The sequence below is a fragment of the Mesorhizobium sp. M0862 genome (assembly GCF_040319795.1).
Lineage (GTDB): Bacteria > Pseudomonadota > Alphaproteobacteria > Rhizobiales > Rhizobiaceae > Mesorhizobium.
Window position 1 is genome coordinate 1 of record NZ_JAMYOJ010000009.1, and the last position, 55,446, is coordinate 55,446.

The following is a 55,446-nucleotide window of genomic DNA, read 5'->3' on the forward strand; positions in this document are numbered from 1 at the left end:
ATTTTGGCCGTCGTCTTTGGGGCGTGGGGCCGCCTGGGCCGCCCGCCCGCGCGGGGCGGCCGCGGGGGGGGCGTTGCCGTGTACCTATACACTACGGGCGCCGGTTTGCCCCGGGGCGCCCCTCGCCCAATTCCGCCTTCCCGTCGCGGCCCGTCAGTTGCTGGTGATGCTGACGGCGTCGCCCTCGACCAGCAGCGGCGGCGCATAACCCAACGGCTTGTCGCCGGTCACGGCGCCGCCGGTAACCCGGGCTTGTATGTCGGAACCGAAATAGGCGTACGGGAATGGCGGCGGTGTCTTGCTGACCGTATCCAGCCGCGCGCGAAGCTCGGCGGGTAAAGTGAAATCCAACGCCGCCAGATTGTCCTGCAACTGCGCCAGCTTGGTGGCGCCAAGAATCACGGTGGCGATGCCCGGTTGCGTTGCCACCCAGTTGAGCGCGACCTGCGCCATGCTGCGTCCGAGTTCGGCGGCAACTTTTTCGAGCTCCGCCACGATCGCCCAGTTGCGCTCGGTGAACTTCTGGAACCCCGGATGAGTGGTGTTGCGAAAGCCGTCGAGCCGGCCGGCATGGCCTTCCTGCGTCGGCCGGTACTTGCCGCTGAGCAGCCCGCTGGCCAGCGGGCTCCACACCATGATTCCTGCGCCATGGCGGGTGCCGAAGGGCACGAACTCATTTTCGATCGAACGCTCCGCCAGCGAATATTCAAGCTGCAGGGCCGACACCGGCTCGTAGCCGCGCCACTCGGCGATCGTCTGCGCGCGGGCAGCATACCAAGCCGGCACATCGGACAGGCCGACATGGCGAATTTTGCCCGCACGCACGAGATCATCCATCGTGCGCATGACCTCCTCGGCCGGCGTCAGCCCGTCCCAGACATGGAGGAGGTAGAGGTCGATATAGTCAGTGCCCAACCGCTTCAGCGAGGCGTCCACGGCGCGCAAGATGTTCTTGCGGCCATTGCCACCGGCGTTCGGATTGCCGGGCTCCGCGTTGAAGGTGAATTTCGTGGCGATCACGGCTCTGTCGCGCAAGCCTCGCTCGGCGATGAATTCGCCGAGCCAGGTTTCGGCTGTGCCGCCGGTGTAGAGGTCGGCGGTGTCGAAGAAATTGCCGCCGGCCTCGACATAGGCGTCGGCCATGGCGCGCGCGGTTTCCCTGTCCGCGCCCCAGCCCCATTCGGTGCCAAAGGTCATGGTGCCCAGTGCCAACCGGCTGACGCGCAGGCCGCTGTTGCCCAGTGTGTAATAGCTCATGGTCATGGTGTTTTTCCTATCCTGATTTCTTGACGCCGGCTCACTGGCCAGGCGTCATCTTGACCCAGGGATTGCCGCGCTCATGCGTGGCGCGGAAAACGAAGCCGTCGACTTTCCAGCCGGTCCCGGAGCGAACCAGATGGTGCTCGTAGGTGCCCCAGACTTCCCACAGCGGGTCGCCATTGCCTTCCATCCGGTTCCAGGCATAGCCGTTCGAAGAGACGGTCGCCGCGTCCGCCTCAAAGATCACCTGGTGATTGGTGCGCAGATGCAGGCTGGTCTTGCTGCCCCTGAGGTTGCCGGCCCAGGTACCGATCAGATCGTCGGAGGGGATGGTGGCGGCAGGCTGTCCTGACAGGCTGCTGAAGTCGACGGTGACACGGTCGGCGAAATAGGAGCGGGCAAGCTTCCAGTCCTGCGCATCGACGGCACGGTCGATGGCATCGGCGATGCGGATGACGGCGCGTTCGTCGGCGAGCGCGCGCCAACCGGACGGCTCGGCGCCGCCGGCATCAGCCGGCGCCAGAGCAAGGGCTGCGGCGAAGGTAGCGTGTTTCAAGGCATTCATCTCTCTTCTCCTTGTGCATTGGTGACGGCAATATGGGTCAGCCTGTCGGCATCGAGAACATTGAAGTGTTCGCAAGTACTATGCGATATCATGCATGAATGGATCGGGATCTGCTCAGTCATTTGCCTGTCATCGTCGCCGTTGCCCGACGCGGCGGCTTTGCGCTAGCTGCGGCCGAACTGGGCATGTCCCCATCCGCCGTCAGCCATGCGGTGCGCCTCGTGGAGGAGCGGATCGGCCAGCCGCTGTTTGCGCGCACCACGCGCAGCGTCTCGCTGACGGAAGCCGGCAAGGCGCTGGTGGAGACGGCAGCCCCTGCCCTCCAGGATATCGCCGACCGAATGGACCGCATCCGAGCCATCAAGGGCCGGCCCTCCGGCTTGCTCAGGTTGAACGTTCCCAACATCGCCGTTCCACTTGCCGTCACTCCCGTGGCCGCCGCGATGGCTGAACGCTATCCTGATGTGACCATCGAATTGCTCACCGACCAGGGGCTGGTGGACATTGTCGGCGAGGGTTTTGATGCCGGCATCCGGCTGGGCGAGATGATCGCACAGGACATGGTCACGGTCCGGCTGACGCCGCCATTCAACGCCGTGATCGTCGCCTCCCCCGCCTATGTCGGCCGGCATGGCCGTCCGCGCGGTGTGGCGGATCTTTCGGACCACAATTGCATCGGCTACCGGCTTGTGCGCTCCGGCGCACTCTATCGCTGGGACCTGACTGAGGACGGCAAGGATGTCGTGGCCGAGACGAAGGGTACGGTCATCGTCACCGATTCGCTGGCCGCGATCGACCTTGCGCTTGCCGGCGTCGGGCTGACCTATGTGTTCGAGCCGCTGGTGCGCGCGGAATTGGCCGCCGGCCGCCTCGTTCAGATCCTGCCGCAAACGGCGATCGAGGAGCCCGGCCTCTTCCTTTACTTCCCGCGCAGGGCGTCGACGGCGCCAAAGCTCAGGGCCTTCATCGACACCGCACAAGAAATCGGCCGAGCATCCTTGCGGACACCCGGCCGAGTTGCCTGAGCTGAGAAGCCCTTTTCGGGGCTATTTTTAAAACTACTTCTTCACCGCCGCCGCGACTTCCGCCGCGAAATCGGTCTCTTCCTTTTCGATGCCTTCGCCCAGCGCAAAGCGCAGATAGGCGGAGATCTTGGCCGGAGCGCCGATGTCCTTCTCGGCATCCTTCAGCGCCTGCTCGACAGTGATGTCGGGATTGAGCACGAAGGCCTGCTTGAGGAGCACGACTTCCTCGTAGAACTTGCGCAGGCGGCCTTCGACCATCTTTTCGATGATCGCTTCCGGCTTGCCGGACTGGCGCGCCTGGTCGGCGAAGATCGCCTTCTCGCGCTCGACCGCTGCCGGATCGATCTGCTCGGCGGTCAACGCCAGCGGGTTGGTGGCGGCGACATGCATGGCGACCTGGCGGCCAAAGGCGTTGGCGGCATGCTCATTGCCCGTCGTCTCGATCGCGACCAGAACGCCGAGCTTGCCAAGACCATCGGCAACCGCATTGTGGACGTAGGTTGCGACAGCACCGTGCGGGACGGTGAGCTTGGCCGAACGGCGGAAGCTCATGTTCTCGCCAATGGTGCCAACGGCGTCCTTGATGGTGTCAGTGACCGACTTGTCCGAACCCGGATACTTTGCGGCAGAGACAGCCTCCGTCGTGCCATAAGCAAGCGCGACCTTGGCGACATTGCGAACGATCTCCTGGAACTGCTCGTTGCGGGCCACGAAATCGGTCTCGGAGTTAACCTCGACGATGGCGGCCTCGCGGACGCCGGAGTCGACGCCGATCAGGCCTTCGGCGGCAGTACGGCCAGCCTTCTTGTCGGCCTTGGAAATGCCCTTCTTGCGCAGCCAGTCGACGGCCTCTTCGATGTTGCCGTTGGTCTCGGTCAACGCCGCCTTGCAGTCCATCATGCCCGCGCCGGTCAAGTCGCGGAGTTCTTTGACCTGTGCAGCCGAAATGCTCATTGTCGCCTCTTTGTTTTAAATGCACCGACGCACCACCGGTACTCGGTGATGCGTCCGTCTAGCGTGCCAAATATGAGAATGATGAAGGCCGCAACCGGCCTTCGATTGTCAAGCTTCCGGAGCGTCCGCAGCCGGGGCCGGAGCCGGATCAAGCGCCGGTTCGACCGGAGCTTCGACCGAGGCGCCGATGTCGACGCCGAGCGCGCCCTGCTGGCGGGCGATGCCGTCGATGGCAGCCTTGGCGATCAGGTCGCAATAGAGCTGGATGGCGCGCGCCGCGTCGTCATTACCGGGGATCGGGAAGTCGATCTTGTCCGGATCGCAGTTCGAATCGATGATGGCAACGACCGGAATGCCGAGGCGCTTGGCCTCGAGAATGGCGATCGCTTCCTTGTTGGTGTCGATGACGAACATCAGGTCGGGCGTCGAGCCCATGTCCTTGATACCGCCGAGCGCCTTGTCGAGCTTCTCGCGCTCGCGGTCGAGGTTCAGGCGTTCCTTCTTGGTCAGGCCCTGGGCTTCGCCGGCCAGCATCTCGTCGAGCTTGCGCAGGCGCTGGATCGAATTCGAGATCGTCTTCCAGTTGGTCAGCATGCCGCCGAGCCAACGCGAGTTGACATAGTATTGGGCCGAACGCTGTGCGGCGTCGGCGACGATGTCGGACGCTTGGCGCTTGGTGCCGACGAACAGCACGCGGCCGCCCTTGGCAACGGTGTCGGAAACCTGCTTCAGAGCCTGGTGCAGCAAAGGCACCGTCTGCGACAGGTCGATGATGTGGATGTTGTTGCGGGCGCCGTAGATGTAAGGCGCCATCTTCGGGTTCCAGCGGTGGGTCTGGTGGCCGAAGTGAATGCCAGCTTCCAAAAGCTGGCGCATGCTGAAATCAGGCAGTGCCATTCTTAGTTCCTTTTCCGGTTAGCCTCCACGGACACAGGCATTTTTGGACTTTGTCCTCGAACGCCACCGGAGGTTTCAGCCGGATTTCTCCCGGGCAGACACCAAAGTCCGTGTGTGGAATGAGCGCGCATATAGAGGGGAAGCGCTGCAAACGCAAGCGGTGAGGTGCTTCATCGCTCAGCGTGCGGCAATCAGCGCTCCGGTGCCGATCATGGCGCTGCCGGCGAACCGGTTAATCAGCCGCATGCGTTCGGGCGTCCTGAGCCAGCCGGATGCCCTGCCCGCCAGCGCGGCGTAGATGCCAATGGTGAGAATATTGGCGCCGACGACGACTGCCACCACCAGCAGGCCGTCGGCAAACGTCATGGTGTCGAGGTTGAGGATCAGCGGCATGATCGAGGCGTGGAACAGGATCGCCTTCGGGTTGCCGAGCGCCACGGAGGCGCCAAGCAGGAACGACCGCGACAATCCGGTTTGGGGGATTCCTTGCGCGGCCGATTGCGCGGCCGCGGCCCGCCACATCTTGATGCCGAGGAAAATCAGGTAGGCCGCACCGGCGTATTTCAACAGGAGAAACACCCATTCGAAGGTCTGGGCCAGCGCCACCAGCCCGAGCAGTGCCAGGGTGACCAGCACGGCATCGCCGGCGGCAATGCCCATTCCGGCGACGAACGCACGCAGGAAGCCGCGTGCCACGCCGTTGGTGATCACCGTGAACATCGCCGGTCCCGGCGTGGCGGCGGCAAGTGTGATGGCAAGGCAATAAGCCAGGAATGCCGTTAGGGTCACGATCGGCCCTTTCCGTTGGGTACCCGTACGCGCCTGAAGATCGCAACGATCTCCTCGCGGCTGCATTCGATGGCGCCGAGCCGCACCGCCCGGTCGCGCTCGAAGCCGGTTATGTCATAGTGCGGCGCCGATGTCCTGGGCGGCCCCTGGTAGGACGAACGCTTGACGCCAAGCTCGGCGGCGAAACGATGCAGTTCGTCCGTATCGTCGGCCATCAGGTGGCACCAGCGATGGCCGGCCCATTTCCAGATCGCCGCATCGACATAGACCGCCATCGGGAACTGCCATCAAGCCTGCCGTGGCCAGCGCCGCATTGTTGCTATTTCGAGACCGGGCAAGGCTTGGTCTGATCGAACAGCGACAGGTTGACCAGCTTTCCGGTCATCGAGAACTCGCCATAGTCCATTGTGAGGTCGCGGGTGATGCCGTTCTCGTGCAGCTTGAAGCTGATGCGGTATTCCGGCACCTCTTCGCCCGATTTGTCGGTCTCGTCGAAATAGGCGATGTCGACCGGCCAGTATTTGTCGCCTGCAAGCTTGGCCAGCGCCGGCGCTTCGGGGTCGGCCTTGTCGCCCTCGGCCTTCTTGCCGACGATGACGGTGGTGGTCATCACCTTGTTGGCATCCTCCGAACCGTCGAACAGGCTGGTTTCGTAGAAATTCTCGCCCTTCTCGGCCTTGCCGATCAGTTCGACCAGATGCTGGGTCGGGAACTGAGTAGCGGCGAGTTCCAGGCTGTTCTTCTCGGGCTTGTCGATGTCGACCTTGAGGCCCTTGGTCTCTTTCGTGGCGGTGCCCTTGACCTCCTTGTCTAGGTTCTGGTCGACGAAGGATTTGGTCACGAACGAGAAGGTCTTGCCTTCAGCGTCCTCGAACGTGGTCGTCTGCTGGTCGGTCAGCCTGGTGTTGTCGCCGGTGGCGATCTGGGTGACGAAACGGAATTTTGCCGTATAGCCCTCGCAGGGCGAGCCGTTGAACTCATAGACCATGCGGCCGGAAATGCCGGTGATGCCCGAGCGGTCCGACGCCTTGTCGAGGGTAAGATCGTAGACGGCGCGATGCGCCTGCAGCGCCGGCACGGCAAAGGCTGGAGCCATCGAGAACAGCACCGGAACGAGAACGGCGTGGAAGGCAAGGCGCGTTGCGCGCATAAAGGGCTCCGATCGTCGCAGCTGATGGCAGGCCGCAGGTAAGGATGGTCCAGCTTAAAAAAAGTCGTGGCGGAAGCGAGGCAAAAATAGCAATTTCGGCCCGGCCAGCGCGGCGTCTCCAAGCAATAGGGAAATACGATGAGTGAAACAATCGAAAAGCGGCTAAGCGATCTCGGCGTGACGATACCTGCCGCCGCAGCGCCCGCCGCGAACTATGTGCCCTATTGCAGGTCCGGCAATCTTTTGTTCACCGCCGGGCAGTTGCCGCTCAAGGACGGCAAGCTGCAGGCAAGCGGCCTGCTCGGCCGCGACGTCGACACGGCAACCGGCAAGGAAGGCGCAAAGTACTGTGCAATCAACATCTTGGCGCAGGCAAAAGCAGCACTTGGCGATCTCGAAAAAATCCAGCGGCTGGTCAAGATCACCGTCTTTGTTGCATCAGTGCCGGATTTCGTCGAGCAGCATCTGGTCGCCAATGGCGCCTCCGATTTCCTGGTCGCGGCCCTTGGCGAGCGCGGCAAGCATGCCCGCTCCGCCGTCGGCACCGCCTGTCTGCCGCTTAATGCCGCAGTGGAAATCGAAGCCGTCTTCGAGGTCGCATGAGCAGGACCAAGACAATGACCGACCTTTCCTGGCTGACCGCCCGCCCGGTGGCGCATCGCGGCTTTCACGACATGAACAAGACGCGCTGGGAAAACACGCTGTCGGCCTTCGCTGCTGCCGCCGAGCGCGGCTATGCGATCGAATGCGACGTGCATTTGTCGTCCGACCGCGTCCCCGTCATCATTCATGACGGCGATCTCAGTCGGTTGACCGGCCAGGACGGCTTCGTCTGGCAGCGCACGGCAGCGGAACTGGCGGCGCTCAGGATCGGCGGCACCAAGGACCATGTGCCGACACTTCAGGAGGTGCTCGACCTGGTCGACGGCCGCGTGCCTTTGGTGGTCGAATTGAAGGGTGTGCCCGGCTACGACGAGGGCCTGGTGGCGAGCGTCGGCAAGATGCTGGAGCGCTACAAGGGCAAGGCGGCGATCATGTCGTTCGACCACTGGCTGGTCCGCGATTTCCCCAGGGATGCGCCAGGAATTCCGGGCGGGCTCACGGCCTATGGCCAGGACAACCAGTTGATCGAGGCGCATTTCGCCATGCTGGCGCATGACCTCGCCTTCACCTCCTATGCCGCGGGCGATCTGCCGAACCCGTTCGTCAGCTTCGTGCGCGAAAGGCTTAAAATGCCTGTCATCACCTGGACGGTGCATGACCAGCCGGCGGTGGATCTCACCTTCAAATACGCCGACCAGATGACGTTCGAAGGGTTCGAACCCGATCTGGTCAATGTCGCCTGATGGAAGTGCCTGAAACGTGACTTGTAGCGGCCCCGACAGAGCTTAAATAAGCCCCATGGATCAGGGTGATGAAGGTGACGGGCAAACGGCGAATGCGGAGTTTTCCATCCGCGTTGCCGCCGGCATCAATGCCTTCACCTGCGACGAGTGGAACGGCTTTACCGGCACAACCCGCAGCGACACAGAAAATGGCTATAACCCTCTCGTTTCATATGCTTTTCTGAGCGCGCTTGAAGATTCCGGCTGCGCCGTGCGGCGTACCGGCTGGCAAGGTCATCATCTCAGACTGGAAAATGCCCAAGGCAGATTGCTGGGCGCCGTGCCCTGCTATCTCAAATCGCACAGCCAGGGCGAATATGTCTTCGACCACGGCTGGTCCGATGCGTTCGAACGCGCCGGCGGCAACTACTATCCGAAACTGCAATGCGCCGTGCCGTTCTCTCCGGTCACCGGCCCTCGCCTGCTGGTCAGCAAGGGCGAGGACAGCGCCATTGTGAAGGCCGGTCTCGCAGCGGGCCTAAAGGCGGTGACGGAAAAGCTCGGCGTGTCGTCCGCGCATGTCACCTTCGCCAGTGAAAGCGACGTTGCAACGCTGGAAGCAGCCGGCTTCCTGCACCGCACCGACCAGCAGTTCCACTTCTTCAACGAAGGCTTTTCGACCTATGACGATTTCCTCGCCACGCTGGCATCGCGCAAGCGCAAGGCGATGAAGAAGGAGCGGCGCGAGGCGCTCGCCAACGATATCTCGATCGACCGGCTGACCGGCAAGGACCTGACCGAAAGGGCCTGGGACGATTTCTTCGCCTTCTATATGGATACCGGCAGCCGCAAATGGGGCCGGCCCTATCTCAACCGCAAGTTCTTCTCGCTGATCGGCGAGCGCATGTCCCAGGATATCCTGTTGGTAATGGCCAAGCGCAATGGCCGCTATGTCGCCGGCGCCATCAACTTCATCGGCTCCGATGCGCTCTACGGCCGCAATTGGGGCTGCATCGAGGACCACCCGTTCCTGCATTTCGAAGTTTGCTACCATCAGGCCATCGACTTCGCCATCGAGCGTAAGCTGAAGGTGGTCGAGGCCGGCGCGCAGGGTGAGCACAAGCTGGCGCGCGGCTATCGTCCCGTGACCATGCATTCGGCGCACTACATCGCACATCCCGGCCTGCGCAATGCTGTGGCCGACTATCTCCGGCGGGAACGCCGCGAGGTCGAGCGGATGGGCGAAATCCTGGAAGAGCATACGCCGTTCCGCAAGGATCTTGAGGAATAGCGATCCGCCCCTGCCCTCGCCTGACCATCTTACCTGACCATCTTGCCGGTCCGGGACAGCTTCGCTACACCGGGAGCATACTCCCGGAGCGCCGCCATGACCGAGGCCTACGACCCCAGCAATATCTTCGCAAAGATCCTGCGCGGCGAAATCCCCTCGCACCGCATCTACGAGGATGATGCCGTGGTCGCCTTCATGGATGTGATGCCGCAAGGCCCCGGTCACACGCTGGTGGTGCCCAAAGCACCGTCGCGCAATCTGCTCGATGCCGATCCCGCGACGCTCGGCCGGCTGTTCACCACGGTCCAAACGGTCGCGCTGGCGGTCAAAAAGGCTTTCGGCGCTGACGGGGTCACCATCCTGCAGTTCAACGAACCGGCGTCCGGCCAGACCGTCTACCACCTACATGTCCATGTCATCCCGCGGTTCGAAGGCATCGCGCTCAAGCCGCATACGGGGCAGATGGAGAAGCCCGAAGTGCTGACGGAGAACGCGGCGAAGATCCGAGCAGCGCTGAACGGTTGAGGTGGCGCGCGCCTCAGGGAGATGCGCTCAGCCACAATCCACCACGTCGGTTAGGAAAATATCAAACCACGCCGTGATAACGTGCTCCGTACCGGGATGCGTTTGGGTTTTCAAAATCGTGGAACATTCGGTTGCGACATCAGAGCCGTTGGTAAAAGCAGCTGCCGGGCGGGCCTTTCTGCGCACCTTGGCGGACGCGTACCGGCGACACCGCCTGCTGCACGCGATGGCCATCGCTGCCCTGCTTTTGGCAGCCGCGGTCGGCCTGCGCACCGGAAACATGCCGGATTTCGGCGTGCTGGAAGACTATTCCCAATACCTTCTTTTCGCTTTCTGGATCGGTGGCTGCGCCTTCGCACTCGGCAGCTTTTTTCACCTTGCACTCATCAAGCGGGGTCCTGAGCCGCTCGGCACTTTCCTGCGATCGATCGGCGGCGTCTTCGGCGACGCCGAGCGCAACGCCAACAGCCTGAATGGTCTGGCCGCGTGCATTGCGCTCATATCCGCTTTCGGTGTGTTGAAAGGCGCGGTCGCGATCCTTTCGCCATTCGCATGGGATCACGCATTGGCTCAGGCCGACCGGGTGCTGCATTTCGGCCGAGCGCCCCATGAATGGCTATGGTTTATCGTCCAGTCGCCGCTCGCCGTAAGATCGTTCAACCTGGCTTACAATTCCTGGTTCGTCGTCCTTATCGCCTCGGTCTTCATCGCTTGCATCACGCGCAGGGACACGAAGCTGCGTCACCAGTTCCTGATGAGCTTCATGCTCGTGTGGATACTGGCGGGTTTTTTCCTGGCGATGGGCCTGTCTTCGGCAGGGCCGTGCTTTTACGAGCGACTGGGGCTGGGCAGCGACTATCATTCCCTGATGCAAGCACTCGCCGCCGCCGATCGCATCTATCCGATCTGGGCGCTCAGCACGCAGGACATTGTGTGGAGCGGCTATATCGGGGCGACGCCAGGCAGTCTCGGCATATCCGCCTTCCCGTCCATGCATGTAGCGATGGCGGTGCTTTTCGCGCTTTATGCAACACGCCGCTCATGGTTGGCCGGCCTTTTGATGTGGGCATTCGCCGCAATCATCATGGTCGGCTCGGTCGTCCTTGGCTGGCATTATGCCGTGGATGGCTATGCGAGCGTTCTGATTTCGATCGCCATCTGGAAGGCGTGCGGGTACTTCCTGGGCAAGTTTGCACCCGAGGGCGTCGCCGCCTGACCTAACAACATCTGACCTGAAAAGCAGGGGCGCTGTGTCGGCAAACCGGCCAGCCAATGAAAAAGGGCCCGTCACCGGGCCCTTTTTTCATAGGCGAACTTTTTAGCTCTTGCGCGGCAGTTGCGGCACCAGGCTGCGCTTGCCGCCGTCCTTGCCCTTCGGCTCAGGCTCGTCCTTGCCCTTGGGCTGAGGCTTCTGCGCCACCGCCTTCTTGGCGACGGGCTTCTTGGCCACCGCCTTGCGGGCTTTCGGCGCCTCTTCCGGCTCCTGCTTCGGCTGCACCGGGGCTTCGTCGGCCAGTGATTCGAGCTTCAGGCCGGTTTCGCCGGTTTCCTTCTTCTCGACGGTGACGCGCACCGTGCCGCCCTTCTTGAGCTTGCCGAACAGCACCTCGTCGGCCAACGGCTTCTTGATGTGCTCCTGGATGACCCGGCCGAGCGGCCGCGCACCCATGCGCTCATCATAGCCCTTGTCGGCCAGCCAGGCGATCGCGTCGGACGACAGGTCGAAGGTGACGCCCCGCTCGGAGAGCTGGGCCTCGAGCTGCATGACGAACTTCTGCACCACCTGATGGATGACCGGCACCGGCAGCGAACCGAACGGGATGATCGCATCGAGACGGTTGCGGAACTCCGGCGTGAACAACCGGTTGATGGCCTCGACATCGTCGCCTTCGCGCTTGGTCGATCCGAAACCGATCGCCGCGCGCTGCGCATCGGATGCGCCCGCATTGGTGGTCATGATAAGGATGACATTGCGGAAGTCGATCTGCTTGCCGTTATGGTCGGTCAGCTTGCCGTGGTCCATGACCTGCAACAGGATGTTGAACAGGTCCGGATGCGCCTTCTCGACTTCATCCAGCAAGAGCACGCAGTGCGGATGCTGGTCGACCCCGTCGGTAAGCAGACCGCCCTGGTCGAAGCCGACATAGCCGGGAGGCGCGCCGATCAACCGCGAGACGGTGTGGCGTTCCATATATTCCGACATGTCGAAGCGGATCAGCTCGACGCCGAGCGAGGCAGCCAACTGCTTGGCGACTTCGGTCTTGCCGACGCCGGTCGGGCCTGAGAACAGGTAGGAGCCGATCGGCTTTTCCGGTTCGCGCAGGCCGGCACGTGCCAGCTTGATCGCCGAGGTCAGCGCGGTGATGGCGGTGTCCTGGCCATAGACGACGCGCTTCAGCTCGATGTCGAGGCCTTGCAGCACCTTCTCGTCGTCTGCCGAAACCGTCTTCGGCGGGATGCGGGCCATCGTGGCGATCGTGGCTTCGATCTCCTTGATGCCGATCGTCTTTTTGCGCTTGGCTTCCGGCACCAGCATCTGCGAGGCGCCCGTCTCGTCGATCACGTCGATCGCCTTGTCCGGCAGCTTGCGGTCGTTGATGTAGCGGGCCGACAGTTCCACCGAAGCCTTGATCGCCTCGTTGGTGAACTTCACCTTGTGGAATTCCTCATAATAGGGCTTGAGGCCCTTCATGATCTCGATGGCGTCCTCGATGGTCGGCTCGTTGACGTCGATCTTCTGGAAGCGCCGCACCAGAGCGCGGTCCTTCTCGAAGAACTGGCGGAACTCCTTGTAAGTGGTCGAGCCGATGCAGCGGATGGCACCCGAAGACAGCGCCGGCTTCAACAGGTTCGACGCATCCATCGCGCCGCCGGACGTCGCACCGGCGCCGATGACGGTGTGGATCTCGTCGATGAACAGCACGGCGCCGGGATAATCCTCTAGCTCCTTGACAACCTGCTTCAGCCGCTCTTCGAAATCGCCACGGTAGCGGGTGCCGGCCAGAAGCGTGCCCATGTCGAGCGCGAAAATGGTGGCGTCCTGCAGCACTTCGGGCACGTCGCCTTCGACGATGCGCTTGGCCAGACCTTCGGCAATCGCCGTCTTGCCGACGCCGGGATCGCCGACATAGAGCGGGTTGTTCTTGGAGCGGCGGCACAGCACCTGGATGGTGCGGTTGATTTCGCTCTCGCGGCCGATCAGCGGATCGATCTTGCCGGCCTTGGCCTTGTTGTTGAGGTTGACGCAATAAGCCGTCAGCGCATCCTGCTGCTGCTTCTTCTTGCCGCCTTCCTCCTGCGGCTCGGCGCCGTTCTGGCCGCCCTGCTCGTCATCGGCGCCGCGCGGCGAGCGCGTCTCCGATGCGCCGGGGCGCTTGGCGATGCCGTGCGAGATGTAGTTGACCGCGTCGTAGCGGGTCATCTGCTGTTCCTGCAGGAAATAAGCGGCATGGCTCTCGCGCTCGGCAAAGATGGCGACGAGCACGTTGGCGCCGGATACTTCCTCGCGGCCCGACGACTGCACATGGATCACCGCGCGCTGGATGACGCGCTGGAAGCCGGCGGTCGGCTTGGAATCCTCATCGTAGCCGGTGACGAGATTATCGAGCTCGGTGTCGATATAGGTCAGAACGGTGTGCTTCAGCTCGTCGAGATCGACGTTGCAGGCGCGCATGACGGCGGCCGCCTCCGTGTCGTCGATGAGGGCGAGCAGCAGATGTTCTAGGGTTGCATATTCATGGTGCCGCTCATTGGCGAGCGTCAGCGCCTGGTGAAGCGCCTTTTCCAGGCCTTGGGAGAAAGCCGGCATGTTACCTCACTTCTTCTCCATCACGCATTGCAGCGGATGCTGATTCTGTCGGGCGAAATCCATGACCTGAGACACTTTGGTCTCGGCCACCTCGAATGTATAGACCCCGCACTCTCCCACCCCATGATTGTGAACATGAAGCATGATGCGTGTGGCGGCTTCGCGGTCCTTTTGAAAAAAACGCTCCAGGACGTGAACCACGAACTCCATGGGCGTGTAGTCGTCGTTGAGGATGAGGACCCTGTAAAGGCTGGGCTTCTTGGTCTTGGTCTTCGTGCGCGTAATGACGGCTGTGCCGCGACCGGCCTCATTGCCGTCGCCGTCACTTTGCATCCGCACCACGCTTGTCGTGGCAGTCAAACCTGAAGTCACGTAGTCCTGCCTCTTTCGAATCCCCATGCGAGTTCGATATGTAGGTGTTCGATGGACGATTTTAAGCCCTTCTTGTTAGCTGACAATATGGCTAGGTGGGGAAACCGAGGCGATTTTCAAAATCGTGAACCGCCAAAGCCCCGGAATTGAACCGGCATGAAAAAACCCGGCCGCGCATCCGCGACCGGGTCTGTTTTGCAAGCCCGAAAGGCCGTGCCTGGTATTCTCGAGCGAAATTACTTCGCCTTGGCGACAATCGACTCGAAGGGCTTGTAAGCCTCCTTGGCGAGATCGGCATAGAGATCGCCGAACTTGGTCGCCTCGGCAACGAAGCTCTCATAGCTCTGCTTGGCGAAGTCGGACTGGATCTCGACCGCCTTTTCCAGCGACTTGGCGGAGAACAGCTTTTCGACCGCGGCGCTGCCGGCTTCGAAGCTCTTCTTGGTGTATTCGCCAGCTTCAGTGGCGATCGCCTGCGCGCCCTTAGAGAGCGAGGTGAAGCTCTTCAATCCGGTATCGGCAAACTCCTTGCCGTATTTCGAGAAGTCCTCGTAGGTCTGGGTCATTTGACGTTTCCCTTGGCGTTTTGAAGCGCCCTTGCCTGAGCGCGGTTGTGCAATGCACGAGAATATATTGTGCGCTGCACAAAAGTCAAGATTTCAGCGGCATCAGGCCGCGCTGCGCCGGCAACAGCTAAAATTCGAATAAAGAAAGGCTCAAGCCCGAGGAAAATGGTGAACGCGCCGGTTACCATAAACGGATTGGTAACGCTGGCCGCGATAGTTTGACGACAAGTGAGGTCGGATCCCTTTGCCGCCTCCATGGCAATGAGTTTCAAAGGAACTATCAGTGCGTCAGGCGTTGTCGGTCTTCGGTTCAAAATCCGCATCTTCCCTCAAAACGATCATGATCCTCGCTTTGGCGATGTCATTTGTCGTTGCGGATGCCGCGTCCTCGATGGCCGCCAGGTCTTCGGCGATCGTCGTCGACGCCAAGACCGGCAAGGTGCTTTATTCGTCCGATGCCAACGGCCGGCGCTACCCGGCGTCGCTGACCAAGATGATGACGCTCTATCTGACCTTCGAGGCCATGGCGAAGGGCCGGATCAGCAGGAACACGCCCGTGCCGTTCTCGGCCAAAGCGGCGGCCGAACCGCCGACCAAGCTCGGCGTCAAGGCGGGCGGAGCGGTTTCGGTCGAAACCGCCATCCTGTCGATGGTGACCAAGTCGGCCAATGATTCGGCGACCGCGCTCGGCGAACTGCTCGGCGGCAGCGAAAGCAATTTCGCCCGCATGATGACCGCGAAGGCGCGCGCGCTCGGCATGGACGGCACCGTGTTTCGCAATGCCAACGGCCTGCCCGATCCCGGCCAGTTCACAACCGCCCACGACATGGCGATGCTCGGCATAGCGCTCAGGGAACATTATCCGCAGTATTACGGCTATTTCTCGCAGCGCTCCTTCCTTTACGGCCGCCAGCGCATCAATGGCCACAACCGTCTGCTCGGCCGCATCAAGGGCGTCGACGGCATCAAGACCGGCTATACCCGCGCCTCCGGCTTCAACCTCGTCTCGTCGGTTTCGGATGGCAACCGCCGCCTCGTCGCCGTCGTCATGGGCGGCACTTCGGGGCGCAGCCGCGACAACCAGATGGCCGGCCTGATCAACGCCTACATGCCGCGCGCATCGACCCGCGGCGGCGGCGCCCTGGTCGCCAAGGCCGGCGGCGACAATCCGGTCAAGGCGCTGGCCAAGGTCTTCCTGCCCAAGCATGACGCGCCGACGCCGGATGGCAAGCCGATCGTTGAAGACGATGCCGTAGCGTCCAATGACGATCCGACATCCGCTGACGAGCAGTCTGCTGAAGGCCAGTCTGCCGACGAACAGACGGTGGCCGCGGTCGAAGAGCCCGCCCCCGTCGTCAAGACCAGGAAGGTCAAGACCGTCATCGTGACGGCGCCGAAGGTCGAAACTGCGCAGATTGTGGCTGCCTATGCCGAACCCACGCCTGTATCCCCACAGGCGGTCGACCCGGTCAACACGGCCTCGGTGCCGGCTGGTTGGGCGGTGCAGGTGGCGTCGTCGCCCAAGCAGTCCGAAGCCCAGGCTTTCCTCGACAAGACCGCCAAGCAGGCGCCCAAAGTTCTTGGGGCTGCTTCCGGTTTCACCGTCGCCTTCGAAAAGGATGGCGAGACCTATTACCGCGCCCGGTTCGGCGGCTTCCGCTCGAAGGACGCGGCCTGGAATGCCTGCAATGCCCTGAAGAAAAAGAAAATCGCCTGCTACGCCGTCCAACAGTAGGGCGGCGTCGGAACCATCTCCCGGAAATTTACTGCGTCGAAGGAGACTAGTTGTGATTGGAGAGCAAGACGTCCTTGGCTTCGTTGATCCGCGCCGCCAGGAAAGACGTGCCGCCGATGTCGGGGTGCAGGCGCTGCATCAGGCGGCGGTGCGCCTTGCGGACATCCGCCGCGGCGGCCCCCGCTTCAAGACCAAGGATCTTGTAGGCCTCCTCCTTAGTCATGGCGCCCGCACCTGGCGCAACACCCAGCCCTTCGCCACCGTTCGCCTCAGCGTCTTTGCGCCAGACGGGAAAACGGCCGTCAAGATACGTCTCTAGGAGCTGGCGGCTCTCCGGGTCGCCGGGGAGTTCGCGGTAAAGCTGCTGCAGCTCGGCCAGGCCCATCGCGCCCAGCATCTTGCCTTCATGGCGGCCGGCCAGAACCAGGCCTTCAAGCCCGCCCGTATCGTGATCAAGCTCCATTTCCAGTGCGGCGGTCCGCACCGTCGAGCGCTTGCCGGGCGCCGGCCCGACCGACGGCCCCTTCATTCGCATCGAACCGTACCAGGCAAGGGCCGCGGCCAGGATGAGGCCGGCAATGCCTTCGCGCCCGACCACCAGCACGGCAAGGCCAACCAGCGCCAGAAGCACCGGCCCGAGCGTGCGCATGCCGCTTGCCAGTTTTTGCGCATCGGCACGGACAAAGATCGTCGCCGCGCCGAGCAGCACCAGAAACAGTGCAACAAGTGCAATGATAGCGCCCATCAATTCCCGCCGCCCCTGAGATGCTCGATCAGCAGCCGATCTCCCGGCCTGTCCCTTGCCTCGAGCGCCTTCAATCCACCCGTCGCATAGACGGCAACCGCCGAAAGCAGCCCGGCCAAGGTCGCGGCAGCCCGCCGATCAAATCGGAACCAAGCCCCTTTGGACAGCCGCGCAATCTCCTTGAACGCCTTTTCTGCGCCGGGATCATGGCCTTCCTGGAAGACGAAGACGGGAACGCCGTGCAGACCGAGGCTGCCGGCCTTCTGCGCCAGGTCGTCGATATCCTCTTCCATGGCGTCGCCGATATAGACCAGAGCATTGACCTTGGCCGCCGCCGTTTCCTTCAGCGCATGCGCCAGCACCTTGCCGATCTGGGTGTGGCCGGCACGGCAGTCGATCCGCGTCATCAGCTGCTTCAGGGCATTGGTGTCGGCGACAAAAGCCGACGAGCGGCACTCGCCCAACCCGCGAAAATAGGCCAGTTGGACGCTGAGAGTTCCGGCCTTGCCGACGGCGTCGAACATTTCGCCCTGCAGCTTGGTGGCGAGATCCCAGGTCGGCTGGCGGCTCATCGTGGCGTCGAGCGCAAGGATCAGCCGCCCGGAGCCGGTCGCGGACGCGGCAAGCGTCCGGGCCTGACGGATAAAGGCGTCGATCTCGCCGGCATTGGATTGAGGCTTGACCGGCGCAGGATCGGCCCTGGCGGGCACGCGCTGCTTCTTGTCGCTCATAGGAAGCAAGATGTGGCGTTGTCGGCCCCCTTGCAAGTCCAGCCTTGGACAAGATGAAGGGCCAGCGCTCGACGCTCTGGGAGAAGCGGCCGCGCCCTTGGCTCTACAGCAAGCCCAGATCGGCGAGCTCGCGCTTCAGTTTCGGCGGCATCTCGACCATTCCGGCCTTGCCCTTGCCGATATCGGCGGGCGCATCCGAAGGTTTGAGATAACGCCAGCCCTGGAAGGCGCGGCGCGGCTGCCAGTCGGTGCGCACGACGTCGAGGTCGAGCATCAGGCGGCAACGGCCGATGCCTTCGTCGTCGGTGAAGGGCCTGATATCAGTGATCAGCTGGCGGCATTGCACGCTGCCCTTGATCACCCAATAAAGCGAACCGCCATCGGTGACCTCGGCGCCGCGCGTCGGCACCATGCGGGTTGTGTGCCAGTGCTCGGCGGGTTCGCCGGCGCGGCGGCGCTCATCGAGGCGGAAGGCGATCCATTCTTCGAGGTCCTCGACGCTGTCGCAACCGACGCACAGTTTTAGGAGATTGAGTGCCATCGCTTAAGGTTTAGTCCGGCGCGCGATTGCGTCAACGGCCCTGCCCGACTTCTCCACAGTGCCAGTGGCGTTGCGCGGTCAGCATTCCACGACATTGACGGCGAGCCCACCAAGGCTGGTTTCCTTGTACTTCTCGTTCATGTCGAGGCCCGTCTGGCGCATTGTTTCGATTGCGGCGTCGAGCGGCACGAAATGGACGCCGTCGCCCTTGATCGCCAGAGAGGCGGCGGTGACCGCCTTGACGGCGCCGAGCGCGTTGCGCTCGATGCAAGGCACCTGGACCAGACCGCCGACCGGATCGCAAGTCATGCCGAGATGATGTTCGAGCGCGATTTCGGCGGCGTTCTCGACCTGCTCGGGCGTGCCGCCCATGACGGCGCAGAGACCCGCGGCAGCCATCGCCGAGGCCGAGCCGACCTCGCCCTGGCAGCCGACTTCGGCGCCGGAGATCGAGGCATTGGTCTTGATGATGCCGCCGACGGCGGCGGCCGTGAGCAGGAAGTCGCGGATGCTCGGCTGGTCGGCCTCGGGGTGGAAATGCAGCCAGTAACGCAGCACCGCCGGCAATGTGCCGGCCGCGCCATTGGTCGGCGCGGTGACGACGCGTCCACCGGCGGCGTTCTCTTCGTTCACCGCCATGGCGTAGATCGACAGCCAGTCATTGGCCAGCAAAGGGTTGGGCTTGTTCTGCTGCCATTGCTCCTGCAGCTTGTCGTGCAGCATGCGGGCACGACGGCGCACTTTCAGCCCGCCCGGCATGATGCCGTCCTGCGACAGGCCGCGGTCGATGCAGCCCTTCATGGCGCCCCAGATCGCATCGAGGCCGCTGTCGAGCTCCTCGCGCGACATATGCGTCTCTTCATTGATGCGCTTCATGTCGGCGATAGACAGGCCGCTTTTGCCTGCCATCTTCAGCATCTCGACGGCGTTCTTGAAGGGATAGGGCACCTTCTTGCCTTCTGTGGTCACCGAGCCCTTCACCTTCATCCGCTGCAGCTCTTCCTCGGACACCACGAAGCCGCCGCCGATGGAATAATAGATGCGCTTGAGCAGCAGCCGGTCGCCGGCATCGTAAGCGTAGAAGGTCATGCCGTTGGCGTGGCCGGCGAGCGGCGTCTTGCGGTCGAGCACCAGATCCGTCGCCGGGTCGAAGCGATAGGAGGGATGGCCGTGTGGCGATATCCGCTTCTCGGCGGCGATGCGCGTGGCGATGCCCTCGGCCTGATCGGGATCGACCGTCTTCGGTGTCAGGCCGGCAAGGCCGAGGACAACGGCGCGATCCGAGCCATGGCCGATACCGGTATAGGCGAGCGAACCGTGCAGGCTGGCGCCCAGACGATCAACTTTCGCGCCGGCCGGGCGCGGCCAGTCATCTCCGGCGATCTCGTCGAGAAACCGCCACGCCGCCGTCATCGGTCCCATCGTGTGCGAACTCGACGGTCCGATGCCGATCTTGAACAAGTCGAAAACCGAAAGAAACACGGTGCGCCGTCTCCGGGAATGGGATCAAGACCTACATATAGGATTTTCCATGATGTTTGTGCTGTTTTGCGGATTGCGGCGCTGCACCTGCCGACCTTGTTTGCTCCGGCAGCGACATCCCCGGCTGAAAGCGCGTCGCGCTGAAACGGATTCATGCGACGCGCTTTAAGTTCTTGTTTCAATGCATGTCGTTGTCCCAGAACCGCAGCTCACTTCTGGGCGGCATGCATTGGAGCATCGAACTGACCGCTTTGCCTGTGGTAAAAGGGGGCATGGGCGATTCCTTCCATCTGTCGACGGCTGATCTGGCGGCGCTGGCTTTCTTCCTGCTCGCATGGTTGCTGCATACGCTGGCGTCCGACGGCAGACTGGTCAGCCGGGTGTCGTTGACGATGGCCATGAACGTGCAGCGCGAGGCCTGGATGCGCACCATGGCCGAGCGCGCTCGGTGGCTGTTTCGCGCTGCTTGGCGCCTCGGATCAGGTCCTTGCCGTGCTGAACGACCTGCCGTTGAACGCGACCTCATCGCGCTCCGCCTTTCAGATCAAGGTCTTTGGCCTGGTGCTGATCCTGGCCTTCGCCTTCTTCAAGTTCGGCTGGGCCTACCGTCTCTTCAACTACTGCACGATCCTGATCGGCGCGGTGCCGATCCCCTATGGCGAGGCGTCACGCAACCCGGTCAGCGAAACGGCGGTGTGGCGCGCGGCGCGCATGAACATGCTGGCCGGCAAGCATTTCAATTCAGGCCTGCGCGCGGTGTTCTTCTCGATCGGCTATCTCGGCTGGTTCGTCGACCCGATCGTGTTCGTGCTGTCGACGCTGCTGCTTCTGGCGGTGCTGGTGCGGCGCCAGTTCTTTTCAGCGGCGCGACAAGCGGTGATCGGTCAGCCGCCCGGGCCGGGGAAAAGCTGGTCGATCCGGCCCGATAGCCAATAGGCGGCGAGCCCGATCCATTCGCGGATCGCCATGGTCGTGGTCTGCAGCGAATCGGGTGCGTTGTCGCGAAACAGGCCAAAGCCTTCCTTGCCCGAGGTGCGATAGTCGACAGGCCACGGGACCGTCTGAAAGCCGGCCTTGTCGAACAGCGCCTTGGCGCGCGGCATGTGGAAGGCGGAGGTCACCAGCAGCCAGGTCTCGCCCGGTTTCGGCGTTACCAGTTCCTTGGTGAAGACCGCATTCTCATAGGTGTTGCGGGATTTGTTCTCGAGCATCAGGCGATCGGCGTCGACTCCAAGCGCACCGAGCAGGCGCGGCGCGGTGGCCGCATCGCCCTCGCCATCGATGAACAGTTCACCGGTGCCGCCGGAGATAACCACTTTCGCCTCGGGAAAGCGCCGGGCAATGATCGCCGCCTCGACCATGCGGTCGCCGCCCGAATTCAGCTCATAGCCGCCGCGCGCCAGGTTGATGGCGCCCTCGAAGCCGCCGCCGAGCACGACGATGCCGTCGACCTTCCGCGGCAGCGGCGGCTTTGGGAAGCGCTCTTCGAGCGGATTGAGCATCATGGCGCCAAGCGACGTCCAGGCCGACAACGCCAGAATCAGGAAGGCGAACACACTGCCCGCCGCCGCCAATCGCCGGCGGCCGATCAGCGCCGCGAGCAAGCCGGCAAGCAGCAGGAAGATCGCCAGGTTGAGTGGTTGGACGAAGAACCAGAATACCTTGGAGAGATAGAAGAACATTGCCTGCCTATCTCCAGCTCAAATTGTGACGGCCGGTGAAGTGCTCGACCGCACTCGCTACCGCTTCCGCTTCGAGGCGGCTTAACTCCCTGCCGAAAACAAGGACGCCGTTCGCGTTCTGATGACTTCCGACAGTCCCACTTCGTCCGTGGGATAGGTATGGTCGAGGATTTCGACCCTAAGATGCCCTTTCAAAGGCAGTGACCACCGATTTCGCAAAGAACCCCTCACCGAGCGCACGGCTGCGGTGTCGGTCAGCCGCAGGGTTTCCCTGCCGAACACCCGCCAGATGAAATCCTTGCCCAGGAAATAGGTGAAGAGGGCAATGACCGCCACGAAGGACAGCAGGCCGAGCGTGCCGCTGGTGAGCGTTGCGGACGACATATCCGTCAATCCCATGTAGCCGGTGTAGGCGACGATCGCGGCCCCGATCAGGACAAAGACTGTCCTGAAATCCGAGGTGCGTGGCGGGTTCGCGATCAGCAGTTCGTTTCCCGTCTCGACGATGGAAATGCGAGACGGAGGCGGCATGCTACCACCACTTCTCCGGCTGGAAGGTTCCCGCCGCCTGCTCGATGACGGCGGCTGTCTGGAACAGGGTTTCCTCGTCGAAGGGACGGCCAATCAGCTGCAGGCCGAGCGGCAGGCCCTTGGCATCGAGGCCGGCAGGCACGGCAATGCCCGGCAGTCCGGCCATGTTCACGGTCACCGTGAAAATGTCGTTGAGGTACATTTTCACCGGATCGGCGGCCATGTCCTCGTCGGCGATGCCGAAGGCGGCCGACGGCGTCGCCGGCGTCAGGATGACGTCGACGCCGTCGGCAAAAACCGTCTCGAAGTCGCGCTTGATCAAATTGCGCACCTTCTGCGCCTGCAGATAGTAGGCATCGTAATAGCCTGCCGACAGCACATAGGTGCCGATCATGATGCGACGCTTGACCTCTTGACCGAACCCGGCGGCTCGGGTCTTTTCGTACATGTCGACAATGTCCTGGCCTGGCACGCGCAAGCCGTAGCGGACGCCGTCATAGCGCGCCAGATTGGACGATGCTTCGGCGGGCGCAACGATATAATAAGCCGGCAAAGCATACTTGGTGTGCGGCAGCGAAATGTCGACGATCTCGGCGCCGGCATCCCTGAGCCAGGCAATGCCCTTCTGCCACAGCGCCTCGATCTCTTCCGGCATGCCGTCGACGCGGTATTCCCGGGGAATGCCGACCTTCATGCCCCTGATCGGTTTGCCGATCGCCGCCTCGTAATCCGGCACCGGCCGGTCGACGGAAGTGGTGTCCTTGGCGTCGACCGAGGCCATGGACTTCAGCATGATCGCGGCATCGCGCACGTCCCGGGCGATCGGGCCCGCCTGATCGAGCGACGAAGCGAAGGCGACGATGCCCCAGCGCGAGCAGCGGCCATAGGTCGGCTTGATGCCGACGGTGCCGGTGAAGGCGGCTGGCTGGCGGATCGAGCCGCCGGTGTCGGTGGCGGTGGCGCCGGCGCACAGGAAAGCCGAGACGGCGGAAGCCGAGCCCCCCGACGAGCCCCCCGGCACCAGTTGGGCATTGTCCAGCGTGCGCGCGGTCTTGGTGCCGCCGGCCGAAACGAAACCGCCATCGCCCTGATGCGTGGTCGGCATCACCACCGTGTCGAGGCGCGAACGCCGCCACGGATTGACGACAGGGCCGTAATAGGAGGTCTCGTTGGACGAGCCCATGGCGAACTCGTCCATGTTGAGCTTGCCCAGCATGACGGCGCCGTCTGCCCACAAATTGGCGGTGACGGTCGATTCGTAGCGCGGCTTGAAGCCGTCGAGCACATGGCTGCAGGCCTGGGTGTGGACACCTTCGGTGCCGAACAGGTCCTTGATGCCGAGCGGGATGCCCTCCAGCGCACCGCCCTGGCCCTTGGCGAGCCTGGCGTCGGAAGCTTTGGCCATATCGCGCGCCTTGTCGCCGGTGACGACGATGTAGGCATTGAGCACCGGATTGGCGCGCTCGATGGCACCGAGATAGGCCTCGGTGATTTCGACGGCCGAAATCTCCTTGGCGCGCAGCTTGGCGCGCGCCTGCGAAATTGTCAGATGGGTCAGTTCGCTCATCAAAGGCTCTTTTCGTAAAACACCGACCACTCGGAATCGGGATAATCCAGCACCGGCCCGCAGCGCGAGAAGCCGGCCCGTTCGTAGACGGTCCAGGCGGCGGGATGGCGGTCGCCGGTTTCCAGCACCAGACGCTTCAGCCCTTCGCTGCGCGCTAGCGTTTCGACATGTTCGACGATCTTGGCGCCGATCTTCCTGCCCCGATGCGAGGGCCGCGTGTACATGCGCTTGACCTCACCGACGCGGGCGTCATGGCGCTTCAGCGCGCCGCAACCGATGGCTTGCCCGTCGTCGCGGGCGATGAACACGGTGGTGTCGTCGCCAGCCATCTGCTCGACCGTCAGATGGTAGCAATGCTCCGGCGGCGTCAGTTCGAGCAGCGTCGCGTTGAGCTCCTCGACCAAAGCGCGGACATCGTCCTGCAGCGGCGTTTCGATGGCGATCTCGATTGCCATCGGCCAGCTACTCCACGACCTTCGGCACGAGGAAGAAATTCTCGTCAGTGGCCGGCGCGTTGGCGACGATATCGGCAGCCTTGTTGCCGTCGGTGACGATGTCTTGGCGCTTCTTCATCTCCATCGGCGTCACCGATGTCATCGGTTCGACGCCGGAGACATCGACCTCGTTCAGCTGCTCGACAAAGCCCAGAATGGCGTTCAGCTCGCCGGTCATGCGCTCGGCATCCTCCTCGCTCACCGCAATGCGGGCGAGACGCGCGACGCGCTTCACAGTTTGCAGATCAACGGACATGTCTTTAGCCTTTGGGAAAACCAGATGGCGCTATAGCGGCGTGGCGCGTGCCGCGCAACATCGATCGTGCTTGGGGATAGAGCCCGTTCATGCCAGGGCGGCATTTCAGCCTAGGGCAGCGATACACCCTCGCACAGATAATAGCTGCCGCCATTGCCGGCCTGCTCGCCTTCGTCGGCGGTCGGGCGCACCGAGACGATGTCGATTTGGGTCGCGTTCATCTGCGTGATCGACAGTATATCGGGAAAGAGAAAGCCCGGCTCCTGGCAGATTGCAGTGACCGCCCAGCTCGGCGAGCGCGTCGCCTTGGTGACCTGGACGAACTCGCAATTATACTCGACGCTTTGCAGGCCGTCCGCCGACAAGATGACATTGCCGGTGTCGATCAGCGTCTGCAGCGTGTCCTTTTTGGCTTGCGCGCAAAGCTCCTGGGTCTGGAGGTAAACGCCCTTGATGAAGTCCTCGGCGGCGGATGCGGGCGACGCAGCGACCAGCATCGAAACGCAAAGAGTCTCTCTCAAACCCATGGTTTAATTCCCCTTTGCGACAAGGGATCGTTTCAACGATCGCTCTATAGTGTGATCGTTTGGCCGATGGCTGGCAAGGCTACGTCGACACCTGATCCTTCGAGGCCGGCCACGAACTTCTCCGCCGTCGCGTCGATGATCGGGAAGGTGCCGAAGTGGCATGGCACGACGGTGTCGAAGTGGAAGAAGCGCCGGCAGGCCAGGGCCGCCACCGCGCCGCCCATGGTGAAGCGGTCGCCGACCGGCACGAGGCCGATCTTCGGCTCATGCAATTCCTCGATCAGCGCCATATCGGAGAAGATGTCGGTGTCGCCCATATGGTAGAGCGTCTTGTCCTCCGGGAAATGCAGGACCAGCCCGTTGGGATTGCCGAGGTAGACGTTCTGGCCGCCATCGAGCCCAAACGACGAGGAATGCAGTGCCTGCACGAATGTGGTGGTGAAGGCACCGCAATCGACGGTGCCGCCATGATTGCCGGGATTGATCTTCTTGCCGTCGACGCCCTTGCCGACCAGGTACATGCAGATCTCGTAATTGGCGACCAGCTGGGCGCCGCTCTTCTTCAGCACCTCCACCGCGCCGCTGACATGATCACTGTGGCCGTGGGTCAGAAGCACATGGGTGACGCCTTCCGCCGGCTCCTCCCAGCCGCTCGTCCATGATGGGTTGCCGACGAGATAGGGATCGATCAGGATGGTCGCGCCTGATGTCTCGACGCGGAAGGCGGAATGTCCGTACCAGGTCAATTTCATCGATCGTGTTCCTCGATTTTGGTTGCGCCGGAAGATAGAACGCCGGCAGCAAAATTAAAGTGACATAGTGTGCTCGCGGTTCAAAAGAACGTGTCGCGCTCTTTGTGACGGCAAGTCTGGGTCACGGTTAGACTGGGTCACGGTAAAACTGGTTGGGGAAAGCCGTTGGGCATCATAGCAATCGAGGATCTGCCGGCACGGCTGGAGGGCGGCAGGACGCTGGCCGGGCTCGACCTCGGCGACAAGACGATCGGTGTCGCCGTTTCCGACCGCGGCCTGTCCTTCGCCCATCCGCGCGCGGTCATCCTGCGCAAAAAGTTTTCGCTGGATGCGGCAGCGCTGCTCGCCCAGCTGCAGAAGGACAATGTCGGCGCGTTTGTACTCGGTCTCCCCATCAACATGGACGGTTCGGAAGGTCCCCGCGCCCAGAAGTCGCGCGCCTTCGTGCGCAACATGGCAGGTATAACCGACCTGCCCTTCGTGCTGTGGGACGAGCGGCTGTCGACGGTGGCGGCGGAGCGGACGCTGATCGAGATGGATTTCTCGCGCCGAAAGCGCGCCGGCAAGATCGATTCGGCGGCTGCGGCCTTTATTCTGCAGGGAGTTCTGGACCGGCTCCAGTCGCTTGACCCACGCGATCGGACGGAACCGGATTCCCCGCCTGCCGCCTGACCCAGGCCATGATGTTGCGGCGGCGGCGAAACGCCCACAATGCCATCAGCAGGAAGCCGTCGAAGATGCAGGCCCTTGCCACCATGCCCGGAATGATCGCCGGATCGATGCCCAGCATCTGCCCGTAGAGCTGAAACACGAAATCATGCAGCTGCCGGCTGAGCATGACGTAGCCGAAATTGATGTCGTTGAGCGACAGGAAGAACCAGCCCCAGAACAGAGCGAGTGGCGCGGCCCACAATGCGAACAGCGTGCGCATCAGTGACCGTCCCTGCGGCTGGAGCCGCCTCTGCGACCGCTGGGACCAATGTCCGGACGGCCGGAAATGCGCGACAGCAAGGAGCCGTGCGCGGCACCCTTGGCCATGGCATGGGCGGTGGCGCGGCTCTCTGCCTCCCGAGAAACCATGACAGCGAAGACCGACCTCCGCTCGGCCAGCATGGCGACATAGGAGGCCAGAAGTGCCGCCAATTGCACGGCGACAACCAAAAACAGGCCGTTGATGCCTCGCGCTGCGCCGCCGACCAGGATGAGCGACAACACCGCGGATGCCGAAATGAAGGCGGTCCGCGCCACACTGTCGGCTCCGTCCGGGCTCGCTGCGGCGTTAACCAGGCTCTCGACGAAGACCCAGCAAAACAGCACCGCCACGACCAGCAAGGCGATGGCCAGCGGCGCCACGACGGCAGCATTGTCGAGATCGGCCAGACGAGTGTTTTCCACGACGACGCCGAGCACGCCCAGAGCGCCCGCAACGCCGCGGTTTCCATCGACACAGATGAACGCCAGCAGGGCGAAAACCAGCGCCCAGTGCAAGGCCAGAAAGGACGTCAAAATGTGCCGCATGGCATTCCTGCTTTGGTGACAAAGACAGTGGGGTCTGCGGCCTGCGGCTGCAACGGAAACCATTCGTTAAGGTTAACGGCTGTCCACAGGCAGGCAAATTCGTTCGAGGCCTGGCGGAAGGCCCTCAATTCACCGGCGGATAGAGCGTGTCGACGATCATGCGCGCATCGTGGCGCGAATCGAGCATGCCATAGGTGTTGCGCCACTGGCCGGCGAGCCGCGTCTCGACGAAGGCGTCCGCAATCCGCCCTGCCCCCAGCCGGCGCAATTCCGCAGCTGCCGCCGACAGCGCCAGCTGTTCGGTCAGCAGGCGGGCCGACCCCTCATCGGTGCCGGCGACCTGCATGGCCGCCTTGAGCACGCCAATGGTTCCGCGTCCGCCGGCGCCGAGATCGCGGTCGATGCCGGCCAGCACCTCCTCGAACAGGCCGGGCGCGCGGCCGAGCACGCGCAGCACGTCGAGCGCCATGACATTGCCTGAGCCCTCCCAGATCGCATTGACCGGGGCTTCGCGGTAGTAGCGGGCGAGCGGCGCTTCCTCGACATAGCCATTGCCGCCGAGGCACTCCATCGCCTCATAGAGCAGTGGCGGCGCGATCTTGCAGACCCAGTATTTGACCACCGGGGTCATGGCGCGGGCAAAAGCAGCCTCGCCGCGGTCGCCGGCAGCCTCGTCGAAGGAGCGCGCCAGTCGGAACGAGAGTGCCGTGGCGGCGGCGACATCGAGCGCCATGTCCGCCAGCACGCGCTGCATCAGCGGCTGTTCGATCAGCGTCGAGCCGGCCACCTGGCGATGACGGGCGTGATGCACGGCCTCAGCCAGCCCCGCCCGCATGATTGCCGACGAGGCGACGGCGCAGTCGAGCCGGGTCAGCGTGACCATGTCCATGATCGTCTTTATGCCGGCGCCGGGCTCGCCGACCATCTCGCCGATGGCGTTGACGAACTCTACCTCCGATGAGGCGTTGGAGCGGTTGCCGAGCTTGTCCTTCAGCCGCTGAAAGCGGAAGCCGTTGCCGGAACCGTCGCCGAGGATGCGCGGGACGAGAAAGCAGGAAAGCCCTTCAGGCGCCTGTCCAAGCACGAGAAAAGCGTCGGACATCGGCGCCGACATGAACCATTTGTGGCCGGTGAGGCGATAAAAGCCGCTGCCGGCGCGTTCGGCCCGTGTGGTGTTGGCGCGCACGTCGGTGCCGCCCTGCTTTTCGGTCATGCCCATGCCGAGCGTCAGCCCGGTCTTGTCGACCGGCGGCTTCTGACTCTGGTCGTATTTGCGCGTCGTCACGCGCGGCGCCCATTCGCGAAACAGCTTTGGGCTGGCCATCAGGGCGGCCAGCGAAGCGCTGGTCATGGTGATGGGGCAGAGATGCCCGGTCTCGAGTTCGGCGGTCAGGTAGAAACGCGCGGCGCGCACCTGATGGCGACGGCCGATCTCGCTATCGCCGTTTTCCCAGATCGAGGAATGCAGGCCGCCGGCAACCGAGCGGCGCATCAGCGCATGATAGGCCGGATGGAATTCGACGAGGTCGATGCGCCGGCCCTGACGGTCATGCGTGCGGAGCTTCGGCGTCTCGACATTGGCGAGGCGCGCCAGCTCCTGCGCCTCCTGCGTCAGGACGAACCGGCCAAGCCCGTCGAGGTCCTTGCGCACCGGATCGGAAAAACGCTCGGCAAGCTGGATCAGCAACGGATCGCCCCGCCAGGCGTTGCCGCCCGTCAGCGGCGGCGGCTGGTTGGTCACGTCGTCGGTCACGCCCAATCCTTCTGAAAGTAGAAGGGCCTTCTAACGCTAGAAAGGCACTTATCATCACGAGGCTTCGAATCCGAAGCAATCGGCTAGATATAGCCCAAGGCAGGCGGCGCGCGCGACGAAAATACCGGGGAGAAAGGCCGCAATGCCAAGCTGACGCTTGCGGCAAGGAATTCTCCCCCCTATAGCAGCGCCTTGAGATGACCGACGCTTCGTCCCTGCCGCTTTATCCTCACCGCCATCTTCTGGGCATCCGCGATCTTTCCCCCGGTGACATCGAGCTTCTGCTCGACCGGGCAGATCGCGCCGTCGCCATTTCGCGGCAGTCCGAAAAGAAGACCTCGACGCTGCGCGGCCGCACCCAGATCAACCTCTTCTACGAAGCCTCGACGCGCACGCAGTCGTCGTTCGAACTGGCCGGGAAACGGCTCGGCGCCGACGTCATGAACATGTCGGTGGCGAGCTCTTCGGTGAAGAAGGGCGAGACGCTGATCGACACGGCGATGACGCTGAACGCCATGCGCCCCGACATCCTGATCATCCGCCACCAGTCTGCGGGCGCCGCCGCCCTTTTGGCGCAGAAGGTCGGCTGCTCGGTGGTCAATGCCGGCGACGGCGCGCATGAACACCCGACGCAGGCGCTGCTCGACGCGCTGACCATCCGCCGCGCCAAGGGGCCGCTGTCGAAACTGATCGTAGCGATCTGCGGCGACATCCTGCATTCGCGCGTCGCGCGTTCCAACATCATGCTCTTGAACGCGCTTGGCGCGCAGGTGCGTGTGGTGGCGCCGTCGACGCTGCTGCCCACCGGCATCGAGAAAATGGGCGTCATCGTCTCGCGCTCGATGGCCGAGGGCCTCAAGGGCGCCGACGTGGTGATGATGCTGCGCCTGCAGCGTGAGCGGATGGAAGGCGCCTTCGTGCCTTCGGTACGCGAATATTTCCGCTATTTCGGCCTCGATGCCGAAAAGCTGAAGGCCGCCAAGGACGGCGCGCTGGTGATGCATCCCGGTCCGATGAACCGCGGCGTCGAGATTGCGTCCGAAATCGCCGACGGTCCGCAAAGCGTCATCCAGGAACAGGTCGAGATGGGGGTGGCCGTGCGCATGGCGGTCATGGAAGCGCTGCTCGATCCCCGCCGCAATGCAGAGGGCCGCGGCGCATGAGCACGACGGTCTTTGAGCGCGCCCGCATCGTCGACCCGTCACGCGGCATCGACGAGGTCGGCACCGTCATCGTCGAAGGGAAAAAGATCGTTGCCGCCGGCAAGGCTGCCCTGAACCAGGGCCTGCCGGCGGGAGCCACCGTGGTCGACTGCGCCGGCAAGGCGATCATTCCCGGCCTGATCGACGCGCGCGTCTTCATCGGCGAACCGGGCGGCGAACATCGCGAGACCATCGCTTCGGCCAGCGTTGCGGCGGCGGCCGGCGGCGTCACCTCCGTCGTCATGATGCCCGACACCGACCCGGTGATCGACAATGTCGCGCTGGTCGAATTCGTGCTGCGCACCGCCCGGGACACGGCCAGCGTCAACATCTTTCCGGCGGCGGCGATCACCAAAGGCCTCGCCGGTCGCGAGATGACCGAATTCGGCCTGTTGCGCGAGGCCGGTGCGGTCGCCTTCACCGATGGGCGGCACACAATATCCAGCGCACTGGTGATGCGCCGGGCGCTGACCTATGCCCGCGATTTCGGCGGCGTCATCGCACATGAGACACAGGATGGCGACCTCGCTTCGGCGGGCGTGATGAATGAAGGCCTGTATGCCAGCTGGCTCGGCCTTGCCGGCATTCCGCGCGAGGCCGAGTCCATCCCGCTGGAGCGCGACCTGGCGCTGGCACGGCTGACGCGCGGCGCCTACCACGCGGCCAAGATCTCGACGGCGATGGCAGCGCAAGCGATGACGCGCGCGAAAGCCGACAAGGCCAATGTCACGGCGGGCGTGGCGATCCACAATCTGTCGCTGAACGAGAACGATGTCGGGGAATACCGCACCTTCTTCCGGCTGACGCCGCCTTTGCGCGCGGAGGAAGACCGGCTGGCCATGATCGAGGCGGTCAAGGACGGCACGATCGACATCATCGTCTCCTCGCACGACCCGCAGGATGTCGACACCAAGCGCCTTCCCTTCGCCGATGCAGCTGCCGGCGCGATCGGGTTGGAGACGCTGCTTGGAGCAGCGCTTCGGCTCTACCACAATGGGGACGTGCCGCTACTTCGGCTGGTCGAAACACTGTCCACCGCACCAGCAAGGCTGTTCGGCCTGCCGGGCGGCACGCTGAAGCCGGGAGCGCCGGCCGATCTTGCGCTGATCGACCTTGAAGAACCCTGGATCGTGAGTGAAAGCGGCATCCGCTCGCGCTCGAAAAACACCTGCTTCGAAGGTGCGCGGCTGCAAGGCATGGTCTTGCAAACGCTGGTGGCGGGCCGCACAGTGTTTTCGAGCTAGAGCGATCGCGCCACGTCGCAGACCGATATGTTGCTGGGGAAATGCGGGGGCAAACAATGAGTTATAACGTTATCCTGGCATTGCTGTTCGGCTATCTCCTCGGCTCGATTCCCTTCGGCCTCTTGATCACCCGCGCGGCCGGCCTCGGCGATGTGCGCAAAATCGGCTCCGGCAATATCGGCGCCACCAACGTTCTGCGCACCGGCAACAAGGGCCTCGCCGCCGCGACGCTGGTGCTCGACGCGTTGAAGGGTACGGCGGCGGTGATGATCGCGCGCCATTTTGGACACGACTACGGACTGTGGGCCGGCCTTGGACTCTGGGCGGGCCTTGGCGCCTTCCTTGGCCATCTGTTTCCGGTCTGGCTCGTTTTCAAGGGCGGCAAGGGCGTGGCGACCTATCTCGGCGTGCTGATCGCGCTCGGCTGGCATGTGGCGCTGATTTTTATCGTCGTCTGGCTGGCGATGGCTTTTCTGTTTCGCTATTCCTCGCTGGCAGCGCTGACGGCGGCGGTCATCGTGCCGATCGCGCTTTATTTCTGGAGCACACCTGAGACCGCCGGGCTGTTCCTGGTGATGAGCCTGATCGTCATCTTCAAACATCGCGCCAACATTTCGCGCCTTCTTGCCGGCACCGAAGGCAAGATCGGAGCCAAGGGTTGAGCAAGCCCGCCGCCGGGCCGCGCCTCAGCGACCGGCAGCGGCTGAGCTGGCTGCGGCTGATCCGCACACAAAATGTCGGCCCGGCCTCGTTTCGCGAATTGATCAACCGCTTTGGTTCGGCGGAGGCGGCGTTGGAGATGCTGCCCGAGCTGATGATTTCGGGCGGAGCCAAAAGGATCATGCGCATTCCTTCCGTGGAGGAAGCCGAAGCGGAACTCGACGCAGCCAGTGAAAACGGCGCCCGCTTCGTCGGCATCGGCGAGGCCGACTACCCGCCGATGCTGAAAAACATGGACAATCCGCCGCCACTGATTGCCGTGAAGGGCGAGGCAGCCGTCTTTCGCCTGCCGGCGGTGGCCATCGTCGGCGCCCGCAACGCGTCGCTCGCCGGCATCAAGATGGCGCGCATGCTGGCGGCGGATCTTGGCCGCGACGGCTACGTCATCGTTTCCGGCCTGGCGCGCGGCATCGACACGGCAGCACACCAGGGCAGTCTCTCGACTGGTACAGTGGGTGTGCTGGCCGGTGGGCTCGATGTCCCCTACCCGCCCGAAAATATCGGCTTGTGCGACGACATTGCCGAGCGTGGCGGCGCCGTTATTTCGGAAATGCCGTTCGGCTGGCAGCCGCGGGCGCAGGATTTTCCGCGCCGCAACCGGCTTGTCGCGGGCGCCGCCCTCGGACTGGTGGTGATCGAAGCGGCGCAACGCTCCGGCTCGCTGATCAGCGCGCGCCTGGCCGGCGAGATGGGCCGGCTGGTCTTTGCCGTGCCGGGTTCGCCGCTCGATCCGCGCTGCGCCGGCTCCAACGGCCTGCTCAAGGACGGCGCCACCCTGGTCACCGAGGCGGCCGATGTTTCCGGTGCGATCGCACCCTTGGCGGGCACGCGAACGCGAAGCATTGCGCCGCCAGAAAAGGCACCCGATTTTTCGGCAACTCCCCCGCCCGGTGAGGACGAACGCAGCGGCGTGCTCGAGGCGCTGGGCCCAACGCCGGTGGGCGTGGACGAGATCATCCGCCACACCGGCCTCAACGCCGCGCAAGTCTCCATGGTGCTGCTGGAACTCGACCTTGCCGGCCGCATCGAGCGCCATGCCGGCGGCAATGTCTCACTGGTTTCGTGACGTTCCAGCCGATCCCGCCGCACGTCGGCCGCAACTCACGCGTCGAGGGTTACGCCGGCGGCGCCAACCTCGGCATAGTCGCCAACGCCGGTACAGATGCCACCGTAGGGTATTTTCCAGGCGGCTCTCGGAAAAGCACTCCGCCATTCCAGGGCTCTCCGTTGCACTGACGATCACGCTCGCAATGGCATATTCGACAGCTGACGAAAACCGGGCTCGACAGTCTGCGCATCAGTCAGCGGAACAGATACTTCGATACCTCCGGATTGCCACGGCGCCACATCACATTGTCCAGAAAATAATGGTGCACATTGATGAAGATGAGCACGATGAAGAAGAACAGCGATGACCCCAGCACTTGCCTGTCATACGGGATCAAGGCCGTCAGCGCGGATGGGATCAGCCAGAAGCCGAGATAGCCAAGGGCCGTGCCGCCGACGATGAAGCCAAGGAGCCGAAACCTGTAGAGGGGGCCGAGAAAGGACAGGATTTTCGGCTGCGGATCGCCTTCGGCATCGGAACTGTCGCGCTCGACGTTCGTCTGGTAGCGCCAGACCACGGCTAGGTATTGCAGCGAGTGGAGCGCGGGCACGATCAACAGCCAAAGCGGGTTTACGCGCGCAATCAGGATCCAGAGATAGAGCGACGCGACATAGGCCACCAAGCCGTTATAGGGCAGACCGCCGCCGTTCTTTCGCCAGCGATTGGCCAACATCAAAAGCGTGGCCGCCGTCGACGCAACGGCCGCCAACAGGGCAATGTCGGTGATCCAGGAAGGGGCCGCGAATGTGTAATAGTCCAGGCCATAATATTTGCCCTGGGTGACCGCCGTATTCGTCTGCAGCCACGCCAGGATCCACACGGCATAGGAGTTGACCAGCAGCACCTTCTTGTCGCGGTCGTCGAAGAATTTGCGCTTCAGCACCGCATCCACCATCAGCATGCCGTAGCCCTGCTTGACGTAGTGCCAACCGACAAAAAAGAACATGGCGTTGGTGGCATAGCCGAGCAGGCGCGTGTTCGCCGCCGCGGCGCCATAGGCAAAGAACCCGGCCATGACCAGGGGCACGACAATGCCCGCGAAGATGTAGCGGAGCTGCAGGCTCCTGTCGTAGCCGTCGCCCGTCACCTTGCGCCCGAAATTGCGGTAGAAGAGTTGGTAGGAGTGGGCGAAGTGGGGATAGTTCACGAGATAGGCTACGAAGACCATCGTTGCGGCCACCGGACCTTCATATTCGAGCGGAACGAGAAACAGCACCGGCAGGATGAGAAAGGCGCTGCCGCCCAGCATGAGGAAATCGGCGAGCGGGCCGAAGAGGTATTTTTGAGCGGTCGCCGTCTGAGGGGCTACAGCATCCGCCGAAAGCTGAAGTGTCATGTCAGAACCTCCCCTGGGAAAGGCTGAGTTTAGCCATCGACTGGGATGGGGACAAGGTTGGAGCTGCCGCTCGGCGCCCGAACACTAGGCCATCTTGTTGTTTCGCCAATGGTCTCGATCCGCCATGGCTTGAACCCGTGAACCTCTCGATAAAAAAGGTGGGGGCCCTCCGCTGTTAAAAAAGCGCACCACCCCAATTTACGACTAACATGTTAGTGTGCTAGCACAGCATACATACCTGCTTCGGAGACCTTCCGGTGACATCACGCTTTGGCCTTTCGGCCGCTCTCGCCACGCCTTTCGATGCCCGCGGGCAGATCGCCACGGCCCCCATGATCGCTCAGGCCGAAAGTTGCCTGGCGCAGGGTTGCGGCAGCGTGACGCTTTTCGGCACCACAGGGGAAGGCGCATCGGTGGGCACGACGGAGCGGCGGTCGGTGACCGAAGCCATGCTGGCTGCTGGAATCCTGCCGCATCAACTCGTTGCCGGCGTGCTGGTCGACGCCGCCGAAGACGCCGCCGAACAGGCACAGCATGCCTTGCAGCGCGGCGCCCGAAACATTCTGCTGGCCCCGCCAAGCTACTTCAAGAATGTCGGCGACGACGGCCTTTTCGGCTGGTTTTCCGCCGTCTTTGCCGCGCTCGGCCCCCTCGCCCGTGACGTGCTGCTCTACAACATCCCTTCGGTTACCATGGTGCAGCTTTCGCTTGGCCTGATCGGCCGGTTGCGCACTGCTTTTCCCGACGTGGTCGCCGGAGTGAAGGATTCCGGTGGAAATTGGAGCTACAGCGAGGCGCTGCTTGCCGCCCATGGCGATCTGGTGATCCTGATCGGCGATGAAAGGCATCTGGCGCGTGCGGTGCGAATGGGTGCTCAAGGCGCAATCTCGGGCATGGCCAATTTCGTCCCGGGCGAAATCCGCGCCATGGCCGAGGACGGGCGCGACGATCCTCGCGTCGAGAGTTTTGTGCTCGAATTGCTCAAACATCCGGTCACCCCGGCGGTAAAGGTGATGGTGGCGCGCAAGACCGGCGACGAGCGCTGGCTGGCGGTCCGTCCGCCGCTGGAGCCGATCGCGTTGCAAGGGCAGCAGCAGCTTGCCGCAGCCTATGACAGCTTGTTTGCCAGGGAACCGGCCTGACCGGCAAAGAGAAGCGCGCCGATATGGAAGACGGCAACGAACCGACCACCCTCAGGGAGAAGGCCTATGCCAGCTTCACGCGGCATTTGCTGGCGCGCGACTTCAAGCCAGGCCAGTTCGTGTCGCAGCGTGAGCTGGTTGCCTTCACCGGACTGCCGCTCGGCGCCATTCGCGAGATCGTGCCGCGTCTCGAGGCGGAAGGACTGCTGACGACCATTCCGCAGCGCGGCATGCAGATCGCCCATATAGACATCAGCCTGATCCGCGAGGCCTTTCAGTTCCGCCTGTTCATGGAGCGTGAAGCGGTGGCGCTGTTTACGGTCAGCGCCTCCGACGCCGAGCTTGCCCGCTTGCGGCGCGAGCATGAGGACATGCTTGCCCGGGCGCTGGAGCAGACCCCGACGCCGGAGATGGAGGCCAAGGCGCAGACCATCGACTGGGCCATGCACGACACGTTCATCGATGCGCTGGGCAACGAGATCATCGCCAAGGCCTATCTGGTCAATTCGGTGAAGATCCGCCTGATCCACCAGGAACGGTTCCGTATCGACGGGCGCGTCGTGCCGGTCATGCGCGAGCACCTGGCGGTGATCGATGCGATGCAGAGCCGCGACCCTGGCAAGGCGGTCGAGGCCATTAGCCAGCACATCGATAAGGCGCGCCGGCTGGCGCTGCAAATCTGAGGAAGCATGAGCCGCGCCGCGGTCGCTGCGGCGCAATCGACAACGACAACAACCGGGAGGAAGAAAATGTCGTCCAATCTGTTCAACCCAACCAGGAGGCAACTCCTCCAGGGAACGGCCGCCCTTGCCGCCGCCGGCTTTGCCGGTGTTCGCCCAAGCTTTGCCGCCGGTGTCGACTGGAAGCGCTTTGCGGGAACGACGCTTGACGTCAATCTGGTGAAAAGCCCGCGCAGCGACACGCTGATAAAATACATCGCCGAGTTCGAGGAACTGACCGGGATCAAGGTCAATGCCGAAGCGACGCCGGAACAGCAGCAGCGCCAGAAGACGGTGATCGAACTCAGCTCCGGCAAGCCGAGCTTCGATGTCGTGCATCTGAGCTACCACGTGCAGAAGCGGCAGTTCGAAAAGGGCGGCTGGCTGGCCGACATATCAGGCTATCTCGCTGACTCGACCCTGACCGATCCTGCGCTGGTGGAAACCGATTTCGCCGATGCCGGCATGCTGTTTGCCAAGGACGGCCAGGGCGTGCTGCGCTCGCTACCGTTCTCAGTCGACTACTGGATCGTCTACTGGAACAAGGACTTGTTCGAGGCCAAGGGCCGCAAATACCCTGAAACCTTCGAGCAATTGGTGGCGGCCGCCGAAGCGCTGACCGACCCGTCGACCAACACCTATGGATTTGTCGCCCGCGGCCTCAAGAACGCCAACACGCCGGTGTGGACGTCGCTTATGCTCGGCTACGACATGACGCCGCTCGACGACAAGGGCAAGCTGCGCACGACCTCGCCCGAGGCGGTCGAGGCGGCCAGCCTCTACCAGCGGCTGATGACCAAGTCGGCGCCTCCAGGCGTCACCGGATTCAACTGGGCCGAAGCCCAGTCCGCCTTCCTGCAAGGCAAGATCGGGATGTGGTTCGATGGCGTCGGCTTTGCCCCGCCAATGGAAAATCCGGAAAAGTCACGAGTGGTCGGCAAGGTTGGCTACGGCGTCATGCCCAAAGGGCCCAAGGCGCATGCCGCCGGCACCTTTGGCGACGGCCTCGGCGTGACGGCCACCAGCGAGAAGAAGGAGGCCGCCTACCTCTTCTGCCAGTGGGCGATTTCGCCCGCCATGGGCGCGCGCCTGCTGCAGGCGGGTGCCGGCGTGCCGTTCCGCAAGTCGGTGCTGGAAGATCCCAAGGTGCGCGAAGGCGTCACCATGCCGGCGAGTTGGCTCGATGCCGTGGTCGGCTCGGGCAATGTCAGCCGGCTGTCGCTGCCGGTCATCATTCCGGTCACCGAGTTCCGCGACATCTATGGCGTGGCGCTGACCAATCTGATCGCCGGCGCCGATCCGGCGGAGGAACTGAAGAAGGCCACCGAGCAGTTCCAGCCGGTGCTCGACCGGAGCGAGCAAGGCTGATGTCCGCCATCACCCCAGAACGCACCGGGGTGACGACGCAAGCCATCGAAGGGAGCCAGACCATCCGGCTGGCTCCCAACTACTGGCCTTTCGTCGTCCCGGCGCTCGTCGTCGTCGGCGCCGTGATCGTCTTTCCTTGGGCCTTCACACTGTGGATGAGCGTCAACCGCTGGACCCTCGGCCAGGCGCGAAGCTTTGCCGGGATGGAAAACTACCTGCGGCTGGCAGTCGACCAACGCTTCTGGGAATCGCTTTTCCATACGCTGACCTACACGGCGCTTTCGGTCGCGGCGCCGATGTTCCTCGGCACTGTCGCCGCGCTGATCTTCGACGCCAAATTTCCGCTGCGCGGCATTTTGCGCGGCGTCTTCGTGATGCCGATGATGGCGACGCCAGTCGCCGTGGCGCTGGTCTGGACGATGATGTTCCATCCCCAGCTCGGCGTGCTCAACTACCTTCTGTCGCTGGTCGGAATCCCGGCGCAGGAATGGATTTTCAACGCCAAAACGGTCATCCCCTCGCTGGTTGCGGTCGAGACCTGGCAGTGGACGCCGCTGGTGATGCTGATCGTGCTGGGCGGCTTGGCCTCCGTGCCGCGCGAGCCCTTCGAGAGCGCCGAGATCGATGGCGCCAACGCCTGGCAGCAATTCCGCTATCTCACCTTGCCGATGATCGCGCCGTTCCTGATGATCGCGATGATCATCCGCACCATCGATGCGCTGAAAAGTTTTGACATCATCTATGCCATGACCCAGGGCGGACCGGGCACGGCCTCGGAAACCATCAACATCTATCTCTACAACACCGCCTTCTCCTACTACGACATCGGCTATGGCTCGGCCATGGCCGTGGTGTTCTTCATCGTCATCGTCGCGCTGTCCTTCATCCTGCTGATGCTGCGCCAGCGCTCCCAATGGATCGGGGTGGAGGGCAAATAGATGAGTTCACGGCTGCTCAACCGGATCGGGCTGTTTTTCGCGGCTCTGGTCTTCGTCTCGCCGGCGATCCTGTTCTTCCTCTGGATGGTCTCGCTGTCGCTGAAGTTCGAGATCGACAACGGTGCATACCCGCCGATCCTGATCCCGGAACATCTCGCCTGGTCGAACTATGTGAAGGTATTCGAGGAGAACAATTTCCTGCTCTATTTCTGGAATTCGGTTCTGGTGACGGGCACGGCAACGTTGCTGGCGCTGCTGATCGGCGTGCCGGCCGGCTATGGCATCGCGCGGCTCAAGGCCGAACGCTCGGCGGTGGTCATCATGATCGCCCGCATGACGCCGGGGCTTTCCTATCTCATTCCGCTGTTCCTGCTGTTCCAGTGGGTCGGCATTCTCGGCACACTGTGGCCGCAGATCATCATCCATCTGGTGGTGACGGTGCCGATCGTGGTCTGGGTGATGATCGGCTATTTCGAGACCACGCCGATGGAGCTGGAAGAAGCGGCCAACATCGATGGCGCCAGTTCCTGGCAGGTGTTCCGGCTGGTCGCCTTGCCCATCGCCAAGCCGGGCATTGTCGTCGCCTTCATCCTGTCGATCATCTTCTCATGGAACAATTTCGTCTTCGGCATTGTGCTCGCCAGCCGCGAGACCCGCACGCTTCCGGTCGCCGTCTACAACATGCTTTCCTACGAGCAGGTGAGCTGGGGTCCGCTCGCCGCCGCAGCACTTGTGGTCACGCTGCCGGTGCTGGTGCTGACCCTGTTCGCGCAAAGGCAGATCGTCGCCGGGCTGACCGCAGGCGCCGTCAAGGGCGGCTGAGGCACGGCCCCGACATCACTCATTTCCGGGAGAAATCCAATGGCATCGGTAACAATCAACAACGTTCAGAAGGCTTTCGGAGCCGCCAAGATCATCCACGATGTCAGCGTCGACATCGCCGATGGCGAATTCGTCATCCTGGTCGGGCCGTCGGGCTGCGGAAAGTCTACGCTGCTGCGCATGATTGCCGGACTGGAAACGATCTCGGGCGGCAGGATCGCCATTGGCGATCGCCTCGTCAACAATCTCAGGGCGCGCGACCGAAACATCGCCATGGTGTTCCAGAACTACGCGCTCTATCCGCATATGACGGTGGCCGAAAATATGGGCTTTGCCCTGAAGATCAAGAAAGCCGATCCGGCCGACACCGCCGGCCGCGTCGGCAGGGCCGCCAGCATTCTCGGCCTGGACAAGCTGCTCGACCGCTATCCGCGTCAGCTTTCCGGCGGCCAGCGCCAGCGCGTCGCCATGGGCCGCGCCATCGTGCGCGACCCGCAGGTGTTCCTGTTCGACGAGCCGCTGTCCAATCTCGACGCCAAATTGCGCGTGCAGATGCGCGGCGAGATCAAGGCGCTGCACCAGCGGCTGGGAACCACCACCATCTACGTTACCCACGACCAGATCGAGGCCATGACCATGGCCGACAAGATCGTCGTGCTGCATGACGGCCTTGTCGAGCAGATCGGCGCGCCGCTCGATCTCTACGATCGCCCGGCCAACCTCTTCGTTGCCGGGTTCATCGGCTCGCCGGCGATGAATTTCATTCGGGGCCATGTCGAGGAAGGTGTTTTCCGCAGCGCCGGTGGACTGATCTTGCCGCTGCCGGAAGGCATCGACCTGGCAAACATACCCGGCGGCGACCTCATCTACGGCATCCGCCCCGAACACATCCGAGCGACGACCGCCAAAGGAATCCCCGGCACGATCGTGCTTCTGGAAGCAACGGGTTCGGAAATCTTTGCCAGGGTCGACTGCGCCGGAGAAGAAATCTCCTGCCTTTTCCGCGAGCGGCTGGCACTGAAACAGGGCGAGCAGATGCGCATCGAGATCGACCGCGCCTGCGCTCATCTGTTCGACGTCAAGACCGGGCAACGATTGTAGGGGCGATGGGGGCTGCTGACAGGGCAACTTCCGCACGAAGTATTTCTGGTGAGCGCGTCGGGGTTCGAACCCGAGACCTACTGATTAAAAGTCAGTTGCTCTACCGGCTGAGCTACGCGCTCCCGCGGGCTCTAAAGGCCGCCCTCGAAATTGCGCGGAACATAGGGAGAGTGCCGCGACCGGTCAACCGGAAAAAGATGGCCCTTCGACCGGGGTTTCAGCCATCGCCAGACGCGCCGCAAATTGCGTCGTCACCAGCCCGGTGAGCCGCTCCCGCAACGTGGTCGCCGCTTCGATCTGTTGGCGCGCGAGACGCGCCTTTTCTCACGCGCCGAATTCGAGAAACATTACAAATCAGCAACTTACTGTTTTGGTGGGAACCATCGCACGAGCGGGCCGTTTTCGTCTCACAAGGGACGTCAACCACCCTTCAAGGAGAAGATCATGAACAAGATCGCAACGGGTCTACTGGCGACCACCCTGTCAATTTCGTTTGCCGCGGCCGCCGCTATGCCGGCCAATGCCGCCCAGATGTTCGTGCCCCAGTCATCAGCAACTTCGTCCGACATCGTGAATGTGGGCGATTCTCGTCATGACAACTGGCGGTGGATGCGCCACGGCAACCGCAATTCCGGCAATCGCGATTTCCGCGTAGGCCGCCAGTTCTCGCGCAACAATGATGGCGGCAGCTATTGGAATGGCCATCGCGGCTATCGCGAATATCACCGCGGCTATCGCCGTCACGGCGACTACTGGTTCCCGCTGGCTGCCTTCGCCACCGGCGCCTTGATCACCGGTGCGATCGTCAACAGCGAGAACAACCGCGTCTACGGCGGCGATGCGCATGTGCAGTGGTGCTACGACCGCTATCGCTCCTACCGCGCCTCGGACAACACATTCCAGCCCAACTACGGCCCTCGGCGGCAGTGTAATTCGCCCTATTGATGTGTTTAGGGCGAAGTTAGGGTAGGACGGAGCCTGCGCCGGCAACGGGCGCGGGCTTCGTCTTTTCGCGGACTTGGTCTTAAGTGCGAAATCAGGACGCGCTCAATGTCCGGCGCACCGCGTCGCGCCAACCCGCCAGTTTTGCCGAGCGGGTGTCGGCATCCATGTCCGGCTTGAAGCGGCGCTCGAGCGCCCAACTCCTGGCAAAATCCTTCGCCTTCGGCAACACACCCGCCTTCGAGCCGGCAAGCCACGCTGCGCCCAGCGCCGTGGTCTCCAGAATGGTCGGGCGATCGACCGGCGCATCGAGGATATCGGCCAGCCGCTGCATGGTCCAGTCGGAGGCCACCATGCCGCCGTCGACGCGAAGCACGGTTTTGGCCGATGCCCCCTTCCAGTCCTTGCGCATGGCGTCGAGGAGATCGCGCGTCTGGTAGGCGACGGATTCAAGCGCCGCGCGGGCGAACTCCGCCGGGCCAGAGTTGCGGGTCAGCCCGAAGATCGCGCCACGCGCCTCGGCGTCCCAATGCGGCGCGCCGAGACCGACGAAAGCCGGCACGAGATAGACGTTCTGCGTAGGGTCGGCGGTTGCCGCCAATACGCCGCTATGCTCGGCCTTGCCGATCACCTTGATGCCATCGCGCAGCCATTGCACGGCGGCACCCGCGATGAAGATCGAGCCTTCCAAGGCATAGGTAGTCTTGCCGTTCAGCCGATAGGCGATGGTGGTCAACAGCCGGTTCTTCGAGCGCACCAGATCGGCGCCGGTGTTGAGCAGCGCAAAGCAGCCGGTGCCATAGGTCGATTTCATCATGCCTGGCTCGAAACAGGCCTGGCCGATGGTCGCTGCGTGCTGATCGCCGGCCACGCCAAGGATTTTGATTTCGGCGCCAAACAGGCTTTTTTCCGTCACGCCGTAGTCGTCGGCGCAATCCTTGACCTCAGGCAGCATCGCCACCGGGATGCGCAGGATGGAGAGCAGCTCGTCGTCCCAGACATTTTTCTCGATGTTGTAGACCAGCGTGCGCGAGGCGTTGGTGGCATCCGTCGCATGTACCTTGCCGCCGGTCAGCCGCCAGATCAAAAAACTGTCGATGGTGCCGGCGAGCAGTTCGCCCTTTTCGGCGCGCTTTCTCGCACCGTTCACCTTGTCCAGCATCCAGGCGATCTTGGTGCCGGAGAAATAGGGATCGAGCAGTAGGCCGGTCTTTTTGGTGAACTTTTTCTCCAGGCCGTGTTTCTTCAGCTTCTGGCAGAGCGGCGCGGTGCGGCGGTCCTGCCAGACGATGGCATTGTGGATCGGCTTGCCGGTCGCCTTGTCCCAGATGACGACGGTTTCGCGCTGGTTGGTGATGCCGATCGCCGCCACATCCGAGGCCTCGCGGCCGGCGGCCTTCAGCGCGCCTTTGACCGTCGCGACGACGCTTGCCCAGATCTCTTCCGGATCATGCTCGACCCAGCCGGAGGCAGGATAATGCTGGGTGAATTCCTGCTGCTTGCTGCCGGCGACCTTCATCGCGCCGTCGAACAGGATCGCCCTGGTCGATGTCGTACCCTGGTCGATTGCAAGGATGTATCCGGTCATTAGTCCTCCCGGTAGCTCGCCTATACAAACAGGGGAGACGGCAAGATGCCGCCTCCCCGTTCACTATGATCCTGGCGCGTACGCCAAGATTACTTCTGCCAGCTCTTCACCAGTTCGTCGTAGTTGATGGTGATCGGCTTTTCCTTCTCGTTCTCGATCTTCAGCTGAGGCGCGAGATTGCCGTTCTTGACCGCGTCGGCGTTCCAGTAGGCGAGGTCATGCTCTTCGGCCATCTTCGGGCCGATATCGCCCTGGACGCCCGACTTCTCGATGCGGGTCATGACTTTTTCCTGCTCGGCGCAGAGCGAGTCCATGGCTTCCTGCGCCGTCTTGGCGCCGGACGAGGCATCGCCGATCGCCTGCCACCAGAGCTGTGCCAGCTTCGGATAATCGGGCACGTTGGTGCCAGTCGGCGACCACTGAACGCGGGCCGGCGAGCGGTAGAACTCGATCAGACCACCGAGCTTCGGCGCACGTTCGGTGAAGCTCTTGTCGTGGATCGTGCTTTCGCGGATGAAGGTCAAGCCGACATGGCTCTTCTTCACGTCGACCGTCTTCGAGGTCACGAACTGCGCGTAGAGCCAGGCGGCCTTGGCGCGGTCGGTCGGCGTCGACTTCATCAGCGTCCAGGAACCCACGTCCTGATAGCCGAGCTTCATGCCGTCCTTCCAGTAGACGCCATGCGGCGACGGGGCCATGCGCCACTTCGGCGTACCGTCGTCGTTCAGCACCGCCTTGGCGCCGGCGTCGACCATCGAAGCGGTGAAGGCGGTGTACCAGAATATCTGCTGCGCGACCGCACCCTGTGCCGGCACCGGGCCGGATTCGGAGAAGGTCATGCCTTGGGCTTCGGCCGGAGCGTAGGCCTTCAGCCAGTCGAGGTATTTTTGGATCGAGTAGACGGCAGCCGGGCCGTTGGTGTCGCCGCCGCGCGCCGTGCAGGAGCCGACCGGCTGTGATTTCTCGTTGACCTTGATGCCCCATTCGTCGACCGGCAGGCCGTTCGGCAGGCCCTTGTCGCCGTTGCCGGCCATCGACAGCCAGGCATCAGTGAACCGCCAGCCGAGCGACGGGTCCTTCTTGCCGTAGTCCATGTGGCCATAGACCTTCTTGCCGTCGATCTCGCGGCCGGTGAAGAACTCGGCGATGTCCTCATAGGCCGACCAGTTGACGGGAACGCCGAGGTCGTAGCCGTATTTCGCCTTGAAGTCGGCCTTGTTCTTCTCGTCGTTGAACCAGTCGTAACGGAACCAGTAGAGGTTGGCGAACTGCTGGTCGGGCAGCTGATAGAGCTTCTTGTCCGGCGCGGTGGTGAAGGAGGTGCCGATAAAATCCTTCAGGTCGAGGTTCGGATTGGTAACGTCCTTGCCCTCGCCCGCCATCCAGTCGGTCAGGTTGCGGACCTGCTGGTAGCGCCAGTGGGTGCCGATCAGGTCGGAATCGTTGACCCAGCCGTCATAAAGGTTCTGGCCGGTCTGCATCTGGGTCTGGATCTTCTCGACGACGTCGCCTTCCTGGATGACGTCATGCGTGATCTTGATGCCGGTGATGGCGGTAAAGGCCGGCGCCAGCACCTGCGATTCATACTGGTGGGTGGCGATGGTTTCGGACACGACCTTGATGTCCATGCCGGCGAAAGGCTTCGCGGCATCGATGAACCACTGCATTTCTGCTTCCTGGCCGGCGCGGTCGAGCGTCGACAGCGGGCCGATTTCCTTGTCCAGAAACGCCTTGGCCTCATCCATTCCGGCGTAGGCGTTGCCTACCCCGAGCAACAGGACAAGGGCAGTTGATGTTAAAAATTGCCGTCGCATAGGTTTCCTCCACATTTAGGTTTCAAGTGTGATCTGGAACGGCCGCCGGCACGCGGTCGCTCCAACAGTTTCCCCCTCTATACGTAGCGGAACACGCCAACGGCGTAGACCACGGAGAGAGCGAGAGCCCACCACAGGTTGGATCCGACAAGACCCAGCCAAACGAGATGGATAAAGGCGCTGCCAAGCAGCGACAGAAAAAGACGGTCGCCGCGCGTCGTCTCGAAGCGCAGGATGCCGACGCGCGGATTGCCGCCCGGCGAGGCAAATTCCCAAAACGCCATGCCGCACAGCAGTAGAAGAATGGTGCCGAAGAACGCCGCCGTCGGCCACGTCCACGCCATCCAGGTGAGGTCGAGATTCATGGTGACACCCTCCCCAGGGCAAAGCCCTTGGCGGTGGTGGTGAGGGTGAACCCGTGCTTTTGTTTCATCACACCCTCCCCAGGGCGAAGCCCTTGGCGATGTAGTTGCGGACAAACCAGATGACGAGCGCGCCGGGGATCAGCGTCAGCACGCCGGCGGCAGCGAGCAGGCCCCAATCCATGCCGGCGGCCGAAACGGTGCGGGTCATGGTGGCGGCGATGGGCTTGGCATCGGTGGTCGTCAGCGTGCGAGCGATCAAAAGCTCGACCCATGAGAACATGAAGCAGAAGAAGCAGGCGACACCGATGCCACTGGCGATCAGCGGCATGAATATCCTGACGAAGAAGCGCGGGAAGGAGTAGCCGTCGATATAGGCTGTTTCGTCGATCTCTTTGGGCACGCCCGACATGAAGCCTTCGAGGATCCACACCGCCAGCGGCACGTTGAACAGGCAGTGCGCCAGCGCCACAGCGATGTGGGTGTCGATCAGGCCGAAAGCCGAATAGAGCTGGAAGAACGGCAGCGCGAACACTGCCGGCGGCGCCATGCGGTTGGTCAGCAGCCAGAAGAACAGATGCTTGTCGCCGAGGAAGCGGTAGCGCGAAAAGGCGTAGGCCGCCGGCAGCGCCGCAGCCACGGAAATCACCATGTTCATGACAACATAGGTGATCGAGTTGATGTAGCCCGAATACCAGGACGCATCGGTGAAGATAGTGACGTAGTTGGCGATCGTAGGCTGATGCGGATAGAGCGTCAGCGAGGAGACGATCTCGGCATTGGTCTTGAAGCTCATGTTGATGAGCCAGTAGATCGGCAGCAGAAGCACGATGATGTAGATCGTCGGCACGATCCACCACCAGCGCGATTCCTCGCCGCGCTTGCGCATCAGCCGGGCGACCTGATCCTGCGAAAGCGTGCTCGCCAATTTTCCCGAAGCGGTGGTTTCGCTCACTCTGTCGGCTCTTTCGTTGGCGCCGCTCATCTCAGCGCTCCGCGTCGTAGTTGGTCATCACGGTGTAGAACACCCACGACAACAACAGGATGATCAGGAAGTAGACCAGCGACATGGCGGCCGCCGGACCGAGGTCGAACTGGCCGAGCGCGGTCTTGACGAGGTCGATCGACAGGAAGGTGGTCGAGTTGCCGGGGCCGCCGCCGGTGACGACGAAGGGCTCGGTGTAGATCATGAAGCTATCCATGAAGCGCAACAGCACGGCGATCAAAAGCACACGCTGCATCTTCGGCAGCTGGATATAACGGAACACCGCCCAGCGCGAGGCGCCGTCGATCTTGGCCGCCTGGTAGAAGGCATCCGGGATCGAAACCAGGCCGGCATAGCAGAGCAGCACGACAAGGCTGGTCCAGTGCCAGACGTCCATGATGATGATGGTGACCCAGGCGTCGAACGGATCCTGAACGTAATTGTAGTCGATGCCGAGCGCGTTGACGTAGTAGCCGAGCAGGCCGATGTCGTTGCGGCCGAAGACCTGCCAAATGGTGCCGACGACGTTCCACGGAATGAGCAGCGGCAACGACATAAGCACTAGGCAGACCGGCACGCCCCAGCCCTTCTTCGGCATGTTGAGCGCGATGAATATGCCGAGCGGCACTTCGATGGCCAGAATGATGAAGGAGAAGATCAGGTTGCGCACCATCGCTTCCCAGAAGCGGCTGGACGACAGCAGTTCCTCGAACCACTGGGTGCCTGCCCAGAAGAAGACGTTGTTGCCGAAGGTGTCCTGCACCGAATAGTTGACGACCGTCATCAGCGGAATGACGGCCGAGAACGCCACCAGCACCAGCACCGGCAGCACCAGGAACCAGGCCTTGTTGTTCCAGGTCTTTTCCATCTATGCCCCCATCTCGACACGCCCCATCTCAACCAGCCAGGAATCGGCATAGATGTTGATGCCGGCCGGATCGAAGCGAACCTTTGGGTCGGCCGGCACGCTCTCGTCCTCGCCGATGACGGCAGCGATCTCGCGGCCTTCGAGGCTGGCGCGCACCACCTTGTGGCGGCCGAGATCCTCGACCTTGCTGATTTTAACCGCCATGCCGTCACGGCCGAGCCTGACATATTCGGGGCGGATGCCGAGTTCGATGGCGCCGGAGCTCCCAGCGGCGGTCTTTGGCGCGCCGGGCAGCTCGATGCGTTGGCTGCCAATGGTCGCGGTCTTGCCGTCGATCGCCACCGGCATGACGTTCATGCCGGGCGAGCCGATGAAGTAACCGACGAATGTGTGGCGCGGGCGCTCGAACAATTCAGCCGGCGTGCCGATCTGGACGATGCCGCCATCATACATGACGACGACCTGGTCGGCGAAGGTCAGCGCCTCGGTCTGGTCATGGGTGACATAGACCATGGTGTAGCCGAAGCGGCGGTGCAGTTGCTTCAACTGCGAGCGCAGCACCCACTTCATGTGCGGATCGATAACCGTCAGCGGTTCGTCGAACAGGATAGCATTGACATCCGAGCGCACCAAGCCGCGGCCGAGCGAGATCTTCTGCTTCTGGTCGGCGGTCAGGCCCCTCGCCTTCTTCTTCGCCCACGACGCCAGGTCGATCATCTCCAGCGTCTCGCGCACCTTGCGGTCGACATCGGCCTCCGGCACGCCGCGGTTGCGCAGCGGGAAGGCAAGATTGTCGTAAACGGTCATGGTGTCGTAGATGACCGGGAACTGGAACACCTGCGCGATGTTGCGCTCCTGCGTCGACAGATTGGTGACGTCCTTGCCGTTGAACAGCAACTCACCGTGCGAGGGGTGCAAAAGTCCCGAAATGATGTTGAGCAGCGTGGTTTTGCCGCAACCCGAAGGCCCAAGCAGCGCGTAGGCGCCGCCATCCTCGAATGTGTGGTGCACTTCCCGCAGCGCAAAATCGGCATCCTTCTGCGGATTGGGCAGGTAGGAGTGCCTGACATGGTTGACGTCGATGCGCGCCATCTCTCCCCCCTCAGGCCGCAAGCTTCGGCGCGGCGACGGCGCTGCCGTTGCTGTCGAAGACCATGATGTGGCGCGGATCGATAAACACCTCGATCTCGGCGTCGGGCTCGAAATCGCGGATGCCGTGGGTCAGCATGACCCAGCGCGCATCGGCAAAATCGAGATGGATGAAGCTTTCCGAGCCGGTGATCTCGGTGATCGTCACCTTGGCGCGCACCGGCACCGCGGCAGCGTTGGGCCGCTCGAGCGACAGATGATGCGGCTGGAAGCCGATCGTGTAGTTGGCGTCGGCAATGCCGGCGAGTTCTGCCGGTACCGGCAGCTTGACGCCGCCCTCGAGAAGGAAATCCGGACCTTTCTTGGCCAGCACGATGGTGTTGAGCGGCGGATCGGCAAAGGTTTTCGCCGTCACCAGGTCGATCGGCTTGCGGAAGACGTCGATGGTCGGCCCGAATTGAGTGATCCGCCCCTCGGACAGCGTCGCCGTATTGCCGCCGAGCAGCAAGGCTTCATGCGGCTCGGTCGTGGCGTAGACGAAAATAGTGCCGGCGGCGGCAAATATCTTGGGCAGTTCGGCGCGCAGCTCCTCGCGCAATTTGTAGTCGAGGTTGGCGAGCGGCTCGTCGAGCAGCACCAGGCTGGCATTCTTGACGATGGCGCGGGCCAGCGCCGTACGCTGCTGCTGGCCGCCGGACAGGCTGAGCGGCGTGCGGCCGAGATAGGGTGTGAGCTTCAAAAGCCCTGCCGCGTTTCGGACTTCCTTGTCGATCTTGGCCTGGTCGGTGCCGGCGACGCGCAACGGCGAGGCGATGTTCTCGTAGACGGTCATCGCGGGGTAGTTGATGAACTGCTGATAGACCATGGCGATCTTGCGCTGCTGCACCGGCATGCCGGTGACATTCTGGCCGTCGAACCAGACTGAACCGTTGGTCGGCACGTCGAGTCCGGCCATCAGCCGCATCAGGCTGGTCTTGCCCGACAGTGTCGGCCCGAGCAAAACGTTGAGCGAGCCGTGCTGAAGCGTCAGCGACACGTCGCGGATATGCTCCAACGCGCCGACCATCTTCGTCACGTTTCTCAGTTCCAGCATGATGCCTCCTCCCAGGCTTTGTGCATCAATCGCCTTCCCTATTCCGCTGCCGCGACATGGCGCCGGCTGATGCCGCGCATGAATTCGTCAAGCGCCGAGGCCTGTTCGCGGCTGAGATGCAGACCGCGCTTGGTGCGACGCCACAATACATCTTCGGCGGTCAGCGCCCATTCGTTTTCGCAGAGGTAGCGTACCTCGGCCTCATAGAGATCGGCGCCGAAATTGCGGCCGAGATCGGCGTTCGACTTGGCAAGGCCGAGCAGCACTTGCGCGCGCGTGCCGTAAAGCCTGGTCAACCGACGCGCCAGGCGCTGGTCGAGGAAAGGATAGGCGCTCTTCAGCTTCGCCACCTGGACGTCGAAACCGGTGGCCGGGAAATCGCCGCCCGGCAAGGGCGCGTTCGCCGTCCACGGCTTGCCGCGCTTGCCGAGAAAACCTTCGACCTTTTCCAGCATCGATTCCGACAACCGGCGGTAGGTGGTGATCTTGCCGCCGAAAGCGTTGACGATCGGCGCCTTGCCCCCGCCGCCATCGGCTTTCAGCACATAGTCGCGGGTCGCTTCCTGCGCCTTCGAAGCGCCGTCGTCGTAGAGCGGGCGCACGGCCGAATAGGTCCAGACGATGTCGGGGCGCGTCACGGCCTCAGCAAAATATTCGCTCGCCGCCGCGCAGAGATAGTCGATCTCGGTGTCGCTGATCTTCACGTCATGCGGATCGCCGGGATAGTCGCGATCGGTGGTGCCGATCAGCGTAAATTCTTCCTCGTAGGGAATGGCGAAGATGATGCGCCCGTCCTTGTTCTGGAAGAAGTAGGCGCGCGGATCATCGAACTTCTTTTTGATGACGATATGACTGCCCTGCACCAGGCGCACATTGTGCACGTCGTTCTGGCTCACAGTGGTCGACAGGACGTGGTCGACCCACGGACCGGCGGCATTGACCAGCAGCCGGGCCTTGACCTCCTCTGCCTCTCCCGTCTGCACGTCTTCCACGCGGATCGCCCACAGATCGCCTTCGCGCCGCGCCCCGACGACTTTCGTGCGGGTGCGGATGGTGGCGCCGCGGTCGGCGGCGTCACGCGCGTTCAACGCCACCAGCCGGGCATCGTTGACCCAGCCGTCCGAGTACTCGAAAGCCTTGTGAAACAGCGGCTTCAGCGGCTTGCCGGCCGGATCCTTGGACATGTCCAGTGTCCGGGTCGCCGGCAGCAATTTGCGGCCACCAATATGATCGTAGAGGAACAGGCCGAGCCGGATCAGCCAGGCCGGGCGCAGGCCCTTGGCGTAGGGCAGCACGAAGCGCATCGGCCAGATGATGTGCGGCGCGTTCTTCCACAGAACCTCGCGCTCCATCAGCGCCTCGCGCACAAGTCGGAACTCGTAGAATTCGAGGTAGCGCAGGCCACCATGGATCAGCTTGGTCGAACCGGAGGAGGTTCCGCTGGCAAGATCGTTCATCTCAGCCAGAAACACCGAAAAGCCCCGCCCAACGGCGTCGCGGGCGATGCCGCAGCCATTGATGCCGCCACCGATGACGAAGATGTCATGGATTGCGTCCACAAAGCCCTCCCGCGATTTCGCATTGCAGCATTTTTAGGTTTTTACGAAACCGTAGCGGGATTATTTCGAAATAAGAACGAATGTCAAACGAAATATCACGGGGCCGTGATGGCGCCGCTATCCGAGCGACGTTTCAATCAATTGCACCTCGGCCTCTTCGCAGATCCGGCGCACCGACGGGATGTCGCAATGGTCGGTAATGAAGGTGTTGACCTGCGAGAGATGGCCGATGCGAACCGGCGCGGTTCGTTCGAACTTGGTCTGGTCGGAGACCAGGATGACATGCCTGGCATTGGCGATAATGGCTTGCGCGACTTTCACTTCGCGAAAGTCGAAATCGAGCAGCGCGCCGTCATGGTCGATGGCCGAGGCGCCGATCACCGCATAGTCGACCTTGAACTGCCTGATAAAATCGACCGCGGCCTCGCCGACAACGCCGCCGTCGGAGCCGCGCACGACGCCGCCGGCGATTACCACCTCGATCGAAGGATAGATGCGCATCCTGTTGGCAACATTGATATTATTGGTGATGACCATGAGCCCGGTATGGTCAAGCAGCGCCTTGCTGACCGACTCGGTCGTGGTGCCGATATTGATGAACAAAGATGCGTTGTCGGGTATCAGCCTGGCCGCCGCGCGGCCGATCGCCTCCTTCTCGTCGGCGGCAATCTTGCGGCGCGCCTCATACTCCATGTTCTCGATGCCGGACGGGAACAAGGCCCCGCCATGAATGCGCGTCAGCAGCCGCTGATCGCAGAGATCGTTGAGGTCCTTGCGGATGGTCTGCGGCGTCACGTTGAAGTGCGTGGCGAGGCCATCGACCAGCACACGGCCATGGTCCTTCGCCATCTGGATGATTTCGGCATGGCGCGGCGACAAATACACTGAGAACCTCCCGTTTTCGTTTTTCTTGTTTGTAGCTGAAAACGAAAGCAATGAAAAGGGAGACGCCGGCTAATGAAATATCGATGATTGCAAAGGCGAACCGGGCAGATACGGCTCAGACCCGCTCCGCCACCTTGCGGGTGACAGCCGCGACTTTACCTGGCGAGCGGATCATCAGGAAATTGCCGGACCAGTATCCCGGGATTCGCCAAGTGCCTTTGATCTCGGTTGCATCACCGTTGATGATGCCGCTGTAGTGAATCGGGTGCGCCTTCAATTGGGCCTTGTCGTATGTCTTGGTAAAGGAGACGGCGTTGCCCTCTCGCTGCCCCTGCAGGCTTGCGTATCTTGCCGTGCTGGTCGCCGCCGGTTCGTGGGTCATCCCCGTCAAGCTGGTTGCCGTCTCGATCAGCGTTGCAACGAAGGAAACCGGCGGCAGTTCGCGCGGATAGAAATAGCGCCCGCTCCAGACGCCCGTCAGATTCTGGCTAACCCCTTCGGCCCTTCCGGCCATATGCTTGCTCGCAAGTCCTTGCTGGCTTGCCCCGGCGGCGGCAACCACCCGGGCAATCCCTGTCAGTCCTTCGGGGATCTTGCACACTCGCAGATGACAGTGAAGGCGGTATCGACATCGGCCGCGGTTGTCTCGAACTGGCCTGCCTGGAAGCGGATGGCGACCCGCCCATCGACACGCGTCTGCGTCAGGTAGATACGGCCGTCATTGTTGATGGCGTCGACCAGACGCAGATTGTGCTCGTCGCAGTCAGCGCCGGATGCGGCGCGATGCCGGAACGAGAACAGCGACAGCATCGGCTGGCTGGCGAGCTCGAAATCCTCCTCCTCGGCCAGGCGCGCTGCTATGCCTTCGCTCCAGGCGACGTGATTGCGGATCATGGTGCGCAGCGCCTCGAGGCCATGGGCGCGCAGCAGGAACCACAGCTTCAGCGCCCGGAAGCGACGGCCGAGAGGCACCGACCATTCGGAGTAGTTGATGATGCCGTCATGACCGCGAGTTTTCAGATAGTCCGGCTTGATCGCCAGCGTGCGCACGAGATCCTCCGGCTGACGGACGAACTGGATCGAGCAGTCGAATTGCGCGCCCAGCCATTTGTGCGGGTTGAAGACGATCGAGTCCGCGCCCTCGACACCGGTCCAGAAATGCCGGTATTCCGGACAGATCATCGCCGATCCGGCCCAGGCGGCGTCGATATGCAGATAGAGCCCCTGGCGTTTGGCCACCGCGGCCACTTCAGCGATGTCGTCGGTGCCGCCGGTGCTGGTGCCGCCGACGCACGCGATGATGCCGGCCGGCAATAGGCCGGCCGCGCGGTCGGCAACAATCGCCGCTTCCAAAGCCGCGGTATCCATGGCGCGGTAGGTGCCGGCGACGGGAATGCGGACGAGGTTTTCCTCGCCAATGCCGGCGACCCAGATGGCGCGGTCGATCGAGGTGTGCACCTGGTCGGAGGAATAGACGCGCAGCCTGCCCTGCCCGGAAAGACCCTTCTTGTTGCCCTGCCAGTCGAGCGTGCGCTCGCGCATGGTCAACACGGCGGCCAGCGTCGCCGATGATGCGGAGTCCTGGATCACGCCGGAAAAGCCTTCGGGCAGGCCGAGCGCCTGGCGCATCCAGTCGACGATGCGCGTCTCAAGCTCTGTCGCCGCCGGCGAAGTCTGCCACAGCATGCACTGCGCGGCCATCGCAGAGACCAGATATTCGGCCACCACCGAGACGGGTGCTGCATTGGCCGGGAAATAAGCAAAGAAACGCGGATGCTGCCAATGCGTCATGCCGGGCACGATCTTGGCTTCGAAATCGGCGAAGATCGTCTCCATCGATTCCGCGGCCTCCGGCGGAGAAGCTTCGATGCTCCTGAAGATCTCGCCCGGCGCTATGGCAGGTCGCACGGGCCGATCGCGAAGGCCGGCGCGGTAATCAGCGCCCCAGTCGGCGGCGCGCCTCGACCAGTCGCGGAATTGCTCGTTGTCCATGGATCCTCCCGACGCGCCGATCAGCCAGCCGTTTGAATTTTGATTAACATGTTAAATAGAGACAGGCAACCGCGACGAAGGTTCCCGCGCTACCCCGGAAAATCCGGCAGGCTGGCAAAGGCCGTCTTCAACGCGTTCGACCAGCCTTCGGAAATAGCACGATAATATCGATCGTCCTGGCCGATGCGCTTTTTCAAACCCACCGTGAACGTGTCCTCCTCCAGGAACAGCAGGTCGAGAGGCAGGCCGACGGACAGGTTCGATTTCAGCGTCGAATCGAACGATACCAGCAAGAGCTTGACCGTTTCAGCCAGGCTCATCGTCCTTTCATAGGCACGGATGATGATCGGCTTGCCGTATTTGGTCTCGCCGATCTGGAAGAACGGCGTGTCGTCGGTCGATTCGATGAAATTGCCCTCGGGATAGATCATGAACAGCCGTGGCGGGCTGCCCTTGATCTGGCCGCCGAGGATGAAGGAGGCGTTGAAATAGGAATCCGCCTTTTCGCCGGCAGGCGACGAGCTGGCGATGACTTCCTTGACGGTGTCGCCGACCAGCCGCACCGTCTGGTACATGGATGGGGTCTCGAGCAGCGTCGCGTGGCGTTCCGCCACTGCCTTGGTGCGCTCGTCGAGCAGGCTGACCACGGCCTGCGTCGTGGCCAGATTGCCGGCCGACATCAGCACGATGACGCGCTCGCCTGGCTCTTCCCAGACATGCATCTTCTTGAAAGTGGAGATCGAATCCATCCCGGCATTGGTGCGCGTGTCCGACATGAACACGAGCCCACGATCGATCTTGAGGCCGACGCAATAAGTCATGGAATCTCTTCAGGCAGCAATCTTGCCGGAGACTACTGCTCTACCGTGACGGTGACTGCAAGCTGTTCCTCCGCCTGTCCCAGTCGAATTCCCGATACCGGCGAGGCGTCGCGATAATCACGGCCGGTGGCTACCCTGACATAGCGTTCATCGGGGGAAATGCCGTTGGCGGCGTCGAAGGCGACCCAGCCGAGACCCTGAACATGAGCTTCGGCCCAGGCATGGCTCGCCGCCTGCTCGATGGCCGCATCCATCATCAGATAGCCACTGACATAGCGGGCCGGAAAACCCATGACGCGGGCTGCGGTGACAAAGATGTGGCTGTGATCCTGGCAAACGCCGGTCTTCAGCGCCAATGCCTCTTCCGCCGGGGTCGTCACACTGGTGGTGCCCGGCGTGTAGGCGACGCGCTCGACGATCAGCGCCATCAGCCGATGCAGCCTTTCGATGTCGGTACCTTTGCCGACCGCCGCGGCAAGCTCGCTTATGCCCTCGCCGGGGATGGTCAAAGCTGTCTCCTGGCTGAACAGCCACAGCGGCGCAAAGCCGTGATGCGGGCCGGACACGCCTGCTGTGTCGCGCGTGACAACCTCGCCGGAGGCCTCGACGGTGATGAAGTCGCGCTCGCCCTCGACGCTCAACAGCCTGTTATCGTTGCCAAAATGGTCGTTAAAGCGGACTTCCTCTCGCGCGCCCTCGATCTTCAGCGCCCAGGACAAGACGGTCTGCGTCGGTCCGCTGACCGGTAACAGGCGTAGCCGCTGCAACAGATAGTGCACCGGCGCGTCGTAGCGGTATTCGGTACGGTGGGTGATCTTGAGCCGCATGCCTATTTTCCGTTTGTAAGCATGATCTTATCCGAAAACCGGGTCCCACTTGTCGCTAGCGCGGCCCTCCGGTTCGCGAT

Annotated in this window: 59 protein-coding genes, 1 tRNA gene and 1 pseudogene; 20 read left to right on the top strand and 41 right to left on the bottom strand. The window is 62.8% G+C overall.

Annotated features, from left to right (window positions below; genetic code table 11):
- Positions 1 to 153: 153 nt before the first annotated feature.
- On the bottom strand, positions 154 to 1,263 hold the full coding sequence (locus tag NKI15_RS15320; protein ID WP_023745113.1) for an aldo/keto reductase: 1,110 nt from the start codon (positions 1,261 to 1,263) through the stop codon (positions 154 to 156).
- 34 nt (positions 1,264 to 1,297) lie between these two features.
- Positions 1,298 to 1,825, bottom strand: coding sequence for a nuclear transport factor 2 family protein (locus NKI15_RS15325; RefSeq protein ID WP_023826963.1), 528 nt, complete (start codon positions 1,823 to 1,825; stop codon positions 1,298 to 1,300).
- A 98-nt stretch (positions 1,826 to 1,923) separates the two neighbouring features.
- Between NKI15_RS15325 and NKI15_RS15330 the strand changes: the two genes are divergently transcribed.
- Positions 1,924 to 2,850, top strand: a complete 927-nt coding sequence (locus NKI15_RS15330) for a LysR family transcriptional regulator (RefSeq protein WP_023754872.1) — start codon at positions 1,924 to 1,926, stop codon at positions 2,848 to 2,850.
- 33 nt (positions 2,851 to 2,883) lie between these two features.
- On the opposite strand, the gene tsf is transcribed toward NKI15_RS15330, so the two are convergent.
- From tsf to NKI15_RS15355, 5 genes are all read right to left on the bottom strand, one after another.
- Positions 2,884 to 3,804, bottom strand: coding sequence for a translation elongation factor Ts (gene tsf / locus NKI15_RS15335; protein ID WP_023684688.1), 921 nt, complete (start codon positions 3,802 to 3,804; stop codon positions 2,884 to 2,886).
- A 108-nt stretch (positions 3,805 to 3,912) separates the two neighbouring features.
- Positions 3,913 to 4,701, bottom strand: a complete 789-nt coding sequence (gene rpsB, locus NKI15_RS15340; protein WP_023671022.1) for a 30S ribosomal protein S2 — start codon at positions 4,699 to 4,701, stop codon at positions 3,913 to 3,915.
- 177 nt (positions 4,702 to 4,878) lie between these two features.
- Positions 4,879 to 5,490 carry a LysE family translocator gene (locus NKI15_RS15345; protein ID WP_023706228.1) on the bottom strand — a complete coding sequence of 204 codons (612 nt, stop codon included), beginning with the start codon at positions 5,488 to 5,490 and terminating at the stop codon, positions 4,879 to 4,881.
- Positions 5,487 to 5,765, bottom strand: coding sequence for a DUF4031 domain-containing protein (locus NKI15_RS15350; RefSeq protein ID WP_023671020.1), 279 nt, complete (start codon positions 5,763 to 5,765; stop codon positions 5,487 to 5,489). The genes NKI15_RS15345 and NKI15_RS15350 overlap by 4 nt, the downstream gene beginning before the upstream one ends.
- A gap of 44 nt (positions 5,766 to 5,809) precedes the next feature.
- Entirely contained in the window at positions 5,810 to 6,640 is an 831-nt protein-coding gene (locus NKI15_RS15355; RefSeq protein ID WP_023706227.1) for a cell envelope integrity EipB family protein, read from the bottom strand.
- Between the two features lie 138 nt (positions 6,641 to 6,778).
- On the opposite strand from NKI15_RS15355, the gene NKI15_RS15360 reads away from it, so the two are divergent.
- From NKI15_RS15360 to NKI15_RS15380, 5 genes are all read left to right on the top strand, one after another.
- Complete coding sequence (locus tag NKI15_RS15360; RefSeq protein WP_023693441.1) at positions 6,779 to 7,243, top strand: RidA family protein; 465 nt, start codon at positions 6,779 to 6,781, stop codon at positions 7,241 to 7,243.
- 14 nt (positions 7,244 to 7,257) lie between these two features.
- The gene (locus NKI15_RS15365; RefSeq protein ID WP_023706226.1) at positions 7,258 to 7,986 is read left to right on the top strand and encodes a glycerophosphodiester phosphodiesterase; all 729 of its coding nucleotides are present in this window, start codon (positions 7,258 to 7,260) and stop codon (positions 7,984 to 7,986) included.
- 55 nt (positions 7,987 to 8,041) lie between these two features.
- Positions 8,042 to 9,256 (top strand): GNAT family N-acetyltransferase, encoded by a 1,215-nt coding sequence (locus tag NKI15_RS15370; RefSeq protein ID WP_023693439.1) that lies wholly within the window; start codon positions 8,042 to 8,044, stop codon positions 9,254 to 9,256.
- A gap of 96 nt (positions 9,257 to 9,352) precedes the next feature.
- On the top strand, positions 9,353 to 9,781 hold the full coding sequence (locus NKI15_RS15375) for an HIT family protein (RefSeq protein WP_023684683.1): 429 nt from the start codon (positions 9,353 to 9,355) through the stop codon (positions 9,779 to 9,781).
- Between the two features lies 1 nt (position 9,782).
- Positions 9,783 to 10,997, top strand: a complete 1,215-nt coding sequence (locus NKI15_RS15380; protein WP_352514063.1) for a phosphatase PAP2 family protein — start codon at positions 9,783 to 9,785, stop codon at positions 10,995 to 10,997.
- 102 nt (positions 10,998 to 11,099) lie between these two features.
- Here the strand turns inward: NKI15_RS15380 and clpA are convergent, their stop codons facing one another.
- The 4 genes from clpA to NKI15_RS15400 form a co-directional block, all read right to left on the bottom strand.
- Complete coding sequence (clpA, locus tag NKI15_RS15385) at positions 11,100 to 13,589, bottom strand: ATP-dependent Clp protease ATP-binding subunit ClpA (RefSeq protein ID WP_023671013.1); 2,490 nt, start codon at positions 13,587 to 13,589, stop codon at positions 11,100 to 11,102.
- Between the two features lie 6 nt (positions 13,590 to 13,595).
- Positions 13,596 to 13,922, bottom strand: coding sequence for an ATP-dependent Clp protease adapter ClpS (clpS, locus tag NKI15_RS15390; RefSeq protein WP_023671012.1), 327 nt, complete (start codon positions 13,920 to 13,922; stop codon positions 13,596 to 13,598).
- Positions 13,923 to 14,197: 275 nt separating this feature from the next.
- Positions 14,198 to 14,527, bottom strand: coding sequence for a phasin family protein (locus NKI15_RS15395; protein ID WP_023671011.1), 330 nt, complete (start codon positions 14,525 to 14,527; stop codon positions 14,198 to 14,200).
- Positions 14,524 to 14,799 carry a hypothetical protein gene (locus tag NKI15_RS15400; RefSeq protein WP_155927172.1) on the bottom strand — a complete coding sequence of 92 codons (276 nt, stop codon included), beginning with the start codon at positions 14,797 to 14,799 and terminating at the stop codon, positions 14,524 to 14,526. Before NKI15_RS15400 ends, NKI15_RS15395 begins: the two co-directional genes overlap by 4 nt.
- 68 nt (positions 14,800 to 14,867) lie before the next feature.
- Between NKI15_RS15400 and NKI15_RS15405 the strand changes: the two genes are divergently transcribed.
- On the top strand, positions 14,868 to 16,262 hold the full coding sequence (locus tag NKI15_RS15405) for a D-alanyl-D-alanine carboxypeptidase (RefSeq protein WP_023748392.1): 1,395 nt from the start codon (positions 14,868 to 14,870) through the stop codon (positions 16,260 to 16,262).
- Between the two features lie 46 nt (positions 16,263 to 16,308).
- Here the strand turns inward: NKI15_RS15405 and NKI15_RS15410 are convergent, their stop codons facing one another.
- The 5 genes from NKI15_RS15410 to NKI15_RS15430 all read right to left on the bottom strand — a co-directional run bounded on the left by NKI15_RS15410 (position 16,309) and on the right by NKI15_RS15430 (position 20,194).
- Positions 16,309 to 17,007: a DnaJ domain-containing protein gene (locus NKI15_RS15410; RefSeq protein WP_023748391.1), complete on the bottom strand. Its 699-nt coding sequence runs from the start codon at positions 17,005 to 17,007 to the stop codon at positions 16,309 to 16,311.
- Positions 17,007 to 17,738 carry a hypothetical protein gene (locus NKI15_RS15415; RefSeq protein WP_023748390.1) on the bottom strand — a complete coding sequence of 244 codons (732 nt, stop codon included), beginning with the start codon at positions 17,736 to 17,738 and terminating at the stop codon, positions 17,007 to 17,009. Before NKI15_RS15415 ends, NKI15_RS15410 begins: the two co-directional genes overlap by 1 nt.
- A gap of 103 nt (positions 17,739 to 17,841) precedes the next feature.
- Positions 17,842 to 18,279 (bottom strand): DUF1489 family protein, encoded by a 438-nt coding sequence (locus NKI15_RS15420; protein ID WP_023671006.1) that lies wholly within the window; start codon positions 18,277 to 18,279, stop codon positions 17,842 to 17,844.
- A gap of 78 nt (positions 18,280 to 18,357) precedes the next feature.
- Positions 18,358 to 19,761, bottom strand: a complete 1,404-nt coding sequence (locus NKI15_RS15425; RefSeq protein WP_023706221.1) for an L-serine ammonia-lyase — start codon at positions 19,759 to 19,761, stop codon at positions 18,358 to 18,360.
- A 178-nt stretch (positions 19,762 to 19,939) separates the two neighbouring features.
- Entirely contained in the window at positions 19,940 to 20,194 is a 255-nt protein-coding gene (locus tag NKI15_RS15430; protein ID WP_352886381.1) for a hypothetical protein, read from the bottom strand.
- On the opposite strand from NKI15_RS15430, the pseudogene NKI15_RS15435 reads away from it, so the two are divergent.
- Positions 20,100 to 20,697 (top strand): annotated as a pseudogene (locus NKI15_RS15435) (DUF599 domain-containing protein). The gene NKI15_RS15430 and the pseudogene NKI15_RS15435 overlap by 95 nt on opposite strands.
- On the opposite strand, the gene NKI15_RS15440 reads toward NKI15_RS15435, so the two are convergent.
- The 7 genes from NKI15_RS15440 to NKI15_RS15470 form a co-directional block, all read right to left on the bottom strand.
- Positions 20,646 to 21,443 carry a YdcF family protein gene (locus NKI15_RS15440; protein ID WP_023706220.1) on the bottom strand — a complete coding sequence of 266 codons (798 nt, stop codon included), beginning with the start codon at positions 21,441 to 21,443 and terminating at the stop codon, positions 20,646 to 20,648. The pseudogene NKI15_RS15435 and the gene NKI15_RS15440 sit on opposite strands and share 52 nt — an antisense overlap.
- 81 nt (positions 21,444 to 21,524) lie before the next feature.
- Positions 21,525 to 21,974, bottom strand: a complete 450-nt coding sequence (locus NKI15_RS15445) for a hypothetical protein (RefSeq protein WP_352514064.1) — start codon at positions 21,972 to 21,974, stop codon at positions 21,525 to 21,527.
- Between the two features lies 1 nt (position 21,975).
- The gene (locus tag NKI15_RS15450) at positions 21,976 to 23,541 is read right to left on the bottom strand and encodes an amidase (protein ID WP_023712361.1); all 1,566 of its coding nucleotides are present in this window, start codon (positions 23,539 to 23,541) and stop codon (positions 21,976 to 21,978) included.
- Entirely contained in the window at positions 23,541 to 23,996 is a 456-nt protein-coding gene (locus tag NKI15_RS15455; protein WP_023706217.1) for a GNAT family N-acetyltransferase, read from the bottom strand. The genes NKI15_RS15450 and NKI15_RS15455 overlap by 1 nt, the downstream gene beginning before the upstream one ends.
- A 7-nt stretch (positions 23,997 to 24,003) precedes the next feature.
- Positions 24,004 to 24,291 carry an Asp-tRNA(Asn)/Glu-tRNA(Gln) amidotransferase subunit GatC gene (gene gatC, locus NKI15_RS15460; protein ID WP_023670999.1) on the bottom strand — a complete coding sequence of 96 codons (288 nt, stop codon included), beginning with the start codon at positions 24,289 to 24,291 and terminating at the stop codon, positions 24,004 to 24,006.
- 110 nt (positions 24,292 to 24,401) lie between these two features.
- Positions 24,402 to 24,818: a hypothetical protein gene (locus tag NKI15_RS15465; protein WP_023670998.1), complete on the bottom strand. Its 417-nt coding sequence runs from the start codon at positions 24,816 to 24,818 to the stop codon at positions 24,402 to 24,404.
- 44 nt (positions 24,819 to 24,862) lie between these two features.
- Positions 24,863 to 25,570 (bottom strand): metal-dependent hydrolase, encoded by a 708-nt coding sequence (locus NKI15_RS15470; RefSeq protein ID WP_023706216.1) that lies wholly within the window; start codon positions 25,568 to 25,570, stop codon positions 24,863 to 24,865.
- A gap of 165 nt (positions 25,571 to 25,735) precedes the next feature.
- Here NKI15_RS15470 and ruvX point away from each other — a divergent pair, with 165 nt between their 5' ends.
- The gene (gene ruvX / locus NKI15_RS15475; protein WP_023688595.1) at positions 25,736 to 26,242 is read left to right on the top strand and encodes a Holliday junction resolvase RuvX; all 507 of its coding nucleotides are present in this window, start codon (positions 25,736 to 25,738) and stop codon (positions 26,240 to 26,242) included.
- On the opposite strand, the gene NKI15_RS15480 is transcribed toward ruvX, so the two are convergent.
- The 3 genes from NKI15_RS15480 to NKI15_RS15490 form a co-directional block, all read right to left on the bottom strand.
- Complete coding sequence (locus NKI15_RS15480; protein WP_023670995.1) at positions 26,160 to 26,501, bottom strand: DUF6105 family protein; 342 nt, start codon at positions 26,499 to 26,501, stop codon at positions 26,160 to 26,162. The two genes, ruvX and NKI15_RS15480, sit on opposite strands and share 83 nt — an antisense overlap.
- On the bottom strand, positions 26,501 to 27,088 hold the full coding sequence (locus NKI15_RS15485) for a hypothetical protein (protein ID WP_023706215.1): 588 nt from the start codon (positions 27,086 to 27,088) through the stop codon (positions 26,501 to 26,503). The genes NKI15_RS15480 and NKI15_RS15485 overlap by 1 nt, the downstream gene beginning before the upstream one ends.
- A gap of 124 nt (positions 27,089 to 27,212) precedes the next feature.
- Entirely contained in the window at positions 27,213 to 28,841 is a 1,629-nt protein-coding gene (locus NKI15_RS15490) for a DNA alkylation response protein (protein WP_023688598.1), read from the bottom strand.
- Positions 28,842 to 29,038: 197 nt separating this feature from the next.
- Here NKI15_RS15490 and NKI15_RS15495 point away from each other — a divergent pair, with 197 nt between their 5' ends.
- The 4 genes from NKI15_RS15495 to dprA are packed head-to-tail and all read left to right on the top strand — an operon-like array spanning position 29,039 to position 33,073.
- Positions 29,039 to 30,004 (top strand): aspartate carbamoyltransferase catalytic subunit, encoded by a 966-nt coding sequence (locus tag NKI15_RS15495; protein WP_023706214.1) that lies wholly within the window; start codon positions 29,039 to 29,041, stop codon positions 30,002 to 30,004.
- The gene (locus tag NKI15_RS15500) at positions 30,001 to 31,287 is read left to right on the top strand and encodes a dihydroorotase (RefSeq protein ID WP_023706213.1); all 1,287 of its coding nucleotides are present in this window, start codon (positions 30,001 to 30,003) and stop codon (positions 31,285 to 31,287) included. The genes NKI15_RS15495 and NKI15_RS15500 overlap by 4 nt, the downstream gene beginning before the upstream one ends.
- A 56-nt stretch (positions 31,288 to 31,343) precedes the next feature.
- A complete protein-coding gene (gene plsY / locus NKI15_RS15505; protein ID WP_023706212.1) occupies positions 31,344 to 31,949 on the top strand; it encodes a glycerol-3-phosphate 1-O-acyltransferase PlsY in 606 nt (201 codons plus the stop codon).
- The gene (gene dprA / locus NKI15_RS15510; RefSeq protein WP_023670989.1) at positions 31,946 to 33,073 is read left to right on the top strand and encodes a DNA-processing protein DprA; all 1,128 of its coding nucleotides are present in this window, start codon (positions 31,946 to 31,948) and stop codon (positions 33,071 to 33,073) included. Before plsY ends, dprA begins: the two co-directional genes overlap by 4 nt.
- 235 nt (positions 33,074 to 33,308) lie before the next feature.
- On the opposite strand, the gene NKI15_RS15515 is transcribed toward dprA, so the two are convergent.
- Entirely contained in the window at positions 33,309 to 34,451 is a 1,143-nt protein-coding gene (locus NKI15_RS15515; protein WP_352514065.1) for a hypothetical protein, read from the bottom strand.
- Positions 34,452 to 34,708: 257 nt separating this feature from the next.
- On the opposite strand from NKI15_RS15515, the gene NKI15_RS15520 reads away from it, so the two are divergent.
- From NKI15_RS15520 to NKI15_RS15545, 6 genes are all read left to right on the top strand, one after another.
- Positions 34,709 to 35,593, top strand: a complete 885-nt coding sequence (locus NKI15_RS15520) for a dihydrodipicolinate synthase family protein (protein WP_023819935.1) — start codon at positions 34,709 to 34,711, stop codon at positions 35,591 to 35,593.
- A gap of 23 nt (positions 35,594 to 35,616) precedes the next feature.
- Positions 35,617 to 36,276 (top strand): GntR family transcriptional regulator, encoded by a 660-nt coding sequence (locus tag NKI15_RS15525; RefSeq protein ID WP_023693416.1) that lies wholly within the window; start codon positions 35,617 to 35,619, stop codon positions 36,274 to 36,276.
- Positions 36,277 to 36,342: 66 nt separating this feature from the next.
- Positions 36,343 to 37,680, top strand: coding sequence for an ABC transporter substrate-binding protein (locus tag NKI15_RS15530; protein ID WP_352514066.1), 1,338 nt, complete (start codon positions 36,343 to 36,345; stop codon positions 37,678 to 37,680).
- Positions 37,680 to 38,618: a carbohydrate ABC transporter permease gene (locus NKI15_RS15535; RefSeq protein ID WP_352514067.1), complete on the top strand. Its 939-nt coding sequence runs from the start codon at positions 37,680 to 37,682 to the stop codon at positions 38,616 to 38,618. Before NKI15_RS15530 ends, NKI15_RS15535 begins: the two co-directional genes overlap by 1 nt.
- Positions 38,619 to 39,440: a carbohydrate ABC transporter permease gene (locus tag NKI15_RS15540; protein WP_023684659.1), complete on the top strand. Its 822-nt coding sequence runs from the start codon at positions 38,619 to 38,621 to the stop codon at positions 39,438 to 39,440.
- 39 nt (positions 39,441 to 39,479) lie between these two features.
- Positions 39,480 to 40,541, top strand: coding sequence for an ABC transporter ATP-binding protein (locus tag NKI15_RS15545; protein ID WP_352514068.1), 1,062 nt, complete (start codon positions 39,480 to 39,482; stop codon positions 40,539 to 40,541).
- Positions 40,542 to 40,587: 46 nt separating this feature from the next.
- On the opposite strand, the gene NKI15_RS15550 is transcribed toward NKI15_RS15545, so the two are convergent.
- Positions 40,588 to 40,663: transfer RNA gene (locus tag NKI15_RS15550), tRNA-Lys, on the bottom strand.
- 322 nt (positions 40,664 to 40,985) lie between these two features.
- On the opposite strand from NKI15_RS15550, the gene NKI15_RS15555 reads away from it, so the two are divergent.
- Entirely contained in the window at positions 40,986 to 41,486 is a 501-nt protein-coding gene (locus tag NKI15_RS15555; RefSeq protein WP_023724353.1) for a BA14K family protein, read from the top strand.
- A gap of 91 nt (positions 41,487 to 41,577) precedes the next feature.
- Here NKI15_RS15555 and glpK read toward each other — a convergent pair whose 3' ends face one another.
- The 13 genes from glpK to NKI15_RS15620 form a co-directional block, all read right to left on the bottom strand.
- A complete protein-coding gene (gene glpK, locus NKI15_RS15560) occupies positions 41,578 to 43,071 on the bottom strand; it encodes a glycerol kinase GlpK (RefSeq protein WP_023754891.1) in 1,494 nt (497 codons plus the stop codon).
- An 89-nt stretch (positions 43,072 to 43,160) separates the two neighbouring features.
- Positions 43,161 to 44,885, bottom strand: a complete 1,725-nt coding sequence (locus NKI15_RS15565) for an ABC transporter substrate-binding protein (protein WP_023748726.1) — start codon at positions 44,883 to 44,885, stop codon at positions 43,161 to 43,163.
- A gap of 77 nt (positions 44,886 to 44,962) precedes the next feature.
- Positions 44,963 to 45,250: a DUF2160 domain-containing protein gene (locus NKI15_RS15570; protein WP_352514069.1), complete on the bottom strand. Its 288-nt coding sequence runs from the start codon at positions 45,248 to 45,250 to the stop codon at positions 44,963 to 44,965.
- A 67-nt stretch (positions 45,251 to 45,317) separates the two neighbouring features.
- On the bottom strand, positions 45,318 to 46,232 hold the full coding sequence (locus tag NKI15_RS15575; RefSeq protein WP_023670976.1) for a carbohydrate ABC transporter permease: 915 nt from the start codon (positions 46,230 to 46,232) through the stop codon (positions 45,318 to 45,320).
- A gap of 1 nt (position 46,233) precedes the next feature.
- Complete coding sequence (locus NKI15_RS15580; RefSeq protein WP_023670975.1) at positions 46,234 to 47,100, bottom strand: carbohydrate ABC transporter permease; 867 nt, start codon at positions 47,098 to 47,100, stop codon at positions 46,234 to 46,236.
- Positions 47,101 to 48,192, bottom strand: coding sequence for an ABC transporter ATP-binding protein (locus NKI15_RS15585; protein ID WP_023730147.1), 1,092 nt, complete (start codon positions 48,190 to 48,192; stop codon positions 47,101 to 47,103).
- Positions 48,193 to 48,202: 10 nt separating this feature from the next.
- Complete coding sequence (locus NKI15_RS15590; protein WP_352674455.1) at positions 48,203 to 49,282, bottom strand: ABC transporter ATP-binding protein; 1,080 nt, start codon at positions 49,280 to 49,282, stop codon at positions 48,203 to 48,205.
- A 38-nt stretch (positions 49,283 to 49,320) separates the two neighbouring features.
- Positions 49,321 to 50,841, bottom strand: coding sequence for a glycerol-3-phosphate dehydrogenase (gene glpD / locus NKI15_RS15595; RefSeq protein ID WP_352514071.1), 1,521 nt, complete (start codon positions 50,839 to 50,841; stop codon positions 49,321 to 49,323).
- 117 nt (positions 50,842 to 50,958) lie between these two features.
- Positions 50,959 to 51,726, bottom strand: a complete 768-nt coding sequence (locus tag NKI15_RS15600) for a DeoR/GlpR family DNA-binding transcription regulator (RefSeq protein ID WP_352514072.1) — start codon at positions 51,724 to 51,726, stop codon at positions 50,959 to 50,961.
- A gap of 115 nt (positions 51,727 to 51,841) precedes the next feature.
- On the bottom strand, positions 51,842 to 52,288 hold the full coding sequence (locus NKI15_RS15605) for a hypothetical protein (RefSeq protein ID WP_023754895.1): 447 nt from the start codon (positions 52,286 to 52,288) through the stop codon (positions 51,842 to 51,844).
- A 14-nt stretch (positions 52,289 to 52,302) separates the two neighbouring features.
- Positions 52,303 to 53,718 (bottom strand): pyridoxal phosphate-dependent decarboxylase family protein, encoded by a 1,416-nt coding sequence (locus tag NKI15_RS15610; RefSeq protein ID WP_023688617.1) that lies wholly within the window; start codon positions 53,716 to 53,718, stop codon positions 52,303 to 52,305.
- 89 nt (positions 53,719 to 53,807) lie between these two features.
- Entirely contained in the window at positions 53,808 to 54,539 is a 732-nt protein-coding gene (locus NKI15_RS15615; protein WP_023684646.1) for a proteasome-type protease, read from the bottom strand.
- A gap of 32 nt (positions 54,540 to 54,571) precedes the next feature.
- Positions 54,572 to 55,366, bottom strand: a complete 795-nt coding sequence (locus NKI15_RS15620) for a transglutaminase family protein (protein WP_023670966.1) — start codon at positions 55,364 to 55,366, stop codon at positions 54,572 to 54,574.
- Positions 55,367 to 55,446 lie beyond the last annotated feature (80 nt).

Coding starts and splice junctions, on each gene's coding strand:
- NKI15_RS15495 (WP_023706214.1), top strand. CDS start 29,039: ATGACCGACGCTTCGTCCCTGCCGCTTTATCCTCACCGCCATCTTCTG.
- NKI15_RS15540 (WP_023684659.1), top strand. CDS start 38,619: ATGAGTTCACGGCTGCTCAACCGGATCGGGCTGTTTTTCGCGGCTCTG.
- gatC (WP_023670999.1), bottom strand. CDS start 24,291: ATGTCCGTTGATCTGCAAACTGTGAAGCGCGTCGCGCGTCTCGCCCGC.
- NKI15_RS15470 (WP_023706216.1), bottom strand. CDS start 25,570: ATGAAATTGACCTGGTACGGACATTCCGCCTTCCGCGTCGAGACATCA.
- NKI15_RS15485 (WP_023706215.1), bottom strand. CDS start 27,088: ATGCGGCACATTTTGACGTCCTTTCTGGCCTTGCACTGGGCGCTGGTT.
- NKI15_RS15405 (WP_023748392.1), top strand. CDS start 14,868: ATGATCCTCGCTTTGGCGATGTCATTTGTCGTTGCGGATGCCGCGTCC.
- NKI15_RS15465 (WP_023670998.1), bottom strand. CDS start 24,818: ATGGGTTTGAGAGAGACTCTTTGCGTTTCGATGCTGGTCGCTGCGTCG.
- NKI15_RS15480 (WP_023670995.1), bottom strand. CDS start 26,501: ATGCGCACGCTGTTCGCATTGTGGGCCGCGCCACTCGCTCTGTTCTGG.
- NKI15_RS15445 (WP_352514064.1), bottom strand. CDS start 21,974: ATGCCGCCTCCGTCTCGCATTTCCATCGTCGAGACGGGAAACGAACTG.
- NKI15_RS15545 (WP_352514068.1), top strand. CDS start 39,480: ATGGCATCGGTAACAATCAACAACGTTCAGAAGGCTTTCGGAGCCGCC.
- NKI15_RS15530 (WP_352514066.1), top strand. CDS start 36,343: ATGTCGTCCAATCTGTTCAACCCAACCAGGAGGCAACTCCTCCAGGGA.
- NKI15_RS15565 (WP_023748726.1), bottom strand. CDS start 44,885: ATGCGACGGCAATTTTTAACATCAACTGCCCTTGTCCTGTTGCTCGGG.
- NKI15_RS15410 (WP_023748391.1), bottom strand. CDS start 17,007: ATGGGCGCTATCATTGCACTTGTTGCACTGTTTCTGGTGCTGCTCGGC.
- NKI15_RS15615 (WP_023684646.1), bottom strand. CDS start 54,539: ATGACTTATTGCGTCGGCCTCAAGATCGATCGTGGGCTCGTGTTCATG.
- NKI15_RS15415 (WP_023748390.1), bottom strand. CDS start 17,738: ATGAGCGACAAGAAGCAGCGCGTGCCCGCCAGGGCCGATCCTGCGCCG.
- NKI15_RS15355 (WP_023706227.1), bottom strand. CDS start 6,640: ATGCGCGCAACGCGCCTTGCCTTCCACGCCGTTCTCGTTCCGGTGCTG.
- clpS (WP_023671012.1), bottom strand. CDS start 13,922: ATGCAAAGTGACGGCGACGGCAATGAGGCCGGTCGCGGCACAGCCGTC.
- NKI15_RS15570 (WP_352514069.1), bottom strand. CDS start 45,250: ATGAATCTCGACCTCACCTGGATGGCGTGGACGTGGCCGACGGCGGCG.
- NKI15_RS15535 (WP_352514067.1), top strand. CDS start 37,680: ATGTCCGCCATCACCCCAGAACGCACCGGGGTGACGACGCAAGCCATC.
- NKI15_RS15320 (WP_023745113.1), bottom strand. CDS start 1,263: ATGACCATGAGCTATTACACACTGGGCAACAGCGGCCTGCGCGTCAGC.
- NKI15_RS15350 (WP_023671020.1), bottom strand. CDS start 5,765: ATGGCGGTCTATGTCGATGCGGCGATCTGGAAATGGGCCGGCCATCGC.
- NKI15_RS15365 (WP_023706226.1), top strand. CDS start 7,258: ATGACCGACCTTTCCTGGCTGACCGCCCGCCCGGTGGCGCATCGCGGC.
- NKI15_RS15555 (WP_023724353.1), top strand. CDS start 40,986: ATGAACAAGATCGCAACGGGTCTACTGGCGACCACCCTGTCAATTTCG.
- NKI15_RS15360 (WP_023693441.1), top strand. CDS start 6,779: ATGAGTGAAACAATCGAAAAGCGGCTAAGCGATCTCGGCGTGACGATA.
- NKI15_RS15620 (WP_023670966.1), bottom strand. CDS start 55,366: ATGCGGCTCAAGATCACCCACCGTACCGAATACCGCTACGACGCGCCG.
- rpsB (WP_023671022.1), bottom strand. CDS start 4,701: ATGGCACTGCCTGATTTCAGCATGCGCCAGCTTTTGGAAGCTGGCATT.
- NKI15_RS15515 (WP_352514065.1), bottom strand. CDS start 34,451: ATGACACTTCAGCTTTCGGCGGATGCTGTAGCCCCTCAGACGGCGACC.
- NKI15_RS15440 (WP_023706220.1), bottom strand. CDS start 21,443: ATGTTCTTCTATCTCTCCAAGGTATTCTGGTTCTTCGTCCAACCACTC.
- NKI15_RS15455 (WP_023706217.1), bottom strand. CDS start 23,996: ATGGCAATCGAGATCGCCATCGAAACGCCGCTGCAGGACGATGTCCGC.
- NKI15_RS15395 (WP_023671011.1), bottom strand. CDS start 14,527: ATGACCCAGACCTACGAGGACTTCTCGAAATACGGCAAGGAGTTTGCC.
- NKI15_RS15575 (WP_023670976.1), bottom strand. CDS start 46,232: ATGAGCGGCGCCAACGAAAGAGCCGACAGAGTGAGCGAAACCACCGCT.
- NKI15_RS15370 (WP_023693439.1), top strand. CDS start 8,042: ATGGATCAGGGTGATGAAGGTGACGGGCAAACGGCGAATGCGGAGTTT.
- NKI15_RS15450 (WP_023712361.1), bottom strand. CDS start 23,541: ATGAGCGAACTGACCCATCTGACAATTTCGCAGGCGCGCGCCAAGCTG.
- plsY (WP_023706212.1), top strand. CDS start 31,344: ATGAGTTATAACGTTATCCTGGCATTGCTGTTCGGCTATCTCCTCGGC.
- clpA (WP_023671013.1), bottom strand. CDS start 13,589: ATGCCGGCTTTCTCCCAAGGCCTGGAAAAGGCGCTTCACCAGGCGCTG.
- NKI15_RS15585 (WP_023730147.1), bottom strand. CDS start 48,192: ATGGCGCGCATCGACGTCAACCATGTCAGGCACTCCTACCTGCCCAAT.
- NKI15_RS15420 (WP_023671006.1), bottom strand. CDS start 18,279: ATGGCACTCAATCTCCTAAAACTGTGCGTCGGTTGCGACAGCGTCGAG.
- NKI15_RS15525 (WP_023693416.1), top strand. CDS start 35,617: ATGGAAGACGGCAACGAACCGACCACCCTCAGGGAGAAGGCCTATGCC.
- NKI15_RS15580 (WP_023670975.1), bottom strand. CDS start 47,100: ATGGAAAAGACCTGGAACAACAAGGCCTGGTTCCTGGTGCTGCCGGTG.
- tsf (WP_023684688.1), bottom strand. CDS start 3,804: ATGAGCATTTCGGCTGCACAGGTCAAAGAACTCCGCGACTTGACCGGC.
- NKI15_RS15330 (WP_023754872.1), top strand. CDS start 1,924: ATGGATCGGGATCTGCTCAGTCATTTGCCTGTCATCGTCGCCGTTGCC.
- NKI15_RS15500 (WP_023706213.1), top strand. CDS start 30,001: ATGAGCACGACGGTCTTTGAGCGCGCCCGCATCGTCGACCCGTCACGC.
- NKI15_RS15325 (WP_023826963.1), bottom strand. CDS start 1,825: ATGAATGCCTTGAAACACGCTACCTTCGCCGCAGCCCTTGCTCTGGCG.
- glpK (WP_023754891.1), bottom strand. CDS start 43,071: ATGACCGGATACATCCTTGCAATCGACCAGGGTACGACATCGACCAGG.
- NKI15_RS15610 (WP_023688617.1), bottom strand. CDS start 53,718: ATGGACAACGAGCAATTCCGCGACTGGTCGAGGCGCGCCGCCGACTGG.
- NKI15_RS15430 (WP_352886381.1), bottom strand. CDS start 20,194: ATGGTGCGCATCCAGGCCTCGCGCTGCACGTTCATGGCCATCGTCAAC.
- NKI15_RS15590 (WP_352674455.1), bottom strand. CDS start 49,282: ATGCTGGAACTGAGAAACGTGACGAAGATGGTCGGCGCGTTGGAGCAT.
- NKI15_RS15375 (WP_023684683.1), top strand. CDS start 9,353: ATGACCGAGGCCTACGACCCCAGCAATATCTTCGCAAAGATCCTGCGC.